We start from the raw sequence: 57,671 nt of genomic DNA on the forward strand, positions 1-57,671 counted from the left end.
GGTCCTGGAGCAGCTCGCCATCAACTGGCTGATGGGTACGGGCGGCTGGGAGCAGGCGGTCGAGATCCGCCGGGACCAGGCACGGCAGAACCGCGACGAGCTGGTCGCGGCGGTCCGCCGGGAGCTGCCGGAGTGGGAGTTCGCGGTGCCGGGCGGCGGGCTGACCCTCTGGGTGCGCACGGGCGGCCTCTCCGGCTCCCGGCTGGCGGTGGCGGGCGAACGCGTCGGTGTACGGGTGCCCTCGGGGCCGCGGTTCGGGGTCGACGGGGCGTTCGAGGGCTATGTGCGGCTGCCGTTCACGGTGAGCGGCCCGGTCGCGGAGGAGGCGGCGGTGCGGCTCGCGGCGGCGGTGGAGCTGGTCCGCTCCGGCGCGGGTGCGGGGGTGGACGCGCCCCGCAGCTTCGTGGCCTGAGGGCTCCCCCCCCGTAGCTTCGTGGCCTGGGGGCTGCCCCCTCCGCCGCATTTCGTGGCCCGAGGGCTGCCCCCCCCCGCAGCTCACCCCTCGGCGATCGCCGCCTGCGCTTTGGCGAGCTGCCCGGTCGGCGCGGCCTCCACGGCCACGGGCACCTCGGCGGTGTCCTCGACCGGTCCGTCGGGCGCGCCGACGGGCTCCGGCTGCGGCTCCTGCCGGGGCGCGGCACCCGGCCGCTCCGGCAGCGCGTCCAGCACCGCCTGCCGGTGGGCCTCGCTCGCGTCCTCGTCGTACGGGTCCGGCGTCGCCGGGACCTGGAGGCGCAGCACGGGCCCGGTGCCCAGGCGGGCGTACCCCCGCCCCGCCGGAACCTCCGGGGGCGGGGTGGTGTTCGGCCCGTCGCCCAGGACGGCGGTGATCTGCTCGCGGGACGCGGGGCCGAGGACGACGCGGGCCCGGGTGTGGGTCCGTACGGTCTCGGTGAGGGTCTCCAGGGTGTCGAACTGGTCGGCCAGGACCACGGTGACGCCCGCCGCCCGCCCGTGCCGCAGCGGCACCTGGAGCAGCTCCAGCGGGTCGGGCCTGCCGTCGGCCGCCGCGAGGTGGCCGAGGACGCCGGGGCGGTCCAGCAGGATCGAGAGCGGGCGCTTGATGTCCTCGGGGACGGGGTGACCGCCCTGCCGGGCCCGGTTGGCGAAGATCAGCCGCCGTTCCGTCTCGTGCGCGGCCCACTCCAGGGTGGCCAGCGCGCCGCTGAGGCCGGATTCCACGGCGAGGACGCCGGGGCAGCCGACGAGGGCGCCGTACTCACCCGTCCCGCTGCCGTCGACGACGAGGACGTCGCCCTGCTGGAGGGCCTGGAGGGCGATGGAGCGGAGCAGGGTGGTGGTGCCGCTGCCGGGCTGCCCGACGGCCAGCAGGTGGGGTTCGGTGGAGCGGTTGCCGGTCCGCCAGACGACGGGGGAGGCGTCCACGGTCGTGTCGCCGTCGCGGACCGGGACGGTGAGGCGGACCGCGTCGGGGTCGGTGAAGCCGAGCACCGTCTCGCCGGGGGCGGTCACGAAGCGCTGGGCGGCGATCGAGGTCGACAGGGGGGCCGGGACGGTCATGACCAGGCGGTTGGCCTCCTCGTCCCAGGCGAAGCGGTACTCGCGGGCGCGGCCCGACTTGGTGTGCAGCAGCTGCTCGATCCGGGCCCTGGCGGCGGCCTCGCCGTCGGTGAAGTACGCCGGGTAGGAGATCTGGAGGCGGGAGATCCGCCCGTCGGCGTCGAAGGCGTACCCGTCGAAGGCCTTCTCCCAGTCGCCGCCGTGGGCGAACAGCGGGTCGGGATCGTCGGGCACCGAGAAGTACGGCACGAGCGCCTCGTACAGTGCGCGCAGGCGGGTGGACTCCGCCTCGTCCGGGCCGGTCTTCACGGGGGTCCGCTCCCGCCCCTTCCACGCGGCGGCGCCCATCACCGTGATCAGGGCCAGGATCGGCCCGTACGGCACGAGCGCCACGGCGAGCACGCAGGCCGCGGCCAGGAACAGCTTGGGACCACGCCGTTCCTTGGGGGTCGCGGCCCACTTCTGCCGGCCGGAGGCGGCCAGCAGCCGCAGACCACGCAGGATCGTGATCAGCGGATGGAGCACATCGGTGGCACTGTCGGCGGCCGTGCGCGCGATCTCTCTGCTGCGAGTGATCGATGCGCTGCCGCTGCTCAGAACGCGGGGGAGTGGTCGCCGTGCCACAGCTGTCTCCTGAAGGGGTGGGAGCGGTTGCGGAGCGTCAGAACTTGATCCCGCCCAGCAGACCGGCGAGGCTCGCCCCGCCTGCTGTGATGCTCGGCGCGATCGCGGTGCCGGCCAGGTAGAAGCCGAACAGCGCGCAGACGATGGCGTGGGACGCCTTGAGCCCGTCCTTCTTGAAGAACAGGAAGACGACGATGGCGAGCAGTACCACGCCCGAGATGGAAAGGATCATGAGCGGATCTCCTGGTTGAGGGGACAGTCACCATGAGTCCTTCCAGGATCACGCGAAGTATCTATACGATAAAAGGTGCAATCGAGTGAATAAGTCGCATTTTCACTTGACTGGTGGAGCGGAACCTGTGGCCCGCGCGCGGTATTTCGGACTCCGTGCCGGGCAGGAGTCACCCGCGGTGATCTTTTGCCGTATCCGGGCCCGGTCATGTCCGTCCCGGAGCAGTACCCTGTCGATTCACTCGTACGGCCCCCTGCCGTACACCCCCCGGTCAACAGCGGCGGTGACAGCCGCCGCACGGTCAAGGAAGGCGGCCCGCGCGATGAGCGAAACCCCCGATCCCGAGGTGGTCGAGCTGGCGACCAAGGTCTTCGACCTGGCCCGCACCGGCGACGCCGAGGCGCTTGCCGCGTACGTCGACGCCGGCGTCCCCGCCGACCTCACCAACGGCCGGGGCGACTCGCTGCTCATGCTCGCCGCCTACCACGGGCACGCCGGGGCCGTCACCGCCCTCGTCGCCCGCGGCGCCGACCCGGACCGGGCCAACGACCGCGGCCAGACCCCGCTGGCCGGAGCCGTCTTCAAGGGCGAGGACGCCGTCATCGACGCCCTGCTGAGCGCGGGCGCCGACCCCGCCGCCGGATCGCCGTCCGCGCGGGACACGGCCCAGATGTTCGGCAAGGCCGACCTGCTGGAACGCTTCGGTGCCCGCTGAGAGGGCGGCGGACGTGTCCGCCGATGGGTCCGCTGACCGGTCCGTCGTAAATGTGGTCGCGGTGGCGAAATGGCTGGGTCATCATGACGTCGCGGGTCCATTTCGGGCCACCGACGAGAGGCAGAGGAAGATGGTCTACACCAAGCACCGGACGGCGATCGGCCGATCATGTCGCTGCGCGGCGTAGGGATGTCCCCAGGACATCCCCCCGTGCCCCGAGGGGTACGGAGCACTGCACACAGTCCCGGTTGTGTCGACAGCTTGATGTGAGGCTTTCTCCCATGTTCGATCCGTTCATAGCGCCGAGCGGCACCCTGCTCGGCCTGCTGCAGAGGGGCCGCGGCGACGGCACGCTCCACGCGCTCGCCGCACCACGCCCCGAGGCCCTCGCGGCCCTCAACCACTGCGTCGTGAGCGACCCCCGTCACGACTGGCAGGTGGAGAACCGCTCCCTCTACTACGCCCGCCTGTACCTGGATCTCGACGGCGGCATCGAGGAGATCGAGCGCCACCTCGGTGACCCCGACGACCACACGGACACCGACGACTCCCGTACCGGCCTCGCGCTCTCCGTCCTCGGCCACCTCGCCTCCTACGGACGCGACGACGCCCTGGCGCTGCTCCGCCGCTACGCGGCCACCGGCGCCAACTGGGCCTGGGCCCTGGACGAGCTCGCCCTGCGCGACGACGACGCGGGCCTGCGCTCCCTCGCCCTGCCCGTCCTGGGTCGTTTTCCGGCCACCGAGGAAGGCACCGCCGAGCTCGCCGCCGCCGTACGCGACTCCTTCGAGCCGCGCCCCTGGCGGCTCTGGGCCGACGACCCGCGCGAAGCGGTCGGCGCCCGCGTGCGGGCCGCCACCGAACAGGGCTCGTTCGACCGCTGGCAGCGCCAGATGCGCCCCGGTGGTCCCCGCCCCGGCTGGAGCGTCCAGGCCGTCTTCGACTGGGCCCAGCAGGCCCTGGAGCGCGGCAGCGAACTGCACGTCCCCGCGGCCCGCTGCCTCTCCGCCGTCGCAGGTCCCGAGGACCGTCCCCAGATCATCGAGGCCGCCCGCGACGGCGCCGAAGGCGCCCGCTGCGCCGCCCTGCACTATCTCGCCGAGGCGGCCGACCCGGCCGTCCTCGACCTCATCGAGTCCGCCGCCCTCAGCCCCTCCCGCACGGTCGCCGACGCGGCCGTCGCCGCCTTCGAGCGGATGTGCGGCGAGGAGGCCGTGGAACGAGCCCGGCGCTGGGCCCGGCGGCCCGACGCCCTCGGCGCCTCCGCCGCCGGGATCCTCGCCTGCCGCGGCACCGCCCAGGACGCTCCCCAAGTCCTCGGCGCGCTGCGGGAGGCCGTACGCGGCGACGGACCCGACGCTCCCCGGCTCTGGACCCTCGTGGACGGCACCGGCCGCCTCGGCATCGCCTGCGCCGCCCCCGTACTGCGGCACGTCTACCGCGAGACGTCCTCCTCGCACCTGCGCGGCCGGGCCGCCCGGGCCCTCGCCGCCACCGACCCCACCTTCGCCACCGGCTTCGCGGTGGAGTGCCTGTGGGACTGCGAGGAGACCACCCGCGAGGTGGCCGCCCTGCACGCCGAGACCGGGGACATCCGCGTCGCCGAACGCTTGCGCCGGCTCGCCGCCGACCCGGCCGAGGAGGCCGAGGTGCAGACAGCGGTACGGAGCCGGATCGGGCCGGACGCACCGGCGCTCTGACCCCGCGATCCGAGGTGGGAGGGGGCGTTGTCGGACCTCCGTTGTCAGACCCCCCTCCTACGCTTCTCACCATGGACATCGACACGTGGTGGGGGCTCGTCGGACGGGCACGTGAGGCGGCCGGGGACCGGGCGGACGACCGGGACCCGCCCGACGATCCGCTGCCGGGCGCGCTGACCGATGTGCTCGCGGCCCTGGAGCCCACGGAGATCGTCGACTTCGCCGTGACGGCGTACGAGGTGACCGCGTCCGCCTACCGGTGGCCCTTGTGGAACGCGGCCTACCTCATCGAGGGCGGCTGCGGCGACGACGGGTTCATGGACTTCCGCGACGGGCTCGTCCTGCTGGGGCGGGAGGTCTTCACCCGGGCGGTGGCCGACCCCGACTCACTGGCCGGGCTGCCCGTCGTGGTCCGGATGAGCCGTGGGCAGGGCGGCTGGATCGGCTACGAGTCGCTGAACGTGCCGGTGCAGGCGGCGTACGCGCGGGCCGGGGGCGCGGCCGACGGGTTCCACGCGGCCGTGGAGGCGGCCGGCCGGGGCCGCATACGGACCGGGGAGCCGGGCGGGGAGAACGGGGACGCGGAGGACGCCGACGCCATGCGTCGGCAGCTGCCCCGGCTGGCGGCGCTCTTCCTGGACTGAACGGGGGCCTGCTCTCCCTGCGGGTCTTGTTCGTTCCTGAGGGTCTTCTCTATTCCTGCGGGTCTTCTCTCCCTGCGGCTTCGCGCCCGCCGGAACAGAATGGCGCCATGACCGGACGCTGGGAGTTCTGGATCGACCGGGGCGGCACCTTCACCGACGTCGTGGGCCGCCGCCCCGACGGCCGGCTGGTCACGCGCAAGCTCCTCTCGCACGACCCCGACCGATACGACGACGCGGCCGTCGCCGGAATCCGTCTGCTCCTCGGCCTCCGCGACGGCGAGCCCGTGCCCGCCGACCAGGTCGCCACCGTCCGGATGGGCACCACCGTCGCCACCAACGCCCTGCTGGAGCGGCGCGGCGAGCCGACCGTCCTGCTCATCACCGAGGGTTTCCGGGACGCGCTGCGGATCGCGTACCAGAACCGCCCCCGCCTCTTCGACCGGCACATCGTCCTCCCGGAGGCCGTCCACGAGCGCGTGATCGAGGTCCCCGAACGTATCGACGCCGAGGGGCACACCGTACGAGACCTCGAACTCGACGCCGTACGAGAGCAGTTGCGCGCCGCCCACGCCGACGGGCTGCGCAGCGCCGCCGTCGTCCTGATGCACGGCTACCGCCACCCCGCCCACGAGCGGGCCGTCGCCGAGGCGGCCCGCGAGGCCGGGTTCACCCAGGTGAGCAGCTCCCACGAGGTCAGCCCCCTGATCAGGCTCGTCCCCCGCGGCGACACCACCGTCGTCGACGCCTACCTCTCACCCGTGCTGCGCCGGTACGTCGACGAGGTCGCCGCGCGGCTGGAGGGTATCCGGCTCCTGTTCATGCAGTCCAACGGCGGACTGCGCGAAGCCGCCGCGTTCCGGGGCAAGGACGCCGTCCTCTCCGGCCCGGCCGGGGGAGTCGTCGGCATGGTCCGTACGTCGCAGCAGGCCGGACACGACCGCGTGATCGGCTTCGACATGGGCGGCACCTCCACCGACGTGTCCCACTACGCCGGAGAGTTCGAACGTGAGCTGGGCACCCAGGTCGCCGGGGTGCGGATGCGTGCCCCCATGATGAGCATCCACACCGTCGCGGCGGGCGGTGGTTCCCTGCTCCACTTCGACGGCCGCCGCTACCGTGTCGGGCCCGACTCCGCCGGCGCCGAACCCGGCCCAGCGTGCTACCGCAGGGGCGGCCCGCTCACCGTCACCGACGCCAACGTCATGCTCGGCCGCATCCAGCCCGAGCACTTCCCCGCCGTCTTCGGCCCGGACGGCGACCTGCCGCTCGACGCCCACCTCGTACGGGAACGGTTCGCGGAGCTCGCCGACGAGATCGGGCACGCCACCGGGGACCGTCCGGCCGAGGCCGAAGTGGCGGCGGGCTTCCTGGAGATCGCCGTGCTCGACATGGCCAACGCCGTCAAGAAGATCTCCGTGCAGCGCGGCCACGACATCACCCGCTACGCCCTCACCGGCTTCGGCGGCGCGGGCGGCCAGCACGTCTGCGCCGTCGCCGACGCGCTGTCCATCGACACCGTCCTCGTACCGCCGCTCGCCGGGGTGCTCTCCGCGTACGGCATCGGCCTGGCCGACGCCACCGCGATGCGCGAACAGTCCGTGGAGGCGGAGCTCGACGAGACCGTACGGGAGCGGGTCGACCGGCTCTGCGCGGAGCTGGCCGACCGTACGCGGGACGACCTGCGCGCCGACGGGGTGCCCGATTCCGCGATCGGCACACGGGCCCGGGTCCTGCTGCGGTACGCGGGCACGGACGCGGCGCTTGCCGTGGCCCTGGACTCCGTGGCCGCGATGAGCGAGGAGTTCACCGCCGCCCACCGCACCCGGTTCGGCTTCACGATGGACAAGCCCCTCGTCGTCGAGACCGTCTCCGTGGAGGCCACGGGGACGACCGGGGAGCACGGCTCCGGTCCCGCCGACCCCCCACCGCGCGAGGGCGCGCTCCAGCCTCGCGCCACCGTGACGATGTACGCCGAGGGCCGGGAGCAGCAGGCTCCCCTCCACCGCCGGGAGGACCTCCGCCCTTCCGACACCGTGACCGGGCCCGCCGTCGTCGCGGAGGACGACGCCACCACCGTCGTCGACCCCGGCTGGCAGGCCACCACCAACACCACCGGGCACCTGGTGCTCACCCGGGCCCGCCCCCGCCCCGGCCGGACGGCCGTCGGCACCCGCGTGGACCCGGTGATGCTGGAGGTCTTCAACAGCCTCTTCATGTCGATCGCCGAGCAGATGGGCGTCCGCCTGGAGAACACCGCCCACTCCGTCAACATCAAGGAGCGCCTCGACTTCTCCTGCGCCCTCTTCGACGCCGACGGCAACCTCATCGCCAACGCCCCGCACATCCCGGTGCACCTCGGCTCCATGGGCGAGTCCATCAAGGAGGTGCTCCGGCGCAACGAGGGCACCCTGCGCCCCGGCGACGTGTACGCCATCAACGACCCGTACCACGGGGGCACGCACCTGCCCGATGTCACCGTGGTGACCCCCGTGTTCGAGGAGGACGAGCTCCGCTTCCTGGTCGCCTCGCGCGGCCACCACGCCGAGATCGGCGGCACCACCCCCGGCTCCATGCCCGCCTTCAGCCGGACGATCCACGAGGAGGGCGTGCTCTTCGACAACTGGCTCCTGGTCCGCGACGGCACGCTCCGCGAGGCCGAGACCCGCGAACTGCTCACCTCTGCCCCGTACCCCTCCCGCTCCCCGGACACCAACCTCGCCGACCTCCGCGCCCAGATCGCCGCCAACGAGAAGGGCATCGCGGAACTCCGCCGCATGACCGACCAGTTCGGGGCAGACGTCGTGCAGGCCTATATGGGGCACGTCCAGGACAACGCGGAGGAGTCCGTACGCCGGATCGTCGCCCGCCTCCACGACGGCGGCTTCCGCTACGAGACCGACGCCGGGGCCGTCATCCAGGTGGCGCTCACCGTCGACCGGGACGCCCGCAGCGCCGTCCTCGACTTCACCGGCACCTCCCCGCAGCAGCCCGGCAACACCAACGCACCCCGCTCGGTCGTGATGGCCGCCGTCCTGTACGTCTTCCGCACTCTCGTAGGGGAGGACATCCCGCTCAACAGCGGCTGCCTGAAGCCGCTGGACGTGCGGATTCCGCCCGGTTCGATGCTCGACCCCACCTACCCGGCGGCGACCGTCGCGGGCAACGTGGAGACCTCGCAGGCCGTCACCGGAGCCCTGTACGGAGCGCTCGGCGGCCAGGCCGAGGGGTCCGGCACCATGAACAACCTCACCTTCGGCAACGACCGCGTCCAGTACTACGAGACGGTCGCCAGCGGCTCCGGGGCGGGCGACGGCTTCGACGGCACCGACGCCGTGCAGACCCATATGACCAACTCCCGGCTCACCGACCCCGAGATCCTGGAGTGGCGGCTGCCCGTCCTTCTGGAGAGCTTCGCGGTCCGGGAGGGCAGCGGGGGAGCGGGGCGGTGGCACGGCGGCGGAGGCGTGGAGCGCCGGATCCGCTTCCTGGAGCCGGTCACGGTGGCGCTGCTCTCCGGGCACCGCCGGGTCCCGCCGTACGGAGCGGAGGGCGGGAAGCCGGGGGCGCTCGGGGAGCAGTACATCGAGCGGGCCGGAGGCGCGGTCGACCGGCTGGAGGGGTGCGACACCGCCGAACTGGACGCCGGTGACGTGCTGGTGGTGCGGACGCCGGGCGGCGGGGGGTACGGGCCCGCGGGGGCGTGACCGGGGGCGCGTGGCGCCGTCCGGAAGCCGGGACGCAGCCGCCCCGCACCGGTCGCATAAACGCCGTTTCGACCGTTGTCAGTGCGAGGACCTAATCTGTCCCTCGTGACTTCGCCTGCCGACACGGAAAACGCTGCGCCGCAGCTCAGCGCGGGGCCGAGGCCTGCCCCGGGCCCCGCCGCCGACGAGGGGCTCTCGCGGCGGCTGCGCGCGCTCGCGTGCACGGCGCCGCTGCACGACCTCGACGTGCGCAAGGCGAATCTGGCCGGTGAGTACACGGTCTACGCCATGGCGGAGGTCGCCCTCGCGGCCATCGACCACGTCACGCTCAACATGGACTTCGACACCGGGGCCGACCACGACCAGATAGTGGCCAGGCTGCTGCCCCGCGTCGGCGCCCAGGCCCCGGACCGCCCCGTCGCCGAGCACGAACGGGTCGCGCGCTGGGTCCTGGAGAACCTGATCAACGTCGGCAGCGTCGACCGCGGCTTCCGCGCGGTCTACGGCACCTTCGGCCCCGACGGGGTCTACGTCCGCCGGGACTACGACTTCAAGCTGATCGAGGAGGTCCCCGGCTACGGTGGCACGGTCTACCTCCGCGCCACCGACGAAGCGGTCAACGTCCTCGTCGGCGCCCTGGACACCGATGTCACCAGCGCCCAGATCGCCGCCGAGGTCAAGCTGGAGGTCCTGATCAGCCGGGGCCGCCTCGCCGACGCCCAGCTCGCCGCCGAGCAGGCCCGCTACCGCACCGTGCAGTACGCCGAGACGCTCCGCCGCACGCTGGAAGCGACCCGGCGTAACGTCCGCGCGGTCGACTGGCTCACCACCGTGCCCGACATGATCGCCGAAGCCCTGGACCACGTGGCCGACCGCTACCGCCACGAGAACGCGATCCTCACCAACATCCGCAAGGCACGCGACGAGGCCGAGGACCCCGAGCACAAGCGCCGCGCCGCCGAGCTCGTCGACATCGTCAAGGACTGCATCCGCCGCCACACCCAGCTCCAGTCCCGGCTGCTTGAGGCCGGACCCCTCTTCCGCGCCGAGCAGGACCGGCAGGCGTTCGCCACCCCGACTGCCCACGCGGGACTCGATCTGTACGGTCAGCTCCTCGCCCCGCTCCTCCCGCTCCCCGTCGAACAGTCCACCCGGGCCACCGACGCCTTCTTCGCCCACGGCACCGGCCTGCGCACCCCCACCTCCGTCCGCGTCGGCGACCTCGTCGACATGCTCCTGACCCCGCCGCTGGAGCGGGAGCACCTCGGCATGGAGATGCCCGAGCCCGACCTGATCGCCACCCCGGACGACAGCCGCTTCAGCGACGCCCAGCTGAGCAGCGCCATGGCCCTGCTCGACCTGGAGCACGACGCCCCGCGCCGGCTCTCCGGGCTGCTCGCCGAGGCCCGCCGCAGCGACCCCGACCTGCCGTATCTGGTCGCCCTCCTTGCCGTCCACGCCGCCAGCCCACCGGTCGGCACCGCCTACCGCCAGGGCGAGCGGCGCCTGCTCTTCGCGGTGGACGACGGCACCGAGCTGGACGACCCGGAGTTCGGCGGCGCCGACCTGATCGTGGGCATGGCCCTGCTGGACGCCGCCGGAATGGCCGCGGACCGCCAGGAGGCCTCATGACCGGCGGCCCCGTACGTCCTGCGCACCCCACCTGTCCCGTACCGACGTGCACCCCCCACCTGTTCCGTACCGAGGAGTCCCAGCCGTGAGCGACCACGACGCCGAGCACCCCGACGCGTGGACCGAGCCCTCCGCGTACGCCGCCTCCTCGACGACGTACGCGGGCTCCTCCACGGCGTACGCCGGTGACTCCGCGCATCCGCAGGCAGCCGGGCCCGTTGGTCCGCAGGCCGTCACCCCGGCCGACGCCGCCGACGCGGCCCGGCTGGTCTCCTTCGGGCTCCAGCCCAAGCTGCTGCCCGCCCGCGACGCCGAGTACGCCGACCTGCTCCGCCGCTACCGGGAGGAGAGCGCCTTCGCCCGGCTCGCCGACGCCGTCGCCACCGGGCTCGGCCTCATTGTCCTGGAGGTCTCCCCGCGCGCCGGGATGGCCGTCACCGCGGGCGAGGACTCCGTCTTCGCCGTCCGCATGGGCGACTACGCCCGCCGCGCCTCCTCCGACGCCGCCGACCGCTTCCTCCACGGCCTCGCCCACCTCGCCGTCGCCGCCCTCGCCTTCCCCCGCCCCGAGGACCTCGCCGACGACGCGTACATCGGCCGCATCACGGTCAACGGCGTCGACGCCTTCGTACGCCAGGCCTGCAAGCGGCTTGAGGAGCGCGCCGAGGAGCAGGGCGACAACACCGACCCCGCCACCGACACCCCCGGCCTCGAATCCGGCTGGCGGATCTACGCCCGCCGCAGCTCCACCGGCGCCACCAAGGACGCCCGCCGCCTCGCCGGATCCACCACCGGCATCATCGGCAAGGCCGTCGCCTTCCTCACCGACTCCGGCTTCCTCCAGCGCACCGGCGACGACGCGGGCGGCGCCTACCGCACCACCGCCCGCTACCAGCTCCAGGTCCGCGACATGGCGGGCAGCGCCGCCATGGCCGAGCTGCTGGAGCTGGGCGTCGTCCCCGTCACCGACGGCACCGCCACCCTGCTGCCGCCGTCCGACCCCGACGACCTGGAGCTGGCGGCCGACGCGGGCCTGCCCTTCCACTCCTCCTGACCCCCTGTATTTGAGAACTGCCGCTCCACCACCGCTTCTCCGAACGACGAGAGTCCGCCGCCATGTACGAGTTGTCCCGGGTCCGCCTCTACTCCATCGGGCCTGCCGGTGCGCGCTACGCCGACACCGTCCTCGACCTGCGCGGCGTCGGTGAGCCCGTCCCCGACCCGGCCCCCGCCCAGGCCGAGTTCTTCGAGGACGAGCCGGTCGGCCCGCCGCGCCGCCCCGCCCCGGCCGGTGTGCTCTTCCTGGAGAACGGCGGCGGCAAGTCCGTCCTGCTGAAGCTGATCTTCTCGGTGATGCTCCCCGGCCACCGCAACACCCTCGGCGGCGCCAGCTCCGGCGTGCTGCGCAAGTTCCTGCTCGCGGACGACTGCGGCCATGTCGCCCTGGAGTGGCAGCACACCCTGACCGGTGAGTGCGTCGTCGTGGGCAAGGTCAGCGAGTGGCGGGGGCGGCAGGTCTCCAACGACCCGCGGAAGTTCGCGGAGGCGTGGTACTCGTTCCGGCCGGGTCCCGGGCTCAGCCTGGACAGCCTGCCCGTCGCGGAGGCCACCGCCGTCGGCCGTCCCGCCGAAGGGGTCTCCGGGGCCCGGGGCAGGCGCCGCACCATGAAGGGGTTCCGCGACGCCCTGGTGGACGCGGGCAAGTTCTACCAGCACCTCGACGTGCACTGGGAAGAGATCCACGACCGCTGGAACGAACACCTCGGCGACCTCGGACTCGACCCCGAACTCTTCCGCTACCAGCGCGAGATGAACGCCGACGAGGGCGAGGCCGCCGGGCTCTTCGCGGTGAAGAAGGACTCCGACTTCACCGACCTGCTGCTGCGCGCCGTCACCGACACCCGCGACACCGACGGCCTCGCCGACCTGGTCAGCGGCTTCGGCAACAAGCTGGGCCGCCGCGCCGAGCTGACCGCCGAACGCGACTTCACCGCAGGCTCCGTGGACCTGCTCAACCGGATCGTCGAGGCCACCGAGACCCGCGCCCGCAGCCGCGACATCCACGCCGGCGCCGAGCGCCGCACCCGCACCCTGGCCCGCCGCCTGAGCGCCCGCGCCGCCGAGGAGCGCGGCCGTACCGCCGAGCTGGCCGAGCGGGTCACCGCCGCCGCCCACACCGTCACCGAGGCCGAGTCCACCCGCGGCCACCGCTCCCTCATCGCCGCCGAACTCGCCTACCGCCACGCCTCCCTGGCCCTGGCCGGCGCCGAGAAGAGCGCCGCCGCCGGACGCAAGGAGCTGGCCGAGGCCCGTACGCTGCACGCCGCCTGGCAGGCCGCCGAGGCCGTCCTGCGCCACCGCGCCGCCGCCGACCGCTCCACCAGGGTCGCCGTTGCCATCCGCGAGGCCGAGCGCGACGCCGCCCCGGCCCTCGCCGCCCGCGCCACCGCCGCCGCCGACCTCGTACGGGCGCTGCACACCGCCGCCGAGGACGGTGAGCGCGTCGCCAACGAGCAGGAGGAGCGCTCCGACACCCTCCAGGCCACCGGCGAGCGCGCCCACCGCGATGCCACCGTCGCCGCCACCGAGGCCCAGCGCGCCCGCAGCGAGGCCGGCCACCTGCGCCAGCGCCTCGCCGAGGTCGAGCAGGAGACCACCGAGGCCGTCCAGGCGGGCTGGCTCGACAACACCGAGCCCGACGCCGACCCGGCCCGCGCCGCCCTCGCCGCCAGCGACGCCGAACAGTCCGCCGTCGCCGCCTGGGACACCGCCCGCGAGGCCGCCCGTACCGCTGCCGACCAGGCCAGGGAGGCGGCGGCCGCCGAGAGCCGTGCCGAGCTGGCCGCCGCCCGCGCCGCCGACGGTGCCAAGGCGGCCGAGCAGAGTTACGAGGACGAGCTCAGGGCCGCCGAGTCCATCGCCGCCGACCCCCGCCTCGCCGACCTGCTCGGCCTGCCCACCGGCACGGGCGTCCCGCACCCCCGCCGGGGAGCGGGAGAGGAGACACCGGGCGGGGCACAGCGGGACACCGCCCGTACCGTCCCTCAGGGCGACGGCACCGCGACCGGCTCTCAAGGCGCCACCGAGACCGCCCCGGAGAGCGCGCTCGCCCTCGCCGACCAGCCTGCCTCCGCCCACCAGCCGCTCACCGCCCAGGAGTTCGACCGCAGCGCCGACGAGCTGCGCGACCTCCTCGACCAGTCCGTCACGGCCGCCGAGCGCCGCCTCTTCGACCTGCGTACCGCCGCGGCCGACGACGCCCGCATCCTCGGCGCCCTCGGCGAGGGCGGGCTGCTGCCGCCCGGCCCCGACGTCCTGGCCACCGTGGAGTATCTCGGCGAGCACGGCATCCCGGCCCTGCCCGGCTGGCGCTATCTCGCCCAGGCCGTCGACCCGGCCGACCACGCCGCCGTCCTCGCCGCCCGCCCGGAGCTGGTCGACGGCGTCGTCATCACCGACCCCGACGCCCATACCCGCGCCCGCGAAGTCCTCGGCAGCGCGGCCCTGTTGCCCCGCTCGGCCGTCGCCGTAGGCACCGCGGCCGCCCTCCTCGCCCCCGTCCCGGACCCCGCCACCGGGTCCGACGCGCAGCACGACGGCGTCTTCCTCGTCCCGCCGAACCCGGCCATGCACGACGAGCACGCCGCCGACGAGGAGCGCCACGCCCTGCGCTCCCGCGCCGCCGCCCGCGACGAGGACATCAGGACGCTCGCCGCCCGCCTCTCGGGTGACCGCGCCCTCGCCTCCCGCATCGGCTCCTGGCGCGCCGACTGCCCGCCCGGCATGCTCGCCGAGCTGGCCGAGGCCGCCGCCACCGCCCGCACGGCGGCCCAGAGCGCCGAAGCAGTCCTCGCCGAGGCCCGCACCGCCCGCGCCGAGGCCGACGAGGCCGCCGCCGACACCGCCCGGGTCCGCGAGGAGCGCCAGGAGGCCGCCCAGCGCGCCCGCCGGGTCGCCGACGCGCTCGCCGGGCTCGCCCACCGGCTGCGCGAGCGGGCCCGCTGGCAGGTCCGCCTCCGCGAACTGGTCGACGAGGCCGCCGAATCCGAGGCCCGCGCCGCCGTCTGCCTCGACCTGGCCCGCTCCGCCGACGAGGACCGCCGGGCCGCCCAGCGCGCCGGGGACGACGCCCGCCGCACCGCCCGCGCCCTGCGCGCCGAGCGCGCGGAGATCGCCGGAGCCCCGGAGATCCTCCCGGAGCCCGACGACACCAAGCCCCGCACCGCGCTGCCCACCCTGCGCGAGGCCTACCGGGCCGCCTCCCAGCTGTACGAGAAGGTCGGCGTCGGCGCCGACCTGCGCGCCGAACAGGCCCGTGCCGAGAGCGACGAGAGCGCCGCCCTCGCCGAGCTGGACCGCCTCACCAACAAGGTCCGCACCCGCGCCGCCCAGCTCCTCGAAGGCACCGACGGAGCCGACGGCCCCTCCCGCCAGGCCGCGGCGGCCCGCGCCGAATCCCACGTACAGCTGCTGGAGACGCGGGCCTCCACCGCCAGCGAGCAGCTCGGCCGGTACCGAGGCGAGGCCGAGCGGCTCGCCCCCGACGACGAGCGGCCGCACCACACCGAACTGCCCGACGAACTGGTCCCGGCCGACGCCGAGCAGGCCCAGGCCCTCCTGCGTACGGCCACCGGCGAACTCGCCGCCGCCACCGCCGCCCTGGACACCGCCCGCGCCGCCCACAGCGAGCTGCTCCACGCCCACCGCACCGCCGAGGACTCGGCGGGCGGCTTCGACGAGACCGCAGCCCTCCTGCGCGACCTGCTCCGCGACCACGGCGCGGAGGACGGCACCGAAGGCCCCGACCCGTACCCCGGCACCTTGGAGGAGGCCCGGCAGTCCGCCGCCGAGGCCCGCCGCTCCCTGCGCGGCTGCTCCACCGACCTCTCGGCCGCCGAGAGCGCCGTGCGGGAAGCGAGCGACATCCTCGTACGGCACGCCAATTCCACCCGCTACGAGCAGGTCCGCACCCCGGCCCGCCAGCAGATCCGTGAACTGCCCGCCTCCGCACTGCCGGAGCACGCCCAGAAGTGGGCCGACGCCTTCGCCCCCCGGCTGCGCGTCCTGACCGACGAGCTGGTCCAGCTGGAGCGCAACCGCGACTCCATCGTCGACCGGCTGCGCGGTCTGGTCGAGTCGGCCCTCGCCACCCTGCGCTCCGCCCAGCGGCTCTCCCAGCTCCCCGAGGGGCTGGGGGAGTGGTCGGGGCAGGAGTTCCTCCGGATCCGCTTCGAGGAGCCCGACCAGGCCACCCTCACCGAACGCCTCGGCGAGGTCATCGACGAGGCGACGCACGCCGCCCTCAAGAAGAACTCCGACCTGCGCCGGGACGGCATGTCCCTGCTCCTGCGGGGCGTCGAGGCGGCTCTGCGGCCCAAGGGCATCGCGGTGGAGATCCTCAAGCCGGATGCCGTGCTCCGTGCCGAGCGGGTCCCGGTCGGGCAGATGGGCGACGTCTTCTCCGGTGGCCAGCTCCTCACCGCCGCCATCGCCCTCTACTGCACGATGGCGGCGCTGCGCAGCAACGACCGGGGCCGCGACCGTCATCGGCACGCGGGCACGTTGTTCCTGGACAACCCGATCGGCCGCGCCAACGCCACGTATCTGCTGGAGCTCCAGCGCGCCGTCTCCGACGCGCTCGGCGTGCAGCTGCTCTACACGACCGGTCTCTTCGACACGACAGCGCTCGCCGAATTCCCCCTCGTCATCCGGTTGCGCAACGACGCCGACCTGAGGGCCGGGCTGAAATACATCAGCGTGGAGGAGCACCTGCGCCCCGGGCTGCCGCAGCAGGACCCGGACGGCGAGACGGTCCACGGCGAGATCACGGCGACCCGCATGTTCAAGCGGAGCACCCAGCAGGCAGCCGAGCCGCAGCCGGAGCCGGAGGCGTAACCCCCGCTCCCCGCGGGCCCGATGAGGCATCGGGCCCGCGGGCAGGCCTCACGCCCGGGAGAGATCGCCGGCGTTCCGGCGGCCGCGTATCCTGCCGCCCGCCTCGTCCCGCTCGGCCGCTCGCGCCGCCCGCTGGGCCCGCCGCCGCTCCCGGCGCATCTGCCGGGCAGTGCTGCTCGGCTCGGACACCACGCCATGGCGCTGGTTCCACACCTGCCGGGTGACCCAGACGTCCAGCACCGCCCAGGTGGCGACCACCGTGCTCGCCACACTGCTGAGCACCATCGGGAAGGCCAGCCAGGAACCGGTCAACGTGCTCAGGAAGGCGACCATCGCCTGGATGATCGTCAGCGACATGATGAGGACGGCGCGCACCGCGGCCGTCCGCACCGCATCGGGCATCCGCCGCTTCCTGGCCGGCTCCTCCACCCACAACTGCCGCGGAACCCGCACCCCGTACGCGGCATCCGCCTTCGCGGTGCCGACCGGTGCTCCGGCGCTCCCGCGCTCCTGCGTGCTCAAGGTCCTTCAACTCCCCACCACTGTCCGACTTCAGGGTGGCTGCCCGGCTTGCGCCGGTTCTACGCGGGCGGATGGACTCCGTACCGCCGCGCGCGCCCCCGCCGTGCGTCTACCCCGTACATATGGACGAACCACCCGCTCCGAAGATTCCCGCTGAAAGCCGCCGCAGAGCCCCAGAACGCTACGGAACGAATAATTCCAGCCAACTGATCCGGGCCCGAACTCGGGGGATCGGTGGGGATCCTCTGTCGCTTTCGCGAATTTCATCTCCGGGAATAACGGGACAACTCATGGTCAAACCCTTGGCGGACGGCTGAAAATCATCCGGACGTGTCTTCGAGTTGTCTCTGTGTCAGTAGTAGGCTCGCGCCGTTTATTGACGCAGGACGGACCCTCGCCCGCGTCGGCCGATGCGCGCCGGTGTACGTACGGCGAACCTCGGGGCAGGGTCGAGGGACGACCGGGAGAAGACCACCCCCGCGGTGCGGGGCCGATCTGGGGGAGGCCATGCGCTTTCGCGGGAAGTCCATCCGCAGGAAGATCGTGGCGTTGCTGCTGGTGCCGCTCGTCTCCCTCACGGGCCTCTGGGTCCTCGCCACGTACGTCACCGGCCGCCAGGCGAGCGAGCTGATGAGCGTCAGCACCACCGTCGACAAGGTCGCCGGCCCCCTGGAGGAAGCGGTCCGGGTCGTCCAGGCCGAACGCCGGCAGACCCTGGTCTTCCTGGCCGACCCCCGAGCCTCCGACGCCCTGCCGCTCCTCCTGAGCCAGCGCGCCGACACCGACCGGATCGTGGCCGAAGTCAGGGACAGCGCCCAGCAGAACGACGTCCGCGAGGCGCTCGACGCCGAGGCCCGCACCCGACTCGACGCGATCCTGAGCGCCGTCGACGGCCTGGACTCCCTGCGCGAATCCGTCGAGAAGCGCACCATCGGCCGGGCGAAGGCGCTGGACTTCTACAACGGCCTCGTCGACCCGGCGTACCGTTTCCTCAACGGTCTCCACACCACGGACAACGGGTCGCTGGACAAGCAGATGCGGGCGCTGGTGGGGATATCCAGGGCCCGCGAGATGCTGTCGCGCGAGGACGCGCTGGTGGCGTCGAGCCTCATCGCGGGCCGCTTCACCACCGCCGAACTGCGCCAGATATCCGGCCTGGTGGCCCAGCGCGAGCTGCTCTATGAGGTCAGCCTCGAAAACCTCCCCGCCGCCGAACGCCGCCGCGTCCAGCAGTTCTGGAGCAGCCCGGACGCCGAACCGCTGCGCACCGCCGAGGACACCCTGATCGCCGCCGGGCCCACCAAGCGCCCCGGAGCCGTCGACACCGAGCGCTGGCAGGCGGCGGCCGTGCCCGTCCTCGACCGGCTGGCCGGCGACTCCACGGAGATGGGCAACCGCTTCCAGGACCGCGCGGAACCGGCCGGATACCGGGTCCTCGCCCAGGCCGGAATCGCCGGGGTCCTCGGCTTCCTGGCCCTGATCATCTCCATCTTCGTCTCCGTACGCATCGGCCGTGAACTCGTCCGCGACCTTTCCCGGCTGCGCAAGGACGCCCACGAGGTCTCCGGCGTCCGCCTGCCGAGCGTCATGCGGCGGCTGGCCTCCGGCGAACAGGTCGACGTCGAGACCGAGGCCCCGCACCTCACCTACGAACGCGACGAGATCGGCCAGGTCGGCCAGGCGCTCAACACCCTCCAGCGCGCCGCCGTCGAGGCCGCCGTCAAGCAGGCGGACATGCGGCGCGGGGTCTCCGAGGTCTTCGTCAACCTCGCCCGCCGCAACCAGGTCCTCCTGCACCGCCAGCTGACCCTGCTGGACACCATGGAGCGCCGCACCGAGAACAGCGACGAGCTCGCCGACCTGTTCCGCCTCGACCACCTCACCACCCGTATGCGGCGCCACGCCGAGGGGCTCGTGATCCTCTCTGGCGCCGCCCCCTCCCGCCAGTGGCGCAAGCCCATCCAGCTCATGGACGTGGTCCGGGCCGCCGTCGCCGAGGTCGAGGACTACGAACGCATCGAGGTCCGGCGGCTGCCCCGGATCGGCGTGGGCGGCCCCGCCGTCGCCGACCTCACCCACCTCATCGCCGAACTCCTTGAGAACGCGACCGTCTTCTCGCCCCCGCACACCGCGGTCCAGGTGCACGGCGAACGCGTCTCCAACGGCTTCACCCTCGAAATCCACGACCGCGGCCTCGGCATGCCCCCCGAAGTCCTCCTCGACGCCAACCTCCGGCTCGCCGAGACCCCCGACTTCGAGCTCTCCGACACCGACCGCCTCGGCCTCTTCGTGGTCAGCCGGCTCGCCCAGCGCCAGAACGTCCGGGTCTCCCTGCAGAAATCGCCGTACGGGGGCACCACCGCGGTCGTGTTCATCCCGGCGGCCCTCCTCACCGAGGCCCCCGACACCCACGGCACCGGCTTCCGTCTCGACCGCCGCGCCGAGCGGGCCATCGGCAGCGGCCGCACCGACGGCGACGCCCCGTCCGCCGACGGCACCCCGTCGGGCGGCGACCGCAGGGCGGGCGGCCGGTCCGCCGTCCTCGCTCCGGTCCCCACCGGGCTCACCGGACCGGCGGTGCTCGACGGCCCGGTGGAGCTGGAAGCCCCGGTCGGCCCCCTGGACCTCACCGGCGACCGGCTGGACCGCGCCTCCGACCCGGCCCTCGATCCGGCCCTGGGCCCCGTACTCGACGGGGTCTCCGACCTGGAGGACACCGAGAGCGAGCGCGGCGGCATCTTCCGCGCCCGCGACCTGCGCCGCGACGACGGCCGGGACCCGCGCCGCGAGGACGACCGGAGCCCGCGCGGTGACGACGGCCGGGACCGGCGCCGGTCCACCGGCCGCGAACAGCACCAGCAGGCCCGCGACCACGGCGAGGGCCCCACGGCCGAGGTCCGCCCGATGCGCCCCGCGGGCCCGGTGCCGCTGCCGCGCCGCACCCCGCCGACCCTGGTCACCGACCGGGGCCGCCGCGTGGACGACCAGAGCCAGGACCGGGACCGCCACCAGGACCAGGACCAGGGCCGGGACCTGCACCGGGACGCCGCCGAGCCGCCCGCGACCGCACCCCGCACCCCGACCGGCCCGGTCGCGCACACCACCCCCTGGGCGGCCCGCGCCGCCCAGCGCACACCCGTACCGCTCAGCACCACCAAGGAACCACCCCGCACCACCGAGGAACGATCCCGCACCACCGAGGCGCGCCCCGAGAGCACTCCGGCGCCGAACGGCCCGACCGCCCCCGACACCGTGGGCGGCCTGCCCCGGCGGGTCCGGCAGGCCAGCCTCGCCCACCAGCTCCGTGAGGAGTCCGCCGACCGGACTTCGCACCGGGCGCCCGTGGACACGGTCGACGACTACGACCGTGACGCGGACGAGGTACGCAACCGCATGGCTTCACTCCAGCGCGGCTGGCAGCGCGGTCGTCGGCAGAACGCCGAGGACACATACGACGCGACCGGCCCCGAGGGAACAGCACCAGGAACCACTCCGGGAGGGGACGGTCGATGACCGCACCGAACGCCGCAGCACCCAACCCCGCACGCCACGGCTCGGGCGAGCTGAACTGGCTGCTCGACGAACTCGTCCAGCGCGTCGCCAGCATCCGCAAGGCGCTGGTGCTCTCCAGCGACGGGCTCGCCACCGGCACCTCGCAGGATCTGACCCGGGAGGACAGCGAGCATCTGGCCGCCGTCGCCTCCGGGTTCCACAGCCTCGCCAAGGGCGTGGGCCGCCACTTCGACGCGGGCCGGGTCCGCCAGACCGTCGTCGAACTGGACGAGGCGTTCCTCTTCGTCACCGCGGCCGGGGACGGCAGCTGTCTCGCCGTCCTGGCCGACGCGGACTCCGACGTGGGCCAGGTGGCGTACGAGATGACGCTGATGGTCAAGCGCGTGGGGGCCCACCTGGCCAACGCCCCACGGACGACCGGTCTGCCCGCCGGAGGGTGAGGGCCGGGCATGAGCGCTGACTCCCGCCGGGGCACGAACCCCGGATCCACGGACTCCGGTTCCGCGGGCCCAGGGGCGACGGGCCTCGGGTCCGACGGCCCCGGCTCCACGGACGCGACCACCGCCGACCCCCAGTCCTCGCGGTGGTACGACGCGGAGGCCGGGCCGGTCGTCCGCCCGTACGCCATGACCCGGGGGCGCACCAGCAGCGCCTCCCGGCACCGGCTCGACCTGATCGCCCTCGTCGTGCCCGAACTGGCCGCCGAGGACCCCGGCCGGGACCAGACGCTCGCGCCCGAACACGTCACGATCGTCGAACTCTGCAGCGACGCGCCCCAGTCGATCGCCGAGCTCGCCGCCGAACTCGACCTCCCCGTAGGGGTGGTACGGGTCCTGGTCGGCGATCTCGTCGAGGACGAGCTGGTGCACGTCACCCGTCCCGTTCCCCCGGCCGAGCTGCCGGACGTGAACATTCTTCGCGAGGTAATCAATGGCCTTCGGGCGCTCTAGCCGCGTCAAGCAGCGGCCCGTCGAGCCCGTCACCCTGAAGATCCTGGTGGCGGGAGGGTTCGGTGTCGGCAAGACGACGGCGGTCGGCGCGGTCAGCGAGATCAGACCGCTGCGTACGGAGGAGCGCCTGAGCGAGGCGGGCCGCCCGGTGGACGACCTGGAGGGGGTCGAGTCCAAGACCACCACCACGGTCGCGATGGACTTCGGCCGGATCACGGTCCGCGAGGACCTGGTCCTCTACCTCTTCGGCACGCCGGGCCAGGACCGCTTCTGGTTCCTCTGGGACGAGCTGGCCCAGGGCGCCCTGGGGGCGGTCGTCCTCGCCGACACCCGGCGCCTGGAGGACTGCTTCGCCGCGGTCGACTACTTCGAACGCCGCCGGATCCCGTTCACCGTGGCCGTCAACTGCTTCGAGGGGGCAGGGCAGTTCCCCGCCGAGACCGTGCAGGCGGCCCTCGATCTCGACCCCGAGGTCCCGGTGCTGCTGTGCGACGCACGGGACCGCTCCTCCGTACGCGACGTCCTGATCGCGGTCGTCGAGCATGCCCTGGAGCGCGCGGCAAGGGACCGCCGGCCCGTCGCCACCTGACGGCCCTACGCTCCCACGGCCCTACGCTCCCACGGCCGTACGCGTACGGCCCGTACCCCCGCCGACAGGGGTACGGGCCGCACGACGTCCGGCGGGCCGGGCTGCGAGTGTTCTGCGGCCATGACGAGCCGTCAAGCCATGGCCAGGCAAAAGGTGTTCTCAGCGGACGGCCACCACCGCCGAACCATGCCCGAACAGCCCCTGGTTCGCCGTGATGCCCACCCGGGCCCCCGGCACCTGACGCTCCCCGGCCCGGCCGCGCAACTGCCAGGTCAGCTCGCACACTTGGGCGATCGCCTGCGCGGGTACCGCCTCCCCGAACGAGGCGAGCCCCCCGCTCACGTTGACCGGGATGCGGCCGCCCAGCGCGGAGGCTCCCTCCCGTACCAGCTTCGCGCCCTCACCTGCACCGCACAGTCCGATGTCCTCGTACCACTCCAACTCCAGTGCGGTGGAAAGGTCGTAGACCTCCGCCAGCGACAGATCCTCCGGCCCGATACCCGCCTCCTCGTACGCGGCCCGGGCGATCGAGGACCGGAAGCTCTCCGGCGACGGTTCCACGGCCACCGCCGAGTCGGTGCCGATGTCCGGCAGATCGAGGACGGTCCGCGGGAACGTCGGCGTCACGGTGGAGACGGCCCGGATCCGCACCGGGGCGGCCACCCCGCGCCGCCGCGCGAACTCCATGCTGCACAGCACCAGCGCGGCACCGCCGTCGGAGGTGGCGCAGATGTCCAGCAGCCGCAGGGGATCGGTGACGACGGCCGAGGCGGCGACTTCCTCCGCGGTCACCGGTGTCCGGTAGCGGGCGTACGCGTTCAACGCCCCCGCCGCCGCGTTCTTCACCTTGACCAGTGCGAAGTCCTCCGGCGTATCCCCGTACAGCGCCATCCGGCGGCGTGCGTACAGCCCGAAGTACGCCGGGTTCGTCGCCCCGAGCACCCGGAAGCGCAGCCAGTCCGGATCGTCCGGCCGCTCCCCGCCCGCCGGGGCGAAGAACCCCTTGGGCGCCGCGTCGGCCCCCACCACCAGAACCGCGTCCGCCATTCCCGCCAGGATCTGGGCCCGCGCGGTGTTGATCGCCTGCGCCCCCGACGCGCAGGCGGCGTACACGGAGGCCACCCGCGCCCCCTGCCACCCCAGCGCCCGCGCGAACGTCGCCCCGGCCACGTACCCCGGATAGCCGCCCCGGACCGTCTGGGCGCCGACCACCGACCCCACCTCCGGCCACCCGATGCCCGCGTCGTCGAGAGCGGCCCGCGCGGCGGCACGCCCGTACGTGACGAAGCCGCGCCCCCACTTGCCCCACGGGTGCATCCCGGCCCCGAGGACGGCCACGTCGCCGGTCACGACAGAGCCTCCGCCACCACGGGCCGCCAGTTCCACGTCGTGTGTACGGTGCCGGCCGCCCGGTCCTCGTCCAGGACGCCCGGCACCACCTCGACCACCGAGCCGACGGGCAGATCGTCCACGCCCACCCCGGGCGCGGCCTGCCCCAGCACCACCATGCGCTCGGCTGCCAGCTCCACGGCGACCAGGGTGTACGGCACCCAGGGAACCCCGGGATCGCTGACGTACGGGGGAGGGGGCCGGTAGCGCCCGTCGGTGCAGGACCACACCGTGCCCCGCTTCGACAGCGGAACCTCCTCCAGCTCCCCGCCGGGGCAGCCCGGATTGCGGCAGTGGCCGTCCTCACGGGGGAAGTGGACCGACCGGCACCCCGAGCAGCGGGTGCCCAGCAGCCGGAACTCCTCCTCCGCGGCGTCCTCGGTGAACCAACCGGCCACCACGGGTATGCGCGTATGCGGCAAAGCCCCTCCCCGGCACTGAATCTGACGGAACGTCAGAAGTGTGCCACGGGCAGTGGCCCTCGGCGAGAGGGGAGACGCCGAGAGCTTCCCCGGCGAGAGGAGCGACCAGGAGAGCCCTTCCGGACGCGACCAGGCGAGCCCCTCCGCACGCGGCTCACCCGTTCTCGGCCAGCCACTTCGCCGCGGTCTCCGCCAGCTCGGCGTCCCGGCCCGCCAGCATCATCCCGATCATCTGCGCGTCCCCGCGCAGCGACCACGCCGGATGCCCGAAGGTCGCCGGATTGTTCTTCTCGATCAGGAAGTGCGCGGGCCAGGCCGCGCCGTACCCGATCAGCGGTAGCGCCGCCAGATACCGCTTCCGCCCCCGCGCCAGCCCGTATGCCGTGATCGCGAGACCGGTGAGCGTGCCGGTCAGATGGACCCAGCGGGTGGCGGCACGGGAGTGCATCGCGACGTAGTACGGCCAGAATTCCTCGTACGAATCGAACGTCTGCTGTGACATACGGGCACCGTAGCCGCCCGACCGGCAACCGAACACGCCCCTTTCGCGTCCGAAAGGAAGAACGGGCGGCCGGAGCCCACGGGGGTGGTCCCGGTCGCCCGTTCTTTCAGTGCCCGGCCACCGCCCTGCGGTCGACCGGGAAGTCGAAATAGGTGTCCGGGAACATCTCGGGCTTATGGGTGAAGTGCCACCACTCCTCAGGCAGATTCACGAACCCCACCTCGGTCAACGTCCGCTTGAGGAGCTGCCGGTTGGCGCGCTGCACGCCCTGTATCCGGGGGTCGTCCGTGTGCGACAGGGTGTCGAAGCAGTCGTAACCGGTCCCCATGTCCACCGAGTTGTCGGGGAAACGCTCGTCCTTCGGCGCGAAGCAGGGAGTCAGCCGCTCGCCCGGACGGTACGGCCTGGTCGGCAGAGCCGGCAGTCGGACCAGCGTCAGGTCCACCGTGCTGCCCCTGCTGTGTCCGGACTTCTCCGCGATGTAACCGTCCTCGAACAACCGGCTCTTGTCGACCAGCGGATAGAACTCCCCCTTCATGGACTGGTCGTCGAGATCCTTCGCCCACCGCACGAAGTGGTCCACCGCCCGCTGCGGCCGGTAACAGTCGTACACCTTCAGCGCGTACCCCTGCCGCAGCAGCCGCTTCTGCGCCAGATGCAGAGCGCGGGCGGCGGGCCGGGTCAGGATGCAGACCGGCTGCCGGTACCCGTCGACGCGCTCACCGAGGAAGGTGTGCGCCGTGGTGTAGCGCATCTCCTGGATGATCGTCGGATCCACCGAACGCAACGTCACGAACCCGTCGGCCGCCTTCGGTTCGGAGCGGGCGTCCGCCGAAGCGGATCCGGGCCGGGCTTGAGCGGGCGCGGGGGAGGCAGCCGTGTGGGCGAGCAGGGCAGTGGCGGCGGCAGCGGTGGCCAAGGCGCGGAGAGCGGTACGCATTCCTGTCATGGTCACACCGTCTATCAGCTTCGCCGCCCCTGCGAAAGGACGATCGGATACAGTCCGCCCGTGCCCGAGCCCACCGACAGCCCCGCCCCGACGACCGGTCGGCAGCCGACCCCGTACGTCAGGGACTCCCACTGCTCCACCTGCGGAGCCCCGTACCCCGCCCTGACCGCTCCCGGCACCTGGCCCCGCACCTGCCCACGCTGCGGCACCACCGCCTACCGCAACCCGCTCCCGGTCGCCGTGGCCCTGCTCCCCGTCACCGGCCCCACCGCGACCGGACTTGTCGCCATCACCCGCACCATCGAGCCGCAGAAGGGCGGTATGGCGCTGCCCGGCGGCTTCATCGACCACGCCGAGGACTGGCACCACGCGGTCGTCCGCGAACTGCGCGAGGAGACCGGGATCGAGGCCGACGAACAGGACGTCCGCCTCGCCGACGCCCTCAGCGACACCGCCGGCCACCTCCTGCTCTTCGGCCTCCTCCCGCCACGCCCCCTGGCCGCCCTGCCGCCCTCCGTCCCCACCCACGAGACATCGGGTTACGAGATCCTCCACGCCCCGCGCCCGCTGGCCTTCCCGCTGCACACGGAAGCGGTGAACGCCTGGTTCGCGGGCCGCTACGGCTGATGCGTACGGGGCTCCGCCAGAGGCGTACGGGGCTCCGCCACAGGGGATCCACGGAAAGCGCCCCCCGGCCGCGCCCCCTACCCCTCCACCCCCCGAATCCGCACCGGAAGCCCCACCGCCTCCGCCCCTTCCCCGCCGTCCCGCTCCACCACGACCCGGTCGCCCTCCCACCGCGACACATACCGCTCCACCTCGGCCCCGGCCCACCCGTCACCCGGGTCCCGGACCACCAGACCGCCCCCTGTCCGCCCCGGCGCAGGCGCCCACACCTCCAGCTCCAGCTCCCCGTCCGCATCCCGCACCGGAAGGACCGCCCCCGCCCGCGCCAGCACCGGGATCCGGGAGAGCGGCGCGTCGACCACCACCGGCCCCGGCCCCTCGTACGCCCGCCCGGTCACCGTGTCGTACCACCGCCCCCGGGGCAGCCGCACCACCCTCCGCTCCGCCCCGCTCTCCATCACCGGCGCCACCAGCAGCGCATCGCCCAGCAGGAACGCGTCCTCGCACCCCCGCAACCCCCGGTCGCCCGGCGCTGCCCACCACACCGGCCGCACATAGGGCGCCCCCGACAGCCGCGCCACGTGCGAGAGCGTCACGAAGTACGGGTGCAGCCGGTCCCGCTCCACCAGCGCCGCCCGCGCGTGCTCCAGCACCTCGGACCCGAACTCCCACGGCTCCCGGCGCCCCGCGTCGATCGCCGAATGGGTCCGGAACAGCGGCAGGTACGCGCCCATCTGGAACCACCGCAGATACAGCTCCGGCGACGGGAACCCGTCGAACCCGCCGACATCCGGACCCGAGTACGGCACCCCGCACAGCCCGAGGCCCAGCACCAGCGAGAGCGAGGCCCGCAGCCCCGGCCACCCGGTCGACACATCACCGGACCAGGTGCCCCCGTACCTCTGCATCCCCGCCCACCCCGACCGTGAGAACAGGAACGGCCGCTCCTCGGGGCGCAGCCGGAGCAGCCCCTCGTACCCGGCACGCGCCATCGCCAGCCCGTACACGTTGTGCGCCTCGCGGTGGTCGCCGCCCGCTCCCTCCAGGACATGCCGGGCCGAACGCGGCAGCGACGGATCCCCGAACGCGGCGAACGACACCGGCTCGTTCATGTCGTGCCAGACCCCCGAAAAGCCCTGCGCAAGCCGCTCCGCATACAGAGATCCCCACCATTCCCGCACAAGCGGATCAGTGAAATCCGGATAGACGCAGGCCCCGGGCCACACCTCACCTACCATCACCCGCCCCCGCGCGTCCCGCACGTACGCCCCACGCTCCCCGAGTTCCACACCCGCGTCGAACACCGCGTCGCCCGGGGCCGCCTTCACCGCCGGATCCACGATCGACACCAGCCGTACGCCCTCGTCGCGCAGCGCCTTCGCCAGCTCGGGCAGGGCAGGGAACCGTTCCCGGTCGACCGTGAACACCCGGTGCCCGTCGTAGTGGTCGATGTCCAGATGCAGCACCGACAGCGGAAGCCCCCGCTCCCGGTACCCGGTCACCACCCGCCGCACCTCCCGCTCACTCCCGAACCCCCACCGGGCGTGCTGCGGCCCCAGCGCCCACGACGGCGGCACCGCCGGCGCACCCGTCAGCGCCGTCCACCCCCGCAGCACCCGGGCCGGCGTCCCCGCCACCACCCAGCACCGCAGCGGCCCGCCCTCCATCCGCACCTCGCACGTCCCCGGCCGGTCGTGCCCGGAGCCCGCGCCCTCCTCGCCCTCACGCACCACGACCCGCCCCGCCCAGGTGTTGTCGTGGAACGCCAGATGGGTCCCCGCGTCCGACACCACCACCTGCACGGGCATCGTCAGATACAGCGGATCGTCCCCCGGACCGAACCGCCCGCCCGGGTCCGTGTTCCACAACCCGTACGCCCCGTCCCGCAGCCGGGGCCCCGACGCCCGCCCGCCGAGACCGAAGAACCGCGCGTCCGCCGGCACCTCCGACCGCTGCACCCACCGCACCGCGCCCCCGCCCACCGGCTCCCACCAGCGCGGCGGCAGCTCCCGCCGCAGCAGCACCCCGCCCGGCGTCCGCAGCTCCACCGCACCGGTCCGCGACACCACCACGGTCAGCCGCTCGGACACCACCTGCCAGCCGCCGTCCTTGTCCGGCTCCAGCACCGCCCGCGGATCCGCCGCCGGCACCTCACCCGCCAGGGCGTACGACGGCAGCGGATCCGCCCCGTCCCACGCCCAGAACACCGCACCGCCCACCGCCACCCGGATCCGCAGCTCCGAACGGGCGAACCGCACCACACCCCCACCGGGACCCGGCTCCGCCCCCACCAGCGCACCGGGCACCCGGGCCCGCTCGGCACCGCGCGGAGGCAGCGCCCGCGCGTCCGCCGACCTGCGCCGCCAGGCCGCGCGCAGCGTCCGCAGCCCCCGTACCGAACCGACCAACCTCACCCGACGCACCAGGTCACGACCGTCCATGGCGCACACCCTGCCACCCGCCAGGACCGCAGAACCTCCCGTTCAACTCCCGTTCACCCACCTCGGCCGAGGAATCGAAGCCCGCCTCACACCGGGCCACTCTGGTGCCGAAGACGATCACATGGCATCGTCCGTGTCAGCCGCTCACGCGCACACCCCAGCCCGTGCGCGCCGACACGCCACCCGCGTACCCGTCCAGCCAGGGAGCCGCCCCATGACCGCAGCCACGCCCGACGCCCCCCTCTGGCAGCCCAGCCCCGAGCGCATCGAGGCCGCGGCCGTGACCCGCTTCCAGAGCTGGGCCGCGAGCCGCTTCGGAGCCCCGGCCGACGGCGGGTACGAGGCCCTGCACCGCTGGTCCGTCGACGAGCTCGACACCTTCTGGCAGGCCGTCGCCGAGTGGTTCGACATCCGCTTCTCCACGCCGTACGAGAGCGTCCTCGGCGACCGCACCATGCCCGGCGCCACCTGGTTCTCCGGCGCCACCCTCAACTACGCCGAACACGCCCTGCGCACCGCCGAGGACCCGGCCCGCGCCGACACCCCGGCCCTCCTGTACGTCGACGAGACCCACACCCAGGTCCCCATCAGCTGGGCCGACCTCCGCCGCCAGGTCGGCGCCCTGGCCGCCGAACTCCGCGCCATCGGCGTCACCCCCGGCGACCGGGTCAGCGGCTACCTCCCCAACATCCCGCAGGCCGTCGTCGCCTTCCTCGCCACCGCGGCCGTCGGCGGCGTCTGGACCTCCTGCGCCCCCGACTTCGGCGCCCGCAGCGTCCTCGACCGGTTCCAGCAGATCGAACCCGTCGTCCTCTTCACCGTCGACGGCTACCGCTACGGCGGCAAGGAGCACGACCGTACGGAGACCGTCGCCGAACTCCGCCGCGAGCTGCCCACCCTCCGCGCCGTCGTCCACATCCCGCTGCTCGGCACCGACGCCCCCGAAGGCGCACTCGCCTGGGCCGCCCTCACCTCCGCCGACACCGAGCCGGTCTTCGAACAGGTCCCCTTCGACCACCCGCTCTGGGTCCTCTACTCCTCCGGCACCACCGGCCTGCCCAAGGCCATCGTCCAGTCCCAGGGCGGCATCCTGCTCGAACACTTCAAGCAGCTCGGCCTCCACTGCGACCTCGGCCCCGAGGACCGCTTCTTCTGGTACACCTCCACCGGCTGGATGATGTGGAACTTCCTCGTCTCCGGCCTCCTCACCGGCACCACCGTCGTCCTGTACGACGGCAGCCCCGGCTACCCGGACGTCAGCGCCCAGTGGCGGATCGCCGAACAGACCGGCGCCACCCTCTACGGCACCTCCGCCGCATACGTCATGGCCTGCCGCAAGGCCGGCATCCACCCCGGCCGCGACTTCGACCTCTCCCGCGTCCAGTGCGTCGCCACCACCGGCTCCCCGCTCCCGCCCGACGGCTTCCGCTGGCTCCACGACGAGGTGGCCGACGACCTCTGGATCGCCTCCGTCAGCGGCGGCACCGACGTCTGCTCCTGCTTCGCCGGAGCCGTCCCCACCCTCCCCGTCCACATCGGCGAGCTCCAGGCCCCCTGCCTGGGCACCGACCTCCAGTCCTGGGACCCGGCGGGCAAGCCCCTCACCAACGAGGTCGGCGAACTCGTCGTCACCAACCCGCTCCCGTCCATGCCGATCCGCTTCTGGAACGACCCCGACGGCAGCCGCTACCACGACAGCTACTTCGACATGTACCCCGGCGTCTGGCGCCACGGCGACTGGATCACCATCACCGACCACGGCTCGGTGATCATCCACGGCCGCTCCGACTCCACCCTGAACCGCCAGGGCGTCCGCATGGGCTCCGCCGACATCTACGAGGCCGTCGAACGGCTCCCCGAGATCCGCGAGTCCCTCGTCATCGGCCTCGAAGAACCCGACGGCGGATACTGGATGCCGCTCTTCGTCCACCTCACCGAAGGCGCCACCCTCGACGACGACCTGCGCGCCGCGATCAAGGCGACCATCCGCGAGAACCTCTCCCCGCGCCACGTACCGGACGAGGTCATCGAGGTCCCCGCCATCCCGCACACCCTCACCGGCAAGCGCATCGAGGTCCCGGTCAAGCGCCTGCTCCAGGGCACCGAGCTCGCCAAGGCGGTCAACCCGGGCTCGGTCGACAACCTCGACCTGCTCCACTTCTACGCCGACCTGGCGGCGAAGCGCCGCGCGTAACGCCACTGTCAGTCCCACTGATTACGCTGAGTGAGCAAGGATTCACCGCGCACAGGGGGACACATGGCGCAGCAGGAAAACACCAAGCGCACCATCAAGCCGACCACCAAACGCAGCTCGAAACACGGCACCACACGACACGGCACCACCCTGCGACGCACACTGCGCCGCGAAGCCCCCAGCACCGTCGGCCTCCTGGTCGACGCCCAGGACTTCGCGGCCATGCGCCGCTACCGCACCTTCCCCTTCGACGACCACACCGCCTATCTGCACCAGGTCGAGGGCCTGCTCAAGTCCCTGGCCGCCCAGGGCATGCACACCACGGTGGCGCTCTTCGACCCGGAGGACTACGCCGATTTCTGCGCGGAGTCCGGACTGGACGCGGACACCGGCGCCAGCCGCAGCCGCTTCACCGCCGAAATCGCCGCCGCCGGAGCCACCGTCGCCTACACCGGCCAGAGCCTGACCGACCTCATCCCGCTCCTGGTCTCCCGCGCGGTCCGCCAGGCCACCTGGGAGTACGCGACACTCCTCCTCGCCGATCTCGGCGCCTGCGCGGAGTGCGGCCAGGACATCGGGCGGGCCGCATTCGACCGCGCCTCCCACCTCCTGACCCGCCTGCTGGAAACGGCGGGCCCGGGCACCCACCACCTGGTCTGCTCCACCCCGACGGAGAACGACCAGCTCCTCGCGGTGCTCCACACCCACCGCGACGCCACGGGCCCGGCCCGCCTGGACACCTCGGAAGGAGCGGAATTCGCCACGGTGCTCGCGGTGGCGATCGCCCTGGAGTCGCCCGGGGGAGTGGTGCTCCGCACCAGCACCCCCGACAGCCCGGACCGCGTCCACGGCTGGCGACTGGCGTACGGCGCCCTCGCCCCGCTCACCGCGGGCGAGGTCTTCAACGCCTACTGCACCGACGCCGAGACCGGAGAGCCCGTCTCCCCGGAGTCCGGCGTGGAGTACAGCGCGGGCTTCGACATCGGAGCCGACCCCGCGGAAAGGCACCACTGACGAGGACAGCGCACACAGCAGGAGGGGCTCCCCACCACCAGGCGGGAAGCCCCTCCGACAGACAACTCACCCTGGCTACTCGCCGGACAGCACAGCCTGAGCGGCGTTGCGCGCCTCTTCGGCGGAGTCGGCCGACCGGGCGGCGTTGGCCGCACGCTCGCACTGGGCCAGCGTGTACTTGGCCAGCGTGGCGCGCACATAAGGAATGGACGCGGCACCCATGGAGAGCGAGGTGACACCCAGACCCGTCAGCACACAGGCCAGCAGCGGATCCGCAGCGGCCTCACCACAGACACCACAGCTCTTGCCCTCGGCACGAGCCGCCTCGGCGGACAGCGCGACAAGATCCAGCAGCGCCGGCTGCCACGGGTCCTGAAGCCGCGACACCGCACCCACCTGACGGTCGGCCGCGAAGGCGTACTGCGCCAGGTCGTTGGTGCCCAGCGAAAGGAACTCGACCTCCTGGAGGATCGACCGTGCCCGCAGAGCGGCGGACGGAATCTCCACCATCGCACCGAACTTCGCCTGCAGCCCGGCCTCACGGCACGCGTCCGCGAACGCCTTGGCGTCGATGCGGTCGGCCACCATGGGCGCCATGACCTCCAGGTACACCGGCAGACCCTCGGCGGCCTTCGCCAGCGCGGTCAGCTGGGTCCGCAGCACATCGGGGTGGTCCAGCAGACTGCGCAGCCCCCGGACACCGAGCGCCGGGTTCGGCTCGTCGGCCGGCGTCAGGAAGTCCAGCGGCTTGTCGGCGCCCGCGTCCAGTACGCGTACGACGACACGCCCCTCGGGGAACGCCTCCAGCACCGCACGGTAGGCCGCGACCTGCTTCTCCTCGGAAGGAGCCTGCTTGCTGTCGTCCAGGAAGAGGAACTCCGTGCGGAACAGCCCGACACCCTCGGCCCCCGCCTCGACCGCCGCGGGCACATCGCCCGGACCGCCGACATTGGCGAGCAGCGGCACCTTGTGCCCGTCCGACGTGGCACCCGGGCCGGTCGAGGCGGACAGCGCAGCCTTACGAGCAGCGGCGGCGGCCTCCATCTCGGCCCGCTTCTCGGCGCTCGGGTCGACGAAGATCTCACCCGTGCTGCCGTCCACCGCCACGATCGTGCCCTCGGCCAGCTCACCGGCGCCGGGCAGAGCCACCACGGCCGGCACACCGAGCGCCCGCGCCAGGATGGCGCTGTGGCTGGTCGGCCCGCCCTCCTCGGTGACGAAGCCGAGCACCAGAGTCGGGTCGAGCAGCGCCGTGTCCGCCGGCGCCAGGTCGCGCGCGATGAGCACATACGGCTCGTCGCTGTCCGGAACCCCGGGCATCGGCACACCGAGCAGCCGCGCCACGATCCGGTTCCGTACGTCGTCGAGGTCGGCGACCCGCCCCGCCAGGTACTCCCCGGCATTGGCGAGCAGCGCCCGGTACGCGGCGAACGCGTCGTACACCGCGCGCTCAGCGGTGCTGCCCACCGCGATACGCCGGTCGACATCGGACATCAGCTCGGGGTCCTGGGCCATCATGGCCTGCGCCTCGAGCACGTGCTGTGCCTCGCCGCCGGCCAGATTGCCGCGCGCGATCAGATCGGCCGCGACCGCCTCCACCGCCTGCCGGGCGCGCCCCTGTTCGCGACCGGCCTCCTCGGCGGGAATCGATTTGGCCGGCGGCTCCAGCACCGCCGTACCCATGTGCCGAACCTCGCCGATGGCCACACCGTGGCTCACGCCGACGCCTCGCAGCGTTGTCTCCATTTCACCCGTCTCCGGTTGTGCGGCGACCGAGTCACCGCGGTGGTTGTGCAACTGGCTTGTCACTGCGCCCGAGGCGTTACTGCCAGCCGAACAGCGTGTCGCCGACCTTCACGTCCCCGTCCTCACGGACATCGGAGAGCGACTCGGCGGTGGCCTCCAGGGCCACGATCGGGCAGATGGGTGACTTGCCGGCCGCCTCGACGCCGGCCGGGTCCCAGCGCACGATGCTCTGGCCCCGGGTCACCGTGTCCCCCTTGTTGACGAGCAGCTCGAAGCCCTCGCCGTTGAGCTGGACGGTGTCGATACCGAGGTGCGTCAGCACCCCGTGCCCGTCGGCGTCGACGACGACGAACGCGTGGGGGTGCAGAGAGACGACGATGCCGTCGACCGGGGACACGGCCTCGGAGGGCTCACGTACGGGGTCGATGGCGGTGCCGGGACCGACCATCGCGCCGGAGAAGACCGGGTCGGGAACCGCAGTGAGTCCGATGGCGCGTCCAGCAAGAGGGGACGTCACGTTGGTCATGGGGAGCCTCCCAGGGGGTGGAGATTCAGGTGTCGCCGCCGCGGCTGATGTGGGGACGGCGTACTGCTCAGCAGAGTAAGTCATATGAAGTCCCGGTTCCGCCCGAGACCGCCCGGTTGACAGGCCTAGGGGTGCACCGCAAGCGATTTGCCTCGATCCCCGGCGACCTGTACTGTCGTACTCCTGCCTGACCCCAACGCGACTTTGAGTCGGGGGTCGGCGGCGACCTTTAAGCCCAGATCCTAACCCTGAACCTCTCTTCGGCATGCCCGAGGGACGTGGTCAGGAAGACGGAAAAGGCCTGATAGAGTCGGACTCGCCGAAAGGGAAAAGCGCGAAAGCGAATTATCTGGAAGCGAAAAGCAGCAAAACCGCTTGACCCGCTTCGACCGGGAATCGGACACGAAAGAGTCTGATAGAGTCGGAAACGCAGGACAGCAAGACAAAGAAACACGAAGGGAAGCGCCCGGAGGGGCCCGGTGAAACGGGACCGAAGGAAGCGTCCGTTCCTTGAGAACTCAACAGCGTGCCAAAAGTCAACGCCAGATATGTTGATACCCCGGCCTGCACCTGGTGCAGGTTGGTGGTTCCTTTGAAAAGTCCTACCAGTTCACTTCGGTGACGGTAGGCGATACACAGCGAGGACGCTGTGAACAACGGGTCTTATTCCGACCGGTTGTTCCGCTCTCGTGATGTGTGCACCCGATTACGGGTAAACATTCACGGAGAGTTTGATCCTGGCTCAGGACGAACGCTGGCGGCGTGCTTAACACATGCAAGTCGAACGATGAAGCCTTTCGGGGTGGATTAGTGGCGAACGGGTGAGTAACACGTGGGCAATCTGCCCTTCACTCTGGGACAAGCCCTGGAAACGGGGTCTAATACCGGATAACACTCTGTCCCGCATGGGACGGGGTTAAAAGCTCCGGCGGTGAAGGATGAGCCCGCGGCCTATCAGCTTGTTGGTGGGGTAATGGCCTACCAAGGCGACGACGGGTAGCCGGCCTGAGAGGGCGACCGGCCACACTGGGACTGAGACACGGCCCAGACTCCTACGGGAGGCAGCAGTGGGGAATATTGCACAATGGGCGAAAGCCTGATGCAGCGACGCCGCGTGAGGGATGACGGCCTTCGGGTTGTAAACCTCTTTCAGCAGGGAAGAAGCGAAAGTGACGGTACCTGCAGAAGAAGCGCCGGCTAACTACGTGCCAGCAGCCGCGGTAATACGTAGGGCGCAAGCGTTGTCCGGAATTATTGGGCGTAAAGAGCTCGTAGGCGGCTTGTCACGTCGGATGTGAAAGCCCGGGGCTTAACCCCGGGTCTGCATTCGATACGGGCTAGCTAGAGTGTGGTAGGGGAGATCGGAATTCCTGGTGTAGCGGTGAAATGCGCAGATATCAGGAGGAACACCGGTGGCGAAGGCGGATCTCTGGGCCATTACTGACGCTGAGGAGCGAAAGCGTGGGGAGCGAACAGGATTAGATACCCTGGTAGTCCACGCCGTAAACGTTGGGAACTAGGTGTTGGCGACATTCCACGTCGTCGGTGCCGCAGCTAACGCATTAAGTTCCCCGCCTGGGGAGTACGGCCGCAAGGCTAAAACTCAAAGGAATTGACGGGGGCCCGCACAAGCAGCGGAGCATGTGGCTTAATTCGACGCAACGCGAAGAACCTTACCAAGGCTTGACATATACCGGAAAGCATCAGAGATGGTGCCCCCCTTGTGGTCGGTATACAGGTGGTGCATGGCTGTCGTCAGCTCGTGTCGTGAGATGTTGGGTTAAGTCCCGCAACGAGCGCAACCCTTGTTCTGTGTTGCCAGCATGCCCTTCGGGGTGATGGGGACTCACAGGAGACTGCCGGGGTCAACTCGGAGGAAGGTGGGGACGACGTCAAGTCATCATGCCCCTTATGTCTTGGGCTGCACACGTGCTACAATGGCCGGTACAATGAGCTGCGATGCCGTGAGGCGGAGCGAATCTCAAAAAGCCGGTCTCAGTTCGGATTGGGGTCTGCAACTCGACCCCATGAAGTCGGAGTTGCTAGTAATCGCAGATCAGCATTGCTGCGGTGAATACGTTCCCGGGCCTTGTACACACCGCCCGTCACGTCACGAAAGTCGGTAACACCCGAAGCCGGTGGCCCAACCCCTTGTGGGAGGGAGCTGTCGAAGGTGGGACTGGCGATTGGGACGAAGTCGTAACAAGGTAGCCGTACCGGAAGGTGCGGCTGGATCACCTCCTTTCTAAGGAGCACTTCTTACCAAGCCTCGGTTTGGTCAGAGGCCAGTACACCGGCGAATGTTCGGTGCTGGTTGCTCATGGGTGGAACGTTGACTATTCGGCACGATGAGCACGGTTTCGTGAGTACTGCTTCGGCGTGGAAAACGGGAACGGGTTGATCGTGTCGGGCACGTTGTTGGGTATCTGAGGGTACGGCCGTAAGGCAGCCTTCTGATCCGGTCCCAGTGAACTCGTCTCCGGACGGGGTGGTGGGTGGCTGGTCGTTGTTTGAGAACTGCACAGTGGACGCGAGCATCTGTGGCCAAGTTTTTAAGGGCGCACGGTGGATGCCTTGGCACCAGGAACCGATGAAGGACGTGGGAGGCCACGATAGTCCCCGGGGAGCTGTCAACCAAGCTTTGATCCGGGGGTTTCCGAATGGGGAAACCCGGCAGTCGTCATGGGCTGTCACCCGCTGCTGAACACATAGGCAGTGTGGAGGGAACGAGGGGAAGTGAAACATCTCAGTACCCTCAGGAAGAGAAAACAACCGTGATTCCGGGAGTAGTGGCGAGCGAAACTGGATGAGGCCAAACCGTATGCGTGTGATACCCGGCAGGGGTTGCGCATGCGGGGTTGTGGGAGTTCTCTTTCATAGTCTGCCGGCTGTGAGACGAGTCAGAAACCGTTGGTGTAGGCGAAGGACATGCGAAAGGTCCGGCGTAGAGGGTAAGACCCCCGTAGCTGAAACATCAACGGCTCGTTTGAGAATCACCCAAGTAGCACGGGGCCCGAGAAATCCCGTGTGAATCTGGCGGGACCACCCGCTAAGCCTAAATATTCCCTGGTGACCGATAGCGGATAGTACCGTGAGGGAATGGTGAAAAGTACCGCGGGAGCGGAGTGAAATAGTACCTGAAACCGTGTGCCTACAAGCCGTGGGAGCGTCGCGCATCGAGCTTGCTCGGTGCGTCGTGACTGCGTGCCTTTTGAAGAATGAGCCTGCGAGTTAGCGGTGTGTAGCGAGGTTAACCCGTGTGGGGAAGCCGTAGCGAAAGCGAGTCCGAACAGGGCGTTTGAGTTGCACGCTCTAGACCCGAAGCGGAGTGATCTAGCCATGGGCAGGTTGAAGCGGAGGTAAGACTTCGTGGAGGACCGAACCCACCAGGGTTGAAAACCTGGGGGATGACCTGTGGTTAGGGGTGAAAGGCCAATCAAACTCCGTGATAGCTGGTTCTCCCCGAAATGCATTTAGGTGCAGCGTCGTGTGTTTCTTGCCGGAGGTAGAGCACTGGATAGGCGATGGGCCCTACCGGGTTACTGACCTTAGCCAAACTCCGAATGCCGGTAAGTGAGAGCGCGGCAGTGAGACTGTGGGGGATAAGCTCCATGGTCGAGAGGGAAACAGCCCAGAGCATCGACTAAGGCCCCTAAGCGTACGCTAAGTGGGAAAGGATGTGGAGTCGCAGAGACAACCAGGAGGTTGGCTTAGAAGCAGCCACCCTTGAAAGAGTGCGTAATAGCTCACTGGTCAAGTGATTCCGCGCCGACAATGTAGCGGGGCTCAAGCGTACCGCCGAAGTCGTGTCATTCATACACATATCCCCAACGGGAGTATGGATGGGTAGGGGAGCGTCGTGTGCCGGGTGAAGCAGCCGCGGAAGCGAGTTGTGGACGGTTCACGAGTGAGAATGCAGGCATGAGTAGCGATACACACGTGAGAAACGTGTGCGCCGATTGACTAAGGGTTCCTGGGTCAAGCTGATCTGCCCAGGGTAAGTCGGGACCTAAGGCGAGGCCGACAGGCGTAGTCGATGGACAACCGGTTGATATTCCGGTACCCGCTTTGAAACGCCCAGTACTGAATCAGGCGATGCTAAGTCCGTGAAGCCGGCCCGATCTCTTCGGAGTTGAGGGTAGTGGTGGAGCCGATGAACCAGACTTGTAGTAGGTAAGCGATGGGGTGACGCAGGAAGGTAGTCCAGCCCGGGCGGTGGTTGTCCCGGGGTAAGGGTGTAGGACGCACGGTAGGCAAATCCGTCGTGCATATAAGTCTGAGACCTGATGCCGAGCCGATTGTGGTGAAGTGGATGATCCTATGCTGTCGAGAAAAGCCTCTAGCGAGTTTCATGGCGGCCCGTACCCTAAACCGACTCAGGTGGTCAGGTAGAGAATACCGAGGCGTTCGGGTGAACTATGGTTAAGGAACTCGGCAAAATGCCCCCGTAACTTCGGGAGAAGGGGGGCCATTCCTGGTGATAGCACTTGCTGCTTGAGCTGGGGGTGGCCGCAGAGACCAGCGAGAAGCGACTGTTTACTAAAAACACAGGTCCGTGCGAAGCCGTAAGGCGATGTATACGGACTGACGCCTGCCCGGTGCTGGAACGTTAAGGGGACCGGTTAGTGCACTTTCGGGTGTGCGAAGCTGAGAACTTAAGCGCCAGTAAACGGCGGTGGTAACTATAACCATCCTAAGGTAGCGAAATTCCTTGTCGGGTAAGTTCCGACCTGCACGAATGGCGTAACGACTTCTCGACTGTCTCAACCATAGGCCCGGTGAAATTGCACTACGAGTAAAGATGCTCGTTTCGCGCAGCAGGACGGAAAGACCCCGGGACCTTTACTATAGTTTGATATTGGTGTTCGGTTCGGCTTGTGTAGGATAGGTGGGAGACTGTGAAGCGGCCACGCCAGTGGTTGTGGAGTCGTCGTTGAAATACCACTCTGGTCGTGCTGGATGTCTAACCTGGGTCCGTGATCCGGATCAGGGACAGTGTCTGATGGGTAGTTTAACTGGGGCGGTTGCCTCCTAAAGAGTAACGGAGGCGCCCAAAGGTTCCCTCAGCCTGGTTGGCAATCAGGTGTTGAGTGTAAGTGCACAAGGGAGCTTGACTGTGAGACCGACGGGTCGAGCAGGGACGAAAGTCGGGACTAGTGATCCGGCAGTGGCTTGTGGAAGCGCTGTCGCTCAACGGATAAAAGGTACCCCGGGGATAACAGGCTGATCTTCCCCAAGAGTCCATATCGACGGGATGGTTTGGCACCTCGATGTCGGCTCGTCGCATCCTGGGGCTGGAGTCGGTCCCAAGGGTTGGGCTGTTCGCCCATTAAAGCGGTACGCGAGCTGGGTTTAGAACGTCGTGAGACAGTTCGGTCCCTATCCGCTGCGCGCGTAGGAATATTGAGAAGGGCTGTCCCTAGTACGAGAGGACCGGGACGGACGAACCTCTGGTGTGCCAGTTGTCCTGCCAAGGGCATGGCTGGTTGGCTACGTTCGGAAAGGATAACCGCTGAAAGCATCTAAGCGGGAAGCCTGCTTCGAGATGAGTATTCCCACCCTCTTGAGGGGTTAAGGCTCCCAGTAGACGACTGGGTTGATAGGCCAGATGTGGAAGCCCTGTAAGGGGTGGAGCTGACTGGTACTAATAGGCCGAGGGCTTGTCCTCAGTTGCTCGCGTCCACTGTGTTAGTTCTGAAATAACGAACAGCTGTGATTGCACCGGTTGTTCAGAATTTCATAGTGTTTCGGTGGTCATTGCGTTAGGGAAACGCCCGGTTACATTCCGAACCCGGAAGCTAAGCCTTTCAGCGCCGATGGTACTGCAGGGGGGACCCTGTGGGAGAGTAGGACGCCGCCGAACAATTTTTGTGGGAAAGCCCCGCACCCTTGTGGTGCGGGGCTTTTCTGCATTCCGGGCTCCATAGCGGCCGCCAGCTCCGCCCCCGCCCACCCCTGTGCAGGTGCCGGCCGAGGCTGAGGGTAAGGTCGGGGGGCATCATTCGCACGTTCTTCACAGGAGGCTCCCGGGTGGAGGTCCAGGAGACTCGGGTCCAGACGGACCGGGTCCTCACCATCCCCAACATCCTCAGCATGGCTCGCCTTGTCGGGGTACCGCTCTTCCTGTGGCTGATTCTCCGCCCCGTGTTCGGCGGCCCCAACAGCGACGGCTGGGCGCTGCTGGTGCTGATGCTCAGCGGCATCAGCGATTACCTCGACGGCAAGCTCGCCCGGCGGTGGAACCAGATCAGCAGTCTCGGCCGGCTCCTGGACCCGGCTGCCGACCGCCTCTACATCCTCTCGACCCTTCTCGGCCTCACCTGGCGTGAGATCCTGCCGCTCTGGCTCACCGCGGCCCTGCTGGCCCGTGAGCTGATGCTGCTCGTGATGGTGGCCATCCTGCGGCGCCACGGCTATCCGCCGCCGCAGGTCAACTTCCTCGGGAAAGCTGCAACTTTCAACCTGATGTACGCGTTCCCCTTGTTGCTGCTCAGCGACGGGAGTGGTTGGCTGGCTACCGTGGCCGCCGTTTTCGGATGGGCGTTCGCAGGATGGGGTACAACGCTGTATTGGTGGGCAGGGATCCTCTACGTGGTCCAGGTCCGCCGGCTCGTCAAGGCGGATGCAGTAGCCGATTGAACTCGTTGATGCGGTGCCGTGCAGTGTGGCCGGCCCGCGGTGTGATGTCTTGAGTGTGATGCCCCGACGGGCGAAATCGGCTGACCGTCGTCTCTTCTAGGAGGACGTTACCGATATGAAGGCCGTCGTGATGGCTGGTGGCGAAGGCACACGCCTGCGCCCCATGACCTCGAGCATGCCCAAGCCGCTCCTGCCCGTGGCCAATCGGCCGATCATGGAGCATGTCCTGCGGCTTCTCAAGCGGCATGGGCTCAATGAGACCGTAGTGACCGTCCAGTTCCTCGCCTCCCTCGTAAAGAACTATTTCGGGGACGGCGAAGAGCTCGGGATGGAGCTCACCTATGCCAACGAGGAGAAGCCACTCGGCACCGCGGGGAGCGTGAAGAACGCCGAGGAGGCGTTGAAGGACGACACCTTCCTCGTCATTTCCGGTGACGCGCTCACCGACTTCGATCTCACCGACCTCATCGCCTTCCACAAGGAGAAGGGCGGACTCGTCACGGTCTGTCTGACCCGGGTCCCCAATCCGCTGGAATTCGGCATCACCATCGTCGACGAGAACGGCCAGGTCGAACGCTTCCTGGAGAAGCCGACCTGGGGCCAGGTCTTCTCGGACACGGTGAACACGGGCATCTATGTGATGGAGCCCGAGGTCTTCGACTACGTCCAGGCCGATACCTCCGTCGACTGGTCGGGTGACGTCTTCCCGCAGCTGATGAAGGAAGGCAAGCCGATCTACGGCTATATCGCCGAGGGCTACTGGGAAGACGTCGGTACGCACGAGAGCTATGTGAAGGCCCAGGCGGACGTCCTGGAGCGCAAGGTCGACGTGGAGCTCGACGGCTTCGAGATCTCGCCCGGCGTGTGGGTGGCCGAAGGTGCGGAGGTCCACCCCGACGCCGTGCTCCGCGGGCCGCTGTACATCGGTGACTACGCCAAGGTCGAAGCGGACGTCGAGATCCGTGAGCACACCGTCGTGGGCTCCAACGTCGTCGTCAAGACCGGCGCCTTTCTTCACAAGGCCGTGGTCCACGACAACGTCTACATCGGACAGCACAGCAACCTCCGGGGCTGCGTGGTCGGCAAGAACACCGACATCATGCGCGCGGCCCGGATCGAGGACGGTGCTGTCATCGGTGACGAGTGTCTGGTCGGCGAGGAGTCGATCATCCAGGGCAATGTGCGGGTGTACCCGTTCAAGACCATCGAGGCCGGTGCGTTCGTCAACACCTCGGTGATCTGGGAATCCCGTGGGCAGGCACATCTCTTCGGGGCGCGCGGCGTCTCCGGGATCCTGAACGTCGAGATCACCCCCGAGCTGGCGGTCCGGCTGGCCGGCGCCTACGCCACGACCCTCAAGAAGGGGTCGACGGTCACGACCGCCCGTGACCACTCCCGAGGTGCGCGCGCCCTCAAGCGAGCCGTCATCTCGGCGCTCCAGGCCAGCGCCATCGACGTACGCGACCTGGAGAACGTACCGCTGCCCGTGGCCCGCCAGCAGACGGCGCGAGGCAGTGCGGGCGGCATCATGATCCGCACGTCGCCGGGGGTGCCCGACTCGGTGGACATCATGTTCATCGACGAGCGGGGCGCCGACCTCTCGCAGGCCCAGCAGCGCAAGCTGGACCGCGTCTACGCCCGTCAGGAGTACCGCAGGGCCTTCCCCGGGGAGATCGGCGACCTGCACTTCCCGTCCAGCGTCTTCGACTCGTACACCGGCTCCCTGCTCCGCAACGTGGACATCGCGGGGATCGCCGACTCCGGGCTCAAGGTCGTCGTGGACGCCTCCAACGGGTCCGCCGGGCTTGTGCTGCCGAGCCTCCTCGGACGGCTCGGGGTGGACGCCCTGACGATCAACCCGGGGCTCGACGAATCGCGCCCCACCGAGTCCGCCGAGACCCGCCGTGCCGGCCTCGTCCGGCTCGGGGAGATCGTGTCCTCGGCGCGGGCAGCCTTCGGCGTCCGCTTCGACCCGGTCGGTGAGCGGCTCTCCCTCGTGGACGAGCTGGGCCGGATCATCGAGGACGACCGGGCCCTGCTGGTCATGCTGGACCTCGTCGCCGCCGAGCGGCGCAGCGGGCGCGTCGCCCTGCCGGTGACCACCACGCGCGTCGCCGAGCAGGTGGCGGCCTACCACGGCACCCAGGTGGAGTGGACGACCACCTCGCCCGACGACCTGACCCGGGTGGGACGTGAAGAGACCACCATCTTCGGAGGAGACGGGCGCGGCGGGTTCATCGTTCCCGAATTCAGCAGCGTCTTCGACGGGACAGCCGCTTTCGTCCGGCTCATCGGACTCGTGGCCCGGACCCAGCTCACCCTGAGCCAGATCGACGCCCGTATCCCGCGGGCCCACGTCCTGCGCCGCGACCTCGCGACGCCCTGGGCGGTGAAGGGCCTCGTCATGCGCAGCGTCGTCGAGGCGGCCGGGGACCGCAGCGTGGACACCACGGACGGCGTCCGGGTGGTCGAGGCGGACGGACGGTGGATCATGGTGCTGCCCGACCGGGCGGAGGCCGTCACCCATCTGTGGGCGGAAGGCCCGGACGACGCCTCCGCACAGGCGCTGCTCGACGAGTGGTCCGCCGTGGTGGAGAGCGCGGGCGAGTGACCTTCTGACACCCGTGCACCGGAACTCCCCGACAGGGATTTCCGGTGCACCGGCGTCACCGGTGGGGCCATTCGGCGGCAGCCGTAGTGACGTGCGACGATGTGCGGCATGTCGCAGCAGCCCCCCGATCGGAGCACACCCTCGCCGCCCGCACGTCCTGACGCCTCCATGTCGCTGCTGAACAACGTGATGGACCACAGCCTCGACGACGGTTACGCGGAGGCCTCGGCCCGCCGCCAGGCCGACGGGAGCGCGGGGCTGCCCCGTACGCTCAAGTCGAAGCTCGGCCTCGCCGCCGGTCTGGTGGTGGCCGCCCTCGTGGTCACCCTCGGAGCCGCCGAGGCGCGGGTGTCGGCGCCGGTCGTCGCGAAGGAACGCGAAGAGCTGATCGACCGCATCAACGCCGAGACCCGGGCAGCCGACACGCTTGAGTCCGATGTCGACAAGCTCCGCAGCGATGTGAGCGAGCGGCAGCGCAAGGCGCTGGAACAGCACGGCGGGGACCAGGGGGAGCTGGTGGCGCTCCTGTCCGGGGCGACCCCGGTCCAGGGCCCCGGCGTGAAGCTCGTCGTGGATGACGCCAAGAACACCGATCAGGGCGGGGGCGGGCCCCGTGAGTCGTCGAGCTTCTCCGACACGGGCCGGGTGCGCGACCGGGACATGCAGCGGGTCGTCAACGGCCTGTGGGAGTCCGGCGCCGAGGCCATCGCCATCAATGGGCAAAGGCTGACGGCACTGTCGGCGATCCGCGCTGCGGGCGACGCCATACTGGTCGACAACAGGCCGCTCGTACCGCCCTACACGGTGCTCGCGGTGGGGGACGGGAAGAATCTCGCCGCCGCGTTCCGGGACAGCGCCGACGGCCAGTACCTGAACGCGCTCAAGGAGAGCTTCGACATCCGCACCAGCTTGTCCGATCAGGCCGAGGTGCGGCTCCCGGCCGCACCGAGCCTGATCGTCCGTACAGCAGAGCCGAAGGCCGCCGGCAGTGGTGCGGCAGAATCAGGGAAGGGCACATCGTGATCGCCGTACTGGGCCTCGTCGTGGGAGTCGTGGTCGGACTGTTGGTCCGGCCCGAAGTACCGGCGGTGGTCGAGCCCTATCTCCCGATCGCCGTGGTCGCCGCGCTCGACGCGGTCTTCGGGGGTCTGCGGGCCATGCTCGACGGCATCTTCGTCGACAAGGTCTTCGTGGTGTCGTTCCTCTCCAACGTCGTCGTCGCCGCACTGATCGTGTTCCTGGGCGACAAACTGGGTGTCGGCGCGCAGCTCTCCACCGGTGTGGTGGTCGTGCTCGGCATCCGGATCTTCTCCAACGCCGCCGCGATCCGCCGGCACGTCTTCCGGGCTTGAGGCCGATGAACAACGACGAGAACCAGTCTCAGCCCCAGCCTCTGCCCGAGCCCGAGAAGCCGGACACGCCTGTGCGGCCGGAGCCGCCCGCCGCCGAGGAGGTCTCCGGGCGTCAGAGGCTGCTCGCGGGCCTGTGGCCGCCCCGGGTGAGCCGGGCCCAACTCATCGTCGCCGTGCTGCTGTTCGGGCTCGGTCTGGGGCTGGCCATCCAGGTGCGGTCCACCAGCGACGACAGCGCGCTGCGCGGCGCGCGGCAGGAGGACCTGGTCCGGATCCTCGACGAGGTCGACGACCGGACGCAGCGTCTGGAGGACGAGAAGCAGCGTCTGGACGCCCAGCGCACCGAGCTGGAGAACAGCTCGGACCAGGCCGAGGAGGCCCGGAAACAGACGCTGGAGAAGGAACGTCAGCTGGGGATCCTCGCGGGTACGGTGGCGGCCCAGGGCCCCGGCATCACGCTGACGATCAGTGACCCCTCCGGCGCGGTCGCGGCCGACAAGCTGCTCGATACCGTCCAGGAGCTGCGCGCGGCGGGCGCCGAGGCCATCGAGGTCAACGGCGTGCGGGTGGTGGCCAACACGTACTTCTCCGGGGAGGGCGGTGACATCCAGGTGGACGGCAAGAAGATCGAAGCACCGTACGAGTTCAAGGTGATCGGCAAGCCGCAGGACCTGGAGCCCGCCCTCAACATCCCCGGAGGCGTCGTGCAGACGCTCGAGAAGGAGCAGGCCACGGCGGTCGTGGAGCGCTCCGAGGAGATCGTCGTCGACGCCTTGCGACCGGCGGAGCGGCCTGACTACGCTCGGTCGTCGTCCCCGTGAGCGCGCCGGGCCGGAGGGCCGGTGGACGAGAGCGCGAGGTTGCGGGGGGTCGGCGCACCGGATTGGTGGTGCGTGGTGGAAACTGTCGGGTGGATACGGACGTTGTGAAGATGTCCGGGTCGGCAGGTGTGTTCATTCAGGGTTCGTCCTGCCCCACGGGCGGGTCTATGTCGGTCAAGGGGAATCGCCCGTGAAGTTTTTTGCGAAGTTGTTCGGGAAGAGCGCGCGCGAGGACAGCAACAGTGCTGCCCGCCACCGTGCTCCGCGCCACGGCCAGGTCGAGGGGCAGGAGGCGGAGCGTCCGCTCTTCCGCGATGAGGTGTCCGGTGACGCCACTCAGACCGGTATCGACGTGTCGTCCATTGACCCTGCCGGTGCCGGCCGCATAGGTTTCGGCGAACCATCAACCTCAGGTGCGGGTGGAGGGTTCACCCCGGAGGGCTCGTCGATGACGGTCTGTACGAGGTGCGGCCACCGCAATGCGGAGGCCGGCCGATTCTGCTCCAACTGCGGCGCGCCGTTGCGGGGCGGTGTCCCCGAGCGTGCCTCGGAGACGACGTCCACGATCTCCATCTCCGGTCTTGAGGCGTACGAGGCCGAGGCGACAGGCCAGACGGCTCTGCCCTCGCTCTCCCCGGAGGCCCAGGCCGCCGTCGACGCGCTGCCCGGGGGTTCGGCGCTCCTGGTCGTGCGCCGCGGCCCCAATTCCGGCAGCCGTTTCCTGCTGGACAGCGACCTCACGACCGCCGGCCGTCACCCGCAGAGCGACATCTTTCTCGACGACGTGACCGTGTCGCGGCGTCATGTGGAGTTCCGCAGGGGTCCGGACGGTAGCTTCACGGTGGGTGACGTCGGCAGCCTCAACGGTACCTATGTCAACCGCGAGCGCATCGATTCGGTCCTGCTGTCCAACGGCGACGAAGTCCAGATCGGAAAGTACCGCCTGGTCTTCTACGCGAGCCCGCGGGGCGTGTGACCAGCCCCCGGACCCTGTCCGCGGGAATCCCCAGGAAGGCCCATGCTGCGAACACCGACAGGCGGCTCCGGTGACGGTACCGCCACCGCGGATGCGCGCTGGGTGAGCATCGGAACGGTGCTCACCCGGCTGCGCGAAGAGTTTCCGGAAGTCACGATCTCCAAGATCCGCTTTCTGGAGGCCGAGGGGCTCATCGAGCCGCAGCGGACTCCCTCCGGGTACCGGAAGTTCGCCCCCGGTGATGTGGAGCGCCTCGCGCAGGTGCTCCGCATGCAGCGGGACCACTATCTGCCGCTCAAGGTCATCCGGGAGCACCTGGACGCCCTGGCCCGGGGGGAGCAGCCGGCGCTGCCCTCGCCGTGCGGTCAGCGCGATCTCGGCGACGGTGTGTGGGATTCCGGCCCCGGTACGGCGACCGCCGCGCGGATCGGGCGCGCCGAGCTCCTGGCGGCCGCCCAGGTCGACGAGGAGCAGCTGGAGGAGTGGGAGTCCTACGGGCTCATCGTCCCGGCTCCCGAGGGCGGCTACGACGCCGAGATGGTGACCGTGGCCAGGCTGGTGGCGGATCTGGGGCGATTCGGTCTGGAACCGCGCCATCTGCGCGCCATGCGCGCCTCCGCGGACCGGGAGGCGGGGCTGGTGGAACAGCTGGTCGCACCGCTGCGCCTGCACCGGAATCCGCAGACCAGGGCCCATGCCGAGGCCACGGCGAACGAGCTGGCCGAGCTCTCCGTACGGCTGCACGCGGCGCTCGTCCAGAGCGCTCTGCGGAGCCGTCTGCACTGAGCTCGGGGGAGCCCGACTACCCAAACATGGCGAGCACGTCCTAGGGTTGCTGTGTGAACGAGCTCGACGTTGTCGGTGTCCGGGTGGAAATGCCCTCCAACCAACCGATCGTTCTCCTGCGTGAAGTGGGAGGCGACCGGTACCTCCCCATTTGGATCGGTCCTGGGGAGGCGACCGCCATTGCCTTCGCCCAGCAGGGCATGGCTCCGGCCAGGCCGCTGACCCATGACCTGTTCAAGGATGTGCTCGAGGCCGTGGGCCAGGAGCTCACCGAGGTCCGCATCACGGACCTTCGCGAAGGGGTCTTCTACGCGGAGCTCGTCTTCGCCAGCGGGGTCGAGGTGAGTGCCCGGCCGTCCGACGCCATAGCGCTCGCCCTGCGGACCGGCACGCCGATCTACGGCAGTGACGGCGTGCTGGACGATGCGGGCATCGCGATCCCCGACGAGCAGGAGGACGAGGTGGAGAAGTTCCGCGAATTCCTCGACCAGATCTCACCGGAGGACTTCGGTACGAACAGCCAGTGACCGTCCCGCAAGGGTGTCGTCAGCGCATCCGACAAGCCTTTCCCGGAAGCGAGACACGGGAAACCACCCTCAGGGTGATTATCACTCGGCGTGCCGAGTGTGGCGATCGTTGACGCACCCCCAGTGACTGCCTACCTTCGAGTGGGCAGGTCAAGGACGGAGGTCGGCGTGAGAAGCAGCGGCGACGGTACGGCGGCGGGTGGGCCGTATCCGCAGCACGGCAGTGGAGCCGACCACGCCATCAGGCAGCCGGTTCAGCCGGCCGCGGTGGCGGCGGGCGGCGTGGCAGCGGCGAGCGATGCCGGCGACATCGGCTATCGCGGACCGACGGCGTGCGCGGCGGCGGGGATCACCTACCGCCAGCTGGACTACTGGGCGCGTACGGGGCTGGTGGAGCCGAGCGTGCGGCCGGCCTACGGGTCGGGGACCCAGCGTCTCTACAGTTTCCGGGACGTGGTCCTCCTCAAGATCGTCAAGCGGTTCCTGGACACCGGGGTCGCTCTGCAGAACATCCGCACCACGGTCCAGCACCTGCGGGCCCGGGGGTTCCAGGATCTTGAGCGCATGACGCTGATGAGCGACGGGGCGACGGTCTACGAGTGCTCATCACCCGACGAGGTCGTCAGCCTTCTCCAGGGTGGTCAGGGCGTCTTCGGGATCGCCGTCGGCGTCGTCTGGCGCGATGTGGACGCGGCGCTCTCCCAGCTCCACGGCGAGCGGGTCGACACCGGTGAGACGCTCATCGGCAACAACCCGGCCGACGAGCTGGCCCGGCGCCGCAACCGCGCCGGATGAGCGGCTGAGGGCACAGGACGGTACGGAACGGGGCGGCCCGGCACTCCACGGAGTGCCGGGCCGCCCCGTTGTCAGTGGTGTAGGGCAGCATCGACGGTGTGAGACCCGCGCCGACCATCCTTCACCTGGACATGGATGCCTTCTACGCCTCGGCGGAGCAGGCGGCCAAGCCCAGCCTGCGCGGAAAGGCGGTCGTGGTGGGCGGCCTCGGCCCCCGGGGGGTCGTCGCCACCGCCTCGTACGAAGCACGGGTTCTGGGCGTGCACTCCGCGATGCCGACGGCCCAGGCCAGACGGCTCGCGCCGAACGCCGCCTATCTGGTGCCCCGCTTCTCGCTCTACCGGTCGGTGAGCGAGCAGGTGATGGAGCTCCTGGGGCGGCTCTCGCCGCTGGTGGAGCCGCTGAGTCTGGACGAGGCCTTCGTCGACCTGGAGGCGGGCGGGGTCGCGGACGACACGGTGTCGGCGCGCAGGACGGGGGAGCGGCTGCGTACGGCCATCCGGGAGGTGACCGGGCTGAGCGGGTCGGTCGGGCTCGCCGGTTCCAAGATGCTCGCCAAGATCGCCTCCGAGCAGGCCAAGCCGGACGGGCTTGTGCTCATCGAGCCGGGCACCGAGCGCGAGCTGCTCGCCCCCATGTCGGTGCGGACGCTGCCGGGCGTCGGGCCCGCCACCGGGGACCACCTCCGGCGCGCCGGGATGACCACCGTCCACGACCTCGCGGAGGCGGGGGAGGCGGAGCTCGTACGGCTGGTGGGCAAGGCCCACGGTCATGGGCTGTACCGGATGGCGCTGGGGCTCGACGACCGGCCGGTGGTCGCCGAGCGGGACGCCAAGTCCGTATCGGTCGAGGACACCTTCGATGTGGACCTGCACGACCGCGTGCGGGTGCGCGCCGAGGTGGAGCGGCTGGCCGTGCGGTGCGTGGAGCGGCTGCGGTCCGCCGACCGGTCGGGGCGCACGGTGGTGCTGAAGGTGCGCCGCTACGACTTCTCCACCCTGACCCGCTCCGAGACCCTCAGGGGCCCCACGGACGACCCCACGGTGGTCCGGGAGGCGGCCGCGCGGCTGCTGGAGGCGGTGGACACCACCGGGGGCGTACGGCTGCTGGGCGTGGGCGTCACGGGGCTCGCGGACTTCACGCAGGAGGATCTGTTCGCACAGGCCGCGGACGCCCGGGAGCTGGCGGCCCGGGCGGAGGTGTCCGAGAAGCCGGTCACGGAGGACGACAAGCCGGTCGAGGAGGAGCCCGAGAGCGCCGAGCAGCTCGCCGCCCGGCGCTGGCCCGCCGGACACGACGTACGCCACACGGCGCACGGACACGGATGGGTGCAGGGGAGCGGGGTGGGCCGGGTGACGGTCCGGTTCGAGGAGCCCGGCGGGCCGGTCGGCCGGGTCGTCACGTTCCGCGTCGACGACCCGGAGCTGAGCCCCGCCGATCCGCTGCCGCTGGTCCGCGACCCGGTCGACTACTCCTCCTGGCCGGCCAGCCTGCCGAAGTCACGGTCGGGGCCGGCCTCCGCCGCCGGCGGGGAGTCCAGACCGTAATGGCGGTAGAGCTGCAGCTCCTGCTCCGGGGAGAGGTGCCGCCCGACGCCGAAGTCCGGGGCGCCCTTGATCAGCGTGCGGTCGAACGGGACCCGCAGCTCGTCCTCGACGAACTCGCTCGGCTCCAGCGGGACGAAGGCGTCCCTGCTGAACAGGCCGGTGCGGACGGCCGCCCACTCGGGCACGCCCGTCGCGTCGTCGAGATAGACCTCATCCACCGTTCCGATCTTGGCGCCCTTGCGATCGAAGGCCTTGCGGCCGATCAGGCGGCGCGGATCGATGTCGGTCTGCACGGTGCCTCCTACTGGTCCCACTGCCTGAAAGGTGGTCCTCTGTCACTTCAGGGGTGATCCCCTGTCGCTATACCAGCACCAGACAAGTGCAGATCCGTGGCGTCGGCCACTCGAGGACTCCACGGGGATGGCCGCTGGTAGGCTGGCAGGCGGCTGCTGACCCCGTGCGGGAGAGTCCTCCGGTGCAGAATCCGGAGGCGCCGAAGGAGCAAATCCTCCCCGGAATCTCTCAGGCCCCCGTACCGCACGGACGAGGTCACTCTGGAAAGCAGGGCGGGTTCGTGCGGGCAGATGCCGGGACGGATTCGACCCTCACCGACGGTGAAAGTCGGCACGCCCCCGGGCGGGCCGGTGAAGCTCTCAGGTTGAGATGACAGAGGGGGAGGCCGTTCGGGCACCCGCGCCGTGGTGCCCCTCGCAGGTCGTGACAGACCAGGAGGCCTCCACCATGACCCCCCGTCGCACTCCGCTCTCCCAGCTGGAGCAGGGCATTCCGTTCGAGCAGCGCCACATAGGGCCCGACGCCGAGGCCCAGGCGAAGATGCTCGCCCAGGTCGGCTACGGCTCCCTCGACGAGCTGACCGCCGCCGCGGTGCCCGACGTGATCAAGAGTGCGGAGGCCCTGAACCTTCCCTCGGCGCGCACCGAGGCCGAGGTGCTCGCCGAGCTGCGGTCGCTGGCCGACCGCAACAAGGTGCTCGCCCCGATGATCGGCCTCGGTTACTACGGCACCTTCACGCCCCCCGTCATCCTGCGCAACGTCATGGAGAACCCCGCGTGGTACACGGCCTACACGCCGTACCAGCCGGAGATCTCCCAGGGCCGCCTGGAGGCCCTGCTCAACTTCCAGACGATGGTCGCCGAGCTGACCGGCCTGCCCACCTCCGGCGCCTCCCTCCTCGACGAGGGCACCGCGGCCGCCGAGGCCATGGCGCTCGCCCGGCGGGTCGGCAAGGTGAAGAACGGCGTCTTCCTGATCGACGCCGACACCCTGCCCCAGACCATCGCGGTCATCGAGACCCGCGCCGAGCCGACCGGTGTGGAGGTCGTCGTCGCCGACCTCAGCGACGGCATCCCGGCCGAGATCGCCGAGCGCGGCGTCTTCGGCGTCCTGCTCCAGTACCCGGGCGCCTCCGGTGCCGTCCGCGCCATCGAGCCCGTCATCGAGCAGGCCCACGAGCTCGGCGCGATCGTCACCGTCGCCGCCGACCTGCTGGCCCTCACGCTGCTCACCTCGCCCGGCGCCCTCGGCGCCGACATCGCGGTGGGCACCACCCAGCGCTTCGGCGTGCCCATGGGCTTCGGCGGCCCGCACGCCGGCTTCATGGCGGTCCGCGAGAAGTTCGCCCGCTCCCTGCCCGGCCGCCTCGTCGGCGTCTCCGTCGACGCCGACGGCAACAAGGCCTACCGCCTGGCCCTGCAGACCCGCGAGCAGCACATCCGCCGCGAGAAGGCCACCAGCAACATCTGTACGGCGCAGGTGCTGCTCGCCGTCATGGCCGGGATGTACGCCGTCTACCACGGCCCCGACGGACTGCGCACGATCGCCCGCCGCACCCACCGCTACGCCACGATCCTCGCCGAGGGCCTGCGCGCCGCCGGCGTGGACGTCGTGCACGGCGACTTCTTCGACACCCTGACCGTCAAGGCGCCCGGCAAGGCCGCGGAGATCGTCGCGGAGGCCCGCGAGCGCGGGGTCAACCTCCGCCGTGTCGACGCCGACCATGTCTCCATCGCCTGCGACGAGACCACCACCCGGTCCCAGCTCTCCGCCGTCTGGGCCGCCTTCGGCGCCGACGCCGACATCGAGGCGCTGGACGGCTCGGCCGCCGACGCGCTGCCCGAGGGGCTGCTGCGCTCCGACGACATCCTGACCCACCCGGTCTTCCACCAGCACCGCTCCGAGACCGCGATGCTGCGCTACCTGCGCAAGCTCGCCGACCGTGACTACGCGCTGGACCGCGGCATGATCCCGCTCGGCTCCTGCACCATGAAGCTGAACGCGACCGCCGAGATGGAGTCCATCACCTGGCCCGAGTTCGGCGCGCTGCACCCCTTCGCCCCGGCCGAGCAGGCGCAGGGCTTCCTCACGCTCATCCGCGAGCTGGAGGAGCGCCTCGCCGAGGTCACGGGTTACGACGCCGTCTCCATCCAGCCGAACGCCGGCTCCCAGGGCGAGTTCGCGGGGCTGCTGGCCGTGCGCGCGTACCACCGGGCCAACGGCGACGACCAGCGCACCGTCTGCCTGATCCCCTCGTCCGCGCACGGCACCAACGCCGCGAGCGCGGTCATGGCGGGCATGAAGGTCGTCGTGGTGAAGACCGCCGACGACGGTGAGGTCGACATCGCGGACCTGCGGGCCAAGATCGAACAGCACCGCGACGAACTGGCCGTCCTCATGATCACCTATCCGTCCACGCACGGGGTGTTCGAGGAGCACGTCGCCGACATCTGCGGCGAGGTGCACGACGCGGGCGGCCAGGTCTACGTCGACGGCGCCAACCTCAACGCGCTGGTCGGGCTCGCCAAGCCCGGCAAGTTCGGCGGCGACGTCTCGCACCTGAACCTGCACAAGACCTTCTGCATCCCGCACGGCGGCGGCGGCCCCGGCGTCGGCCCGGTCGGCGTCCGCGCCCACCTCGCCCCGTACCTCCCCAACCACCCGCTCCAGCCCGCCGCGGGCCCGGAGACCGGAGTGGGCCCGATCTCGGCCGCCCCGTGGGGCTCGGCGGGCATCCTGCCGATCTCGTGGGCCTACGTGCGCCTGATGGGCGGCGAGGGGCTCAAGCGGGCCACGCAGGTCGCGGTGCTGGCCGCCAACTACATCGCCAAGCGGCTGGAGCCGCACTTCCCGATCCTGTACAACGGCCCGGCCGGACTGGTCGCGCACGAGTGCATCGTGGACCTGCGGCCGATCTCCAAGGCGACCGGCGTCTCCATCGACGACGTCGCCAAGCGCCTGATCGACTACGGCTTCCACTCGCCGACCATGTCGTTCCCGGTGGCCGGCACGCTGATGATCGAGCCGACCGAGAGCGAGGACCTCGCCGAGCTCGACCGGTTCTGCGACACCATGATCGCGATCCGGGCCGAGATCGAGAAGGTCGCGTCGGGGGAGTGGAGCGCGGACGACAACCCGCTCGCCAACGCCCCGCACACCGCGGCCGCGCTCGGCGGCGAGTGGGACCACGGCTACAGCCGTGAGGAGGCCGTCTTCCCGGCCGGTGTCTCCGCCGCGGACAAGTACTGGCCGCCGGTCCGCCGTATCGACGGTGCCTTCGGCGACCGCAACCTGGTCTGCTCCTGCCCGCCGCTGGAGGAGTACGACAACTGACGCTCGAAGGCTCACGCCTGACATGCGTCGGGGCCGGTGCGGGGATCTCCCCGGGCCGGCCCCTTTTCCGTACAGCTGGCTCCTTGACTCCGCCCTCAGGCGGCTTTCACCACGCGACCCGCCGCCGACGGCCGGTGCGGGGCGATGATCTGCCCGTCCGGCAGCAGCTCGCCGGTGTCCTCGAAGAGCAGGACACCGTTGCACAGGAGGCTCCAGCCCTGTTCCGGGTGGTGGGCCGTCAGGCGGGCCGCCTCCCTGTCGGGGGAGTCGGCGGTGGGGCAGGGTGGCTGGTGTTGGCACATGGATGGGTTCTTTCGCTGCGTCGAGTCGAGTGTCCTGCGGCTGGATGAGATGTTCATGGCCGCCCCCGTATCAGTCGGTCCGGTCCCAGTGTTGCCCTACGGGGGTGATTCCGCAGGGATTTCGCTGCAGCTCCCGTACTCCTCTCATGACGCATCACCCGCGCGGACGGTTCATCGCAACTGCACTGTCCCTTCGGGTGGTTCGGGATGGCCGGGACGGGCTAGTCCGAGTGGGTAGGACGGAGCCCCCGCGATGACCCGTTCCGCCGGAGGGCGTTCGGGTCACCACGGGGGCCGGTCGTTCCCCTCGGCCGCCGGTCAGGCGGAGCTGAGCAGCGGGCCGGGCGCCACCCGCAGGGTCATGACGGGCAGCAGATCGGCGACCCGGTGCGGCCGGTGCGCCGCGATGCCCGGCGGCGCCGGCGCCAGCGGCACCAGGACATCGGCCGGGGCGAGGACACCGGAGGCGTCGGCGGCATCGTCGTCGGGGTTGTCATGCAGCCAGAGGGTGAGCATGTACAGCTCGGGGATGGAGAGAAGTCTCGCCTGGTACGCCGTGGGCGAGGCCTCCGCCTGGCGGACCGCGAGCTCCGTCGAGGCGAGGTAGGGACCCTCGAAGAAGTGCGAGAAGCTCCAGCCGTCCGGCGTGAGCATGGTGTCCGCGGCGGCGATCGCCCGGCCTTCGCTCCGGATCAGGAAGCGCCAGGCCGCGAGGCGGGCCCGGGGTGCGGTCCCGGTCGGGGTGATCCGGTCCAGCACGTGCACGGGAAGCGGCAGTTCGGGGCTGAGCGGTCCCTGGACGGACCGGAGGGCGGAGGTCCGCGCCTGGCGGACCGCGGTGGGAGAACCGAGGGCCGCGAGAACACTGCGCAGGGCGGGCGCGGGAGCCGAGGGGACATGCAGCGGCATAGTGGGTCGCCTCTCACTTGGAGACACGGTGATGCGTGGGCGGGTGCAGACGGCGCTGTCGGCGTGCGGGGCCAGAGGAGGCCGACGACGGGCCGGATGACGGGCCGGTTGCGTCAACTCTCTGCCTCGTCAGGCGGAGTTTATACGACACGTGTTCACTCAGTGTTTCCGCTAGCTGCCGGGGATATTTCGCGCAAGGCGACATCCGGACGTGAAAATGCGGTTTTCCTGGTGATTTGATCGGCCGTTTTCCGCTCCGGCCTGCGCCTCTTTCGGCGGAGCGGTAGGCCGAAACTCGTCGGTGTTTCCACCACGCACTCTCCGGGTGAAAATGCCGCTCGCCGGGTGCCCCGGGAATGTGCCCCCGGTCTCCGTCAACCAGCCTAGCGGGTTTCCGGGTGGCTGTGGGGCGTTACGGATCACTCCCACTGGGCATTATCGATCGTGATGCGCGCGGCCCGGTCAGCGGGCCGACCACTGGAGGAGGGACCCCTCGATGGGGGAGAAGGTCGTGGCGGGAGCCGTTGACCTGTCCGATCGGCAGGCGTACCGGACCAAGCTGAACCAGTGCCTGGAGGGGCTGGGCAGACTGCTGGCGGAGCGGAGGTTCGACCGTCCCCGAAACCTGATGGGGCTGGAGATAGAGCTGAATCTCGCGGGCTCCGACGGCCTGCCCCGGATGATGAATCAGGAAGTGCTCCAACGCATCGCGAGCCGGGATTTCCAGACGGAACTCGGGATGTTCAATCTGGAAGTAAATATCGTTCCGCACCGGCTCGGCGGCCGGGTATTCGATCAGCTCTCCGAGGAGTTGCGCACCGGTCTCGCGTACGCCCACCGCAAGGCCGGTGAGGTGGACGCGGGGATCGTCATGATCGGAATCCTGCCCACGCTCGGCGAGCACGACGTGGTCTCGGCGAATCTTTCCGACGTGGACCGCTACACCCTGCTGAATGACCAAATGGCGGCGGCCCGGGGGGAGGATTTCGTCCTCGATATCGAAGGCGTCGACCACCTCGTCTGCTCCTCGCCCTCGATCGCCCCCGAATCGGCCTGCACCTCGGTCCAGTTGCACCTCCAGGTGACGCCCGCGCGGTTCGCGGACGTGTGGAACGCCGCCCAGGCGATCGCCGCCGTCCAGATCGCGCTGGGCGCCAACGCCCCGTTCCTCTTCGGCAAGGAGCTCTGGAGGGAGTCGCGGCCCCCGCTGTTCCAGCAGGCCACCGACGTACGGCCGCCGGAGCTGGCCAACCAGGGGGTGCGGCCCAGGACCTGGTTCGGGGAGCGGTGGATCGACTCCGCCTACGAGCTCTTCGAGGAGAACCTGCGCTACTTCCCGCCGCTGCTGCCGATCTGCGACGACGAGGAGCCGCTGCGGGTCCTCGACGAGGGCGGGGTGCCGGAGCTGGCCGAGCTGGTCCTGCACAACGGGACGGTCTACCGCTGGAACCGCCCGGTGTACGGCATGGCCGACGGCGTCCCGCACCTGCGGGTGGAGAACCGGGTGCTCCCGGCCGGCCCGACCGTCACCGACGTGATCGCCAACTCCGCCTTCTACTACGGGCTCGTCCGGGCGCTCGCCGAGGAGTCCCGGCCGGTGTGGAGCATGCTGCCCTTCGAGGCCGCGGCGGAGAACTTCACCGAGGCCTGCCGCCACGGCATCGACGCCGAACTGCTCTGGCCCCGCCCCGGCCGCGCCGGCGGACTGGCGAAGATCCCCGCCGTACAGCTCGTACGGGAGGAGCTGCTCCCGCTGGCCGCGGCCGGTCTGGACGCCTGGCACATCGAGCCCGTCGACCGGGACCGCTACCTCGGGGTCATCGAGGAGCGCTGCAAGCGGCGGGTCAACGGGGCCTCCTGGCAGGTCGCCACCTACCGCCGGGCGCTGGAGGCCGGGCTCGGCCGGGAGGCGGCGCTGGCGGCGACCACCCGGCGCTACGCCGAGCTGATGCACGCCGGGGAGCCGGTGCACACCTGGCCGGTGGGGTTCCCGGCCCCCTGAGGCACGTCCGTACGGTGGCGTGCCTCAGGCACGTTCGTACGGTGCGCGCTGCCCTACGGCGGCGGCCGCTTCCGTACGGCAGCGGCCCCTTTCCGTACGGCAGCAGGTCCTTCCGTACGCGGGCGGGGGCGGCGGTTCCGGTCGGGGCGCCGCCCTCACTCCTGGGCGGCGCGTCCGTTCTGCCCGGCCGTCATGATGGCCTGGAGGATGACGGCCTGGATCTCCGCCGGGTCGCTCACCTCGTACCCATCGCCCCCAGTGATCCGCGCGATCTCGGCCACCTCCTCACGGTCGGCGTCCGGGCCCACCGCGATGGCGATGACCGGAACGGGGCGCTCGGGGTCGGCGAGCTCCTTGAGCTCGGCGATCAGCGCACTCCGGGAGATGCCGTCCTCGTCCTGGTTGGACCCGTCGGTGAGGATCACCAGAGCGTTGAACTTGCCCTTCACATACGTCGTTTGGACTTCCTTGTACGAGGCCAGCGTGGTGTCGTACAGCCCGGTCGCCCCGCCCGGCACGGGCTGCAGCCCCGCGAACGCCGCCGAGAGCTTCTCCCGGTGGGTGGAGCCGCCCTGGGCCGGGTCGCCCAGCCGGCGGGTCTCCATGAGCTGGCGGTAGTCCTTCTCGCCGTCCAGCGTGGTGGCGAACTCCCACAGGCCGATCTCGTCGTCCGGGGTGAACTGGCTGAGCGCCTGGATGAGCGATTCCTTGGTGACGTCCATCCGG

General features: G+C 70.6%; 41 protein-coding genes, 3 rRNA genes and 2 riboswitches (2 of these 46 cut by a window edge). Of the genes, 30 read left to right on the plus strand and 14 right to left on the minus strand.

What is annotated here, in order from left to right; genetic code table 11:
* Positions 1-412: the 3' portion of an SCO1417 family PLP biosynthesis transcription factor gene (locus R2B67_RS31615; RefSeq protein ID WP_317822791.1), read on the plus strand. The gene continues 1,088 nt to the left of window position 1, outside the view; the window shows 412 of its 1,500 coding nt (coding positions 1,089-1,500); the start codon falls outside the window, past its left edge; the stop codon is at positions 410-412.
* An 83-nt stretch (positions 413-495) separates the two neighbouring features.
* Here R2B67_RS31615 and R2B67_RS31620 read toward each other — a convergent pair whose 3' ends face one another.
* A complete protein-coding gene (locus tag R2B67_RS31620; RefSeq protein WP_317822795.1) occupies positions 496-2,145 on the minus strand; it encodes a hypothetical protein in 1,650 nt (549 codons plus the stop codon).
* Positions 2,146-2,182: 37 nt separating this feature from the next.
* On the minus strand, positions 2,183-2,377 hold the full coding sequence (locus R2B67_RS31625) for a hypothetical protein (RefSeq protein WP_003970432.1): 195 nt from the start codon (positions 2,375-2,377) through the stop codon (positions 2,183-2,185).
* Between the two features lie 322 nt (positions 2,378-2,699).
* On the opposite strand from R2B67_RS31625, the gene R2B67_RS31630 reads away from it, so the two are divergent.
* The 7 genes from R2B67_RS31630 (at position 2,700) to R2B67_RS31660 (ending at position 16,667) form a co-directional block, all read left to right on the plus strand.
* Positions 2,700-3,092, plus strand: a complete 393-nt coding sequence (locus tag R2B67_RS31630; protein ID WP_272899543.1) for an ankyrin repeat domain-containing protein — start codon at positions 2,700-2,702, stop codon at positions 3,090-3,092.
* 281 nt (positions 3,093-3,373) lie between these two features.
* Positions 3,374-4,792 (plus strand): HEAT repeat domain-containing protein, encoded by a 1,419-nt coding sequence (locus R2B67_RS31635; protein ID WP_018512529.1) that lies wholly within the window; start codon positions 3,374-3,376, stop codon positions 4,790-4,792.
* A gap of 71 nt (positions 4,793-4,863) precedes the next feature.
* Entirely contained in the window at positions 4,864-5,436 is a 573-nt protein-coding gene (locus tag R2B67_RS31640) for a DUF4240 domain-containing protein (protein WP_317822808.1), read from the plus strand.
* A gap of 107 nt (positions 5,437-5,543) precedes the next feature.
* Positions 5,544-9,140 carry a hydantoinase B/oxoprolinase family protein gene (locus R2B67_RS31645; RefSeq protein WP_317822811.1) on the plus strand — a complete coding sequence of 1,199 codons (3,597 nt, stop codon included), beginning with the start codon at positions 5,544-5,546 and terminating at the stop codon, positions 9,138-9,140.
* Positions 9,141-9,245: 105 nt separating this feature from the next.
* Positions 9,246-10,772 (plus strand): hypothetical protein, encoded by a 1,527-nt coding sequence (locus tag R2B67_RS31650; protein ID WP_018512532.1) that lies wholly within the window; start codon positions 9,246-9,248, stop codon positions 10,770-10,772.
* Positions 10,773-10,857: 85 nt separating this feature from the next.
* Positions 10,858-11,826, plus strand: coding sequence for a hypothetical protein (locus R2B67_RS31655; RefSeq protein ID WP_237324869.1), 969 nt, complete (start codon positions 10,858-10,860; stop codon positions 11,824-11,826).
* 62 nt (positions 11,827-11,888) lie between these two features.
* Complete coding sequence (locus tag R2B67_RS31660; protein ID WP_317822812.1) at positions 11,889-16,667, plus strand: hypothetical protein; 4,779 nt, start codon at positions 11,889-11,891, stop codon at positions 16,665-16,667.
* 48 nt (positions 16,668-16,715) lie between these two features.
* Here R2B67_RS31660 and R2B67_RS31665 read toward each other — a convergent pair whose 3' ends face one another.
* Positions 16,716-17,069, minus strand: coding sequence for a hypothetical protein (locus R2B67_RS31665; RefSeq protein ID WP_018512535.1), 354 nt, complete (start codon positions 17,067-17,069; stop codon positions 16,716-16,718).
* Between the two features lie 627 nt (positions 17,070-17,696).
* On the opposite strand from R2B67_RS31665, the gene R2B67_RS31670 reads away from it, so the two are divergent.
* The 4 genes from R2B67_RS31670 to R2B67_RS31685 are packed head-to-tail and all read left to right on the plus strand — an operon-like array spanning position 17,697 to position 22,241.
* Complete coding sequence (locus tag R2B67_RS31670; RefSeq protein WP_317822815.1) at positions 17,697-20,702, plus strand: sensor histidine kinase; 3,006 nt, start codon at positions 17,697-17,699, stop codon at positions 20,700-20,702.
* A complete protein-coding gene (locus R2B67_RS31675) occupies positions 20,699-21,142 on the plus strand; it encodes a roadblock/LC7 domain-containing protein (protein ID WP_015607287.1) in 444 nt (147 codons plus the stop codon). Before R2B67_RS31670 ends, R2B67_RS31675 begins: the two co-directional genes overlap by 4 nt.
* Before the next feature lie 9 nt (positions 21,143-21,151).
* Entirely contained in the window at positions 21,152-21,652 is a 501-nt protein-coding gene (locus R2B67_RS31680) for a DUF742 domain-containing protein (protein WP_317822817.1), read from the plus strand.
* Positions 21,633-22,241 (plus strand): GTP-binding protein, encoded by a 609-nt coding sequence (locus R2B67_RS31685; RefSeq protein WP_018512538.1) that lies wholly within the window; start codon positions 21,633-21,635, stop codon positions 22,239-22,241. Before R2B67_RS31680 ends, R2B67_RS31685 begins: the two co-directional genes overlap by 20 nt.
* Before the next feature lie 159 nt (positions 22,242-22,400).
* Here R2B67_RS31685 and R2B67_RS31690 read toward each other — a convergent pair whose 3' ends face one another.
* The 4 genes from R2B67_RS31690 to R2B67_RS31705 form a co-directional block, all read right to left on the minus strand.
* Positions 22,401-23,591 carry a lipid-transfer protein gene (locus R2B67_RS31690; RefSeq protein WP_317822818.1) on the minus strand — a complete coding sequence of 397 codons (1,191 nt, stop codon included), beginning with the start codon at positions 23,589-23,591 and terminating at the stop codon, positions 22,401-22,403.
* A complete protein-coding gene (locus R2B67_RS31695) occupies positions 23,588-24,052 on the minus strand; it encodes a Zn-ribbon domain-containing OB-fold protein (RefSeq protein ID WP_202481946.1) in 465 nt (154 codons plus the stop codon). Before R2B67_RS31695 ends, R2B67_RS31690 begins: the two co-directional genes overlap by 4 nt.
* Positions 24,053-24,206: 154 nt before the next feature.
* A complete protein-coding gene (locus R2B67_RS31700; protein WP_317822821.1) occupies positions 24,207-24,554 on the minus strand; it encodes an Mpo1-like protein in 348 nt (115 codons plus the stop codon).
* Between the two features lie 106 nt (positions 24,555-24,660).
* Positions 24,661-25,503, minus strand: coding sequence for a M15 family metallopeptidase (locus tag R2B67_RS31705; RefSeq protein ID WP_317822823.1), 843 nt, complete (start codon positions 25,501-25,503; stop codon positions 24,661-24,663).
* A 60-nt stretch (positions 25,504-25,563) separates the two neighbouring features.
* On the opposite strand from R2B67_RS31705, the gene R2B67_RS31710 reads away from it, so the two are divergent.
* Positions 25,564-26,130, plus strand: a complete 567-nt coding sequence (locus R2B67_RS31710; RefSeq protein WP_317822825.1) for an NUDIX domain-containing protein — start codon at positions 25,564-25,566, stop codon at positions 26,128-26,130.
* Between the two features lie 77 nt (positions 26,131-26,207).
* Here R2B67_RS31710 and R2B67_RS31715 read toward each other — a convergent pair whose 3' ends face one another.
* The gene (locus R2B67_RS31715; RefSeq protein ID WP_317822827.1) at positions 26,208-28,571 is read right to left on the minus strand and encodes a glycoside hydrolase family 31 protein; all 2,364 of its coding nucleotides are present in this window, start codon (positions 28,569-28,571) and stop codon (positions 26,208-26,210) included.
* A 214-nt stretch (positions 28,572-28,785) separates the two neighbouring features.
* On the opposite strand from R2B67_RS31715, the gene R2B67_RS31720 reads away from it, so the two are divergent.
* Positions 28,786-30,765, plus strand: a complete 1,980-nt coding sequence (locus tag R2B67_RS31720; RefSeq protein WP_317822828.1) for an acetoacetate--CoA ligase — start codon at positions 28,786-28,788, stop codon at positions 30,763-30,765.
* 63 nt (positions 30,766-30,828) lie between these two features.
* Positions 30,829-31,779, plus strand: a complete 951-nt coding sequence (locus R2B67_RS31725) for a DUF8829 domain-containing protein (protein WP_237324860.1) — start codon at positions 30,829-30,831, stop codon at positions 31,777-31,779.
* Positions 31,780-31,854: 75 nt separating this feature from the next.
* On the opposite strand, the gene ptsP is transcribed toward R2B67_RS31725, so the two are convergent.
* Entirely contained in the window at positions 31,855-33,525 is a 1,671-nt protein-coding gene (ptsP, locus tag R2B67_RS31730; protein ID WP_317822829.1) for a phosphoenolpyruvate--protein phosphotransferase, read from the minus strand.
* A 76-nt stretch (positions 33,526-33,601) separates the two neighbouring features.
* Positions 33,602-34,051, minus strand: coding sequence for a PTS sugar transporter subunit IIA (locus tag R2B67_RS31735; RefSeq protein ID WP_018512548.1), 450 nt, complete (start codon positions 34,049-34,051; stop codon positions 33,602-33,604).
* A 719-nt stretch (positions 34,052-34,770) separates the two neighbouring features.
* Here R2B67_RS31735 and R2B67_RS31740 point away from each other — a divergent pair.
* From R2B67_RS31740 to R2B67_RS31800, 13 genes are all read left to right on the plus strand, one after another.
* A 16S ribosomal RNA gene (locus R2B67_RS31740) occupies positions 34,771-36,296 on the plus strand.
* 297 nt (positions 36,297-36,593) lie between these two features.
* Positions 36,594-39,719 (plus strand): 23S ribosomal RNA (locus R2B67_RS31745).
* 78 nt (positions 39,720-39,797) lie between these two features.
* A 5S ribosomal RNA gene (gene rrf, locus R2B67_RS31750) occupies positions 39,798-39,914 on the plus strand.
* The 16S, 23S and 5S rRNA genes sit together here, the layout of an rRNA operon.
* Before the next feature lie 167 nt (positions 39,915-40,081).
* A complete protein-coding gene (locus R2B67_RS31755) occupies positions 40,082-40,690 on the plus strand; it encodes a cardiolipin synthase ClsA (RefSeq protein ID WP_018516183.1) in 609 nt (202 codons plus the stop codon).
* A 115-nt stretch (positions 40,691-40,805) separates the two neighbouring features.
* Complete coding sequence (locus R2B67_RS31760; protein WP_015607273.1) at positions 40,806-43,301, plus strand: mannose-1-phosphate guanyltransferase; 2,496 nt, start codon at positions 40,806-40,808, stop codon at positions 43,299-43,301.
* A 108-nt stretch (positions 43,302-43,409) separates the two neighbouring features.
* Entirely contained in the window at positions 43,410-44,324 is a 915-nt protein-coding gene (locus R2B67_RS31765) for a DUF881 domain-containing protein (RefSeq protein ID WP_317822832.1), read from the plus strand.
* Entirely contained in the window at positions 44,321-44,653 is a 333-nt protein-coding gene (locus R2B67_RS31770) for a small basic family protein (RefSeq protein ID WP_003970459.1), read from the plus strand. The genes R2B67_RS31765 and R2B67_RS31770 overlap by 4 nt, the downstream gene beginning before the upstream one ends.
* A gap of 5 nt (positions 44,654-44,658) precedes the next feature.
* On the plus strand, positions 44,659-45,474 hold the full coding sequence (locus tag R2B67_RS31775; RefSeq protein ID WP_317822842.1) for a DUF881 domain-containing protein: 816 nt from the start codon (positions 44,659-44,661) through the stop codon (positions 45,472-45,474).
* 190 nt (positions 45,475-45,664) lie between these two features.
* On the plus strand, positions 45,665-46,450 hold the full coding sequence (locus tag R2B67_RS31780; RefSeq protein ID WP_078533282.1) for an FHA domain-containing protein: 786 nt from the start codon (positions 45,665-45,667) through the stop codon (positions 46,448-46,450).
* Positions 46,451-46,492: 42 nt separating this feature from the next.
* Positions 46,493-47,236 carry a transcriptional regulator FtsR gene (ftsR, locus tag R2B67_RS31785; RefSeq protein ID WP_317822858.1) on the plus strand — a complete coding sequence of 248 codons (744 nt, stop codon included), beginning with the start codon at positions 46,493-46,495 and terminating at the stop codon, positions 47,234-47,236.
* A gap of 53 nt (positions 47,237-47,289) precedes the next feature.
* Positions 47,290-47,763, plus strand: coding sequence for a bifunctional nuclease family protein (locus R2B67_RS31790; RefSeq protein WP_006123076.1), 474 nt, complete (start codon positions 47,290-47,292; stop codon positions 47,761-47,763).
* A gap of 168 nt (positions 47,764-47,931) precedes the next feature.
* A complete protein-coding gene (locus R2B67_RS31795; protein ID WP_018516177.1) occupies positions 47,932-48,558 on the plus strand; it encodes a MerR family transcriptional regulator in 627 nt (208 codons plus the stop codon).
* A 98-nt stretch (positions 48,559-48,656) separates the two neighbouring features.
* Positions 48,657-50,105: a DNA polymerase IV gene (locus R2B67_RS31800; RefSeq protein WP_317822868.1), complete on the plus strand. Its 1,449-nt coding sequence runs from the start codon at positions 48,657-48,659 to the stop codon at positions 50,103-50,105.
* Here the strand turns inward: R2B67_RS31800 and R2B67_RS31805 are convergent.
* The gene (locus R2B67_RS31805; RefSeq protein WP_317822870.1) at positions 50,027-50,398 is read right to left on the minus strand and encodes a PRC-barrel domain-containing protein; all 372 of its coding nucleotides are present in this window, start codon (positions 50,396-50,398) and stop codon (positions 50,027-50,029) included. The two genes, R2B67_RS31800 and R2B67_RS31805, sit on opposite strands and share 79 nt — an antisense overlap.
* A 157-nt stretch (positions 50,399-50,555) precedes the next feature.
* A riboswitch (glycine riboswitch) is annotated at positions 50,556-50,653 on the plus strand.
* Positions 50,654-50,785, plus strand: a riboswitch (glycine riboswitch).
* A gap of 61 nt (positions 50,786-50,846) precedes the next feature.
* Here R2B67_RS31805 and gcvP point away from each other — a divergent pair.
* Positions 50,847-53,732 (plus strand): aminomethyl-transferring glycine dehydrogenase, encoded by a 2,886-nt coding sequence (gene gcvP / locus R2B67_RS31810; protein ID WP_317822872.1) that lies wholly within the window; start codon positions 50,847-50,849, stop codon positions 53,730-53,732.
* A gap of 95 nt (positions 53,733-53,827) precedes the next feature.
* On the opposite strand, the gene R2B67_RS31815 is transcribed toward gcvP, so the two are convergent.
* The gene (locus R2B67_RS31815; RefSeq protein WP_018516173.1) at positions 53,828-54,034 is read right to left on the minus strand and encodes a DUF5999 family protein; all 207 of its coding nucleotides are present in this window, start codon (positions 54,032-54,034) and stop codon (positions 53,828-53,830) included.
* 318 nt (positions 54,035-54,352) lie between these two features.
* Positions 54,353-54,943 carry a hypothetical protein gene (locus R2B67_RS31820; RefSeq protein WP_317822874.1) on the minus strand — a complete coding sequence of 197 codons (591 nt, stop codon included), beginning with the start codon at positions 54,941-54,943 and terminating at the stop codon, positions 54,353-54,355.
* Between the two features lie 496 nt (positions 54,944-55,439).
* Here R2B67_RS31820 and R2B67_RS31825 point away from each other — a divergent pair, with 496 nt between their 5' ends.
* On the plus strand, positions 55,440-56,945 hold the full coding sequence (locus R2B67_RS31825) for a glutamate-cysteine ligase family protein (protein ID WP_018516171.1): 1,506 nt from the start codon (positions 55,440-55,442) through the stop codon (positions 56,943-56,945).
* Positions 56,946-57,100: 155 nt separating this feature from the next.
* On the opposite strand, the gene R2B67_RS31830 is transcribed toward R2B67_RS31825, so the two are convergent.
* Positions 57,101-57,671, minus strand: the final stretch of a protein-coding gene (locus R2B67_RS31830) for a substrate-binding and VWA domain-containing protein (RefSeq protein WP_317822876.1). 1,220 nt of this gene lie beyond the right edge of the window; 571 of the gene's 1,791 nt are visible here — the last part of the coding sequence; its start codon lies off the right edge, out of view; it ends in the stop codon at positions 57,101-57,103.

Origin of the sequence: Streptomyces cyaneofuscatus, assembly GCF_033109485.1 — a bacterium.
GTDB classification, from domain to species: domain Bacteria; phylum Actinomycetota; class Actinomycetes; order Streptomycetales; family Streptomycetaceae; genus Streptomyces; species Streptomyces cyaneofuscatus.

Bases quoted from the DNA above. Each gene is read 5' to 3' on its own strand.
- R2B67_RS31625 (WP_003970432.1), bottom strand. From the start codon at position 2,377: ATGATCCTTTCCATCTCGGGCGTGGTACTGCTCGCCATCGTCGTCTTC.
- R2B67_RS31630 (WP_272899543.1), top strand. From the start codon at position 2,700: ATGAGCGAAACCCCCGATCCCGAGGTGGTCGAGCTGGCGACCAAGGTC.
- R2B67_RS31635 (WP_018512529.1), top strand. From the start codon at position 3,374: ATGTTCGATCCGTTCATAGCGCCGAGCGGCACCCTGCTCGGCCTGCTG.
- R2B67_RS31640 (WP_317822808.1), top strand. From the start codon at position 4,864: ATGGACATCGACACGTGGTGGGGGCTCGTCGGACGGGCACGTGAGGCG.
- R2B67_RS31645 (WP_317822811.1), top strand. From the start codon at position 5,544: ATGACCGGACGCTGGGAGTTCTGGATCGACCGGGGCGGCACCTTCACC.
- R2B67_RS31660 (WP_317822812.1), top strand. From the start codon at position 11,889: ATGTACGAGTTGTCCCGGGTCCGCCTCTACTCCATCGGGCCTGCCGGT.
- R2B67_RS31665 (WP_018512535.1), bottom strand. From the start codon at position 17,069: ATGCCCGATGCGGTGCGGACGGCCGCGGTGCGCGCCGTCCTCATCATG.
- R2B67_RS31670 (WP_317822815.1), top strand. From the start codon at position 17,697: ATGCGCTTTCGCGGGAAGTCCATCCGCAGGAAGATCGTGGCGTTGCTG.
- R2B67_RS31675 (WP_015607287.1), top strand. From the start codon at position 20,699: ATGACCGCACCGAACGCCGCAGCACCCAACCCCGCACGCCACGGCTCG.
- R2B67_RS31680 (WP_317822817.1), top strand. From the start codon at position 21,152: ATGAGCGCTGACTCCCGCCGGGGCACGAACCCCGGATCCACGGACTCC.
- R2B67_RS31685 (WP_018512538.1), top strand. From the start codon at position 21,633: ATGGCCTTCGGGCGCTCTAGCCGCGTCAAGCAGCGGCCCGTCGAGCCC.
- R2B67_RS31700 (WP_317822821.1), bottom strand. From the start codon at position 24,554: ATGTCACAGCAGACGTTCGATTCGTACGAGGAATTCTGGCCGTACTAC.
- R2B67_RS31705 (WP_317822823.1), bottom strand. From the start codon at position 25,503: ATGACAGGAATGCGTACCGCTCTCCGCGCCTTGGCCACCGCTGCCGCC.
- R2B67_RS31715 (WP_317822827.1), bottom strand. From the start codon at position 28,571: ATGGACGGTCGTGACCTGGTGCGTCGGGTGAGGTTGGTCGGTTCGGTA.
- R2B67_RS31720 (WP_317822828.1), top strand. From the start codon at position 28,786: ATGACCGCAGCCACGCCCGACGCCCCCCTCTGGCAGCCCAGCCCCGAG.
- R2B67_RS31725 (WP_237324860.1), top strand. From the start codon at position 30,829: ATGGCGCAGCAGGAAAACACCAAGCGCACCATCAAGCCGACCACCAAA.
- ptsP (WP_317822829.1), bottom strand. From the start codon at position 33,525: ATGGAGACAACGCTGCGAGGCGTCGGCGTGAGCCACGGTGTGGCCATC.
- R2B67_RS31735 (WP_018512548.1), bottom strand. From the start codon at position 34,051: ATGACCAACGTGACGTCCCCTCTTGCTGGACGCGCCATCGGACTCACT.
- R2B67_RS31760 (WP_015607273.1), top strand. From the start codon at position 40,806: ATGAAGGCCGTCGTGATGGCTGGTGGCGAAGGCACACGCCTGCGCCCC.
- R2B67_RS31765 (WP_317822832.1), top strand. From the start codon at position 43,410: ATGTCGCAGCAGCCCCCCGATCGGAGCACACCCTCGCCGCCCGCACGT.
- R2B67_RS31775 (WP_317822842.1), top strand. From the start codon at position 44,659: ATGAACAACGACGAGAACCAGTCTCAGCCCCAGCCTCTGCCCGAGCCC.
- ftsR (WP_317822858.1), top strand. From the start codon at position 46,493: ATGCTGCGAACACCGACAGGCGGCTCCGGTGACGGTACCGCCACCGCG.
- gcvP (WP_317822872.1), top strand. From the start codon at position 50,847: ATGACCCCCCGTCGCACTCCGCTCTCCCAGCTGGAGCAGGGCATTCCG.
- R2B67_RS31815 (WP_018516173.1), bottom strand. From the start codon at position 54,034: ATGTGCCAACACCAGCCACCCTGCCCCACCGCCGACTCCCCCGACAGG.
- R2B67_RS31820 (WP_317822874.1), bottom strand. From the start codon at position 54,943: ATGCCGCTGCATGTCCCCTCGGCTCCCGCGCCCGCCCTGCGCAGTGTT.
- R2B67_RS31825 (WP_018516171.1), top strand. From the start codon at position 55,440: ATGGGGGAGAAGGTCGTGGCGGGAGCCGTTGACCTGTCCGATCGGCAG.